At 62.8% G+C, this 53,746-nt stretch carries 59 protein-coding genes (1 of these 59 cut by a window edge); 35 read left to right on the top strand and 24 right to left on the bottom strand.

Translation table 11 applies throughout. The features are described 5' to 3' along the window. From PARACOCCUSGL_RS20285 to PARACOCCUSGL_RS21760, 3 genes are all read left to right on the top strand, one after another. Nucleotides 1–393, top strand: a 393-nt coding sequence (locus PARACOCCUSGL_RS20285) for a lysozyme (protein WP_010393835.1), incomplete at its 5' end; no start/stop codon positions are given. Between the two features lie 2 nt (nt 394–395). Further along, nucleotides 396–581 (top strand): hypothetical protein, encoded by a 186-nt coding sequence (locus PARACOCCUSGL_RS0105175; protein WP_010393837.1) that lies wholly within the window; start codon nt 396–398, stop codon nt 579–581. A 156-nt stretch (nt 582–737) separates the two neighbouring features. Continuing rightward, on the top strand, nt 738–944 hold the full coding sequence (locus PARACOCCUSGL_RS21760; protein ID WP_138918287.1) for a hypothetical protein: 207 nt from the start codon (nt 738–740) through the stop codon (nt 942–944). Here PARACOCCUSGL_RS21760 and PARACOCCUSGL_RS0105190 read toward each other — a convergent pair. Beyond that, nucleotides 935–2,068, bottom strand: coding sequence for a site-specific integrase (locus PARACOCCUSGL_RS0105190; RefSeq protein WP_010393841.1), 1,134 nt, complete (start codon nt 2,066–2,068; stop codon nt 935–937). The genes PARACOCCUSGL_RS21760 and PARACOCCUSGL_RS0105190 overlap by 10 nt on opposite strands. A 112-nt stretch (nt 2,069–2,180) precedes the next feature. Here PARACOCCUSGL_RS0105190 and dusA point away from each other — a divergent pair, with 112 nt between their 5' ends. Beyond that, the gene (gene dusA, locus PARACOCCUSGL_RS0105195; protein WP_029371558.1) at nt 2,181–3,191 is read left to right on the top strand and encodes a tRNA dihydrouridine(20/20a) synthase DusA; all 1,011 of its coding nucleotides are present in this window, start codon (nt 2,181–2,183) and stop codon (nt 3,189–3,191) included. On the opposite strand, the gene PARACOCCUSGL_RS0105200 is transcribed toward dusA, so the two are convergent. Beyond that, nucleotides 3,175–4,122 (bottom strand): phosphotransferase, encoded by a 948-nt coding sequence (locus tag PARACOCCUSGL_RS0105200; RefSeq protein ID WP_010393845.1) that lies wholly within the window; start codon nt 4,120–4,122, stop codon nt 3,175–3,177. The genes dusA and PARACOCCUSGL_RS0105200 overlap by 17 nt on opposite strands. Continuing rightward, nucleotides 4,094–4,897, bottom strand: coding sequence for a nucleoside triphosphate pyrophosphohydrolase (mazG, locus tag PARACOCCUSGL_RS0105205; protein ID WP_029371560.1), 804 nt, complete (start codon nt 4,895–4,897; stop codon nt 4,094–4,096). The genes PARACOCCUSGL_RS0105200 and mazG overlap by 29 nt, the downstream gene beginning before the upstream one ends. 212 nt (nt 4,898–5,109) lie before the next feature. On the opposite strand from mazG, the gene yajC reads away from it, so the two are divergent. From yajC to PARACOCCUSGL_RS0105260, 11 genes are all read left to right on the top strand, one after another. Then, nucleotides 5,110–5,442: a preprotein translocase subunit YajC gene (gene yajC / locus PARACOCCUSGL_RS0105210; RefSeq protein WP_010393850.1), complete on the top strand. Its 333-nt coding sequence runs from the start codon at nt 5,110–5,112 to the stop codon at nt 5,440–5,442. 16 nt (nt 5,443–5,458) lie between these two features. After that, nucleotides 5,459–7,123: a protein translocase subunit SecD gene (gene secD, locus PARACOCCUSGL_RS0105215; protein ID WP_010393851.1), complete on the top strand. Its 1,665-nt coding sequence runs from the start codon at nt 5,459–5,461 to the stop codon at nt 7,121–7,123. A gap of 12 nt (nt 7,124–7,135) precedes the next feature. Continuing rightward, nucleotides 7,136–8,128, top strand: a complete 993-nt coding sequence (secF, locus tag PARACOCCUSGL_RS0105220) for a protein translocase subunit SecF (protein WP_010393856.1) — start codon at nt 7,136–7,138, stop codon at nt 8,126–8,128. Then, nucleotides 8,128–8,484, top strand: coding sequence for an Mth938-like domain-containing protein (locus PARACOCCUSGL_RS0105225; protein ID WP_010393858.1), 357 nt, complete (start codon nt 8,128–8,130; stop codon nt 8,482–8,484). The genes secF and PARACOCCUSGL_RS0105225 overlap by 1 nt, the downstream gene beginning before the upstream one ends. Then, nucleotides 8,481–9,113: a heme ABC exporter ATP-binding protein CcmA gene (gene ccmA, locus PARACOCCUSGL_RS0105230; protein WP_010393860.1), complete on the top strand. Its 633-nt coding sequence runs from the start codon at nt 8,481–8,483 to the stop codon at nt 9,111–9,113. The genes PARACOCCUSGL_RS0105225 and ccmA overlap by 4 nt, the downstream gene beginning before the upstream one ends. Nucleotides 9,114–9,123: 10 nt before the next feature. Next, nucleotides 9,124–9,780, top strand: coding sequence for a heme exporter protein CcmB (ccmB, locus tag PARACOCCUSGL_RS0105235; protein WP_010393862.1), 657 nt, complete (start codon nt 9,124–9,126; stop codon nt 9,778–9,780). Between the two features lie 63 nt (nt 9,781–9,843). Next, complete coding sequence (locus PARACOCCUSGL_RS0105240) at nt 9,844–10,569, top strand: heme ABC transporter permease (RefSeq protein ID WP_010393865.1); 726 nt, start codon at nt 9,844–9,846, stop codon at nt 10,567–10,569. Next, nucleotides 10,566–10,709, top strand: a complete 144-nt coding sequence (gene ccmD, locus PARACOCCUSGL_RS0105245; RefSeq protein WP_010393867.1) for a heme exporter protein CcmD — start codon at nt 10,566–10,568, stop codon at nt 10,707–10,709. The genes PARACOCCUSGL_RS0105240 and ccmD overlap by 4 nt, the downstream gene beginning before the upstream one ends. Nucleotides 10,710–10,722: 13 nt before the next feature. Further along, nucleotides 10,723–11,241, top strand: a complete 519-nt coding sequence (locus tag PARACOCCUSGL_RS0105250; RefSeq protein WP_010393870.1) for a DsbE family thiol:disulfide interchange protein — start codon at nt 10,723–10,725, stop codon at nt 11,239–11,241. A 150-nt stretch (nt 11,242–11,391) separates the two neighbouring features. Continuing rightward, complete coding sequence (hisC, locus tag PARACOCCUSGL_RS0105255) at nt 11,392–12,495, top strand: histidinol-phosphate transaminase (RefSeq protein WP_010393872.1); 1,104 nt, start codon at nt 11,392–11,394, stop codon at nt 12,493–12,495. Beyond that, a complete protein-coding gene (locus PARACOCCUSGL_RS0105260; RefSeq protein WP_010393874.1) occupies nt 12,495–13,430 on the top strand; it encodes a prephenate/arogenate dehydrogenase family protein in 936 nt (311 codons plus the stop codon). The genes hisC and PARACOCCUSGL_RS0105260 overlap by 1 nt, the downstream gene beginning before the upstream one ends. Before the next feature lie 8 nt (nt 13,431–13,438). On the opposite strand, the gene PARACOCCUSGL_RS0105265 is transcribed toward PARACOCCUSGL_RS0105260, so the two are convergent. Continuing rightward, entirely contained in the window at nt 13,439–14,446 is a 1,008-nt protein-coding gene (locus PARACOCCUSGL_RS0105265; RefSeq protein WP_010393877.1) for a DUF2125 domain-containing protein, read from the bottom strand. Nucleotides 14,447–14,539: 93 nt separating this feature from the next. On the opposite strand from PARACOCCUSGL_RS0105265, the gene PARACOCCUSGL_RS0105270 reads away from it, so the two are divergent. From PARACOCCUSGL_RS0105270 to PARACOCCUSGL_RS0105280, 3 genes are all read left to right on the top strand, one after another. Continuing rightward, nucleotides 14,540–15,094 carry a gamma-glutamylcyclotransferase gene (locus PARACOCCUSGL_RS0105270; RefSeq protein WP_010393879.1) on the top strand — a complete coding sequence of 185 codons (555 nt, stop codon included), beginning with the start codon at nt 14,540–14,542 and terminating at the stop codon, nt 15,092–15,094. 79 nt (nt 15,095–15,173) lie between these two features. Continuing rightward, a complete protein-coding gene (locus PARACOCCUSGL_RS0105275) occupies nt 15,174–16,808 on the top strand; it encodes a hypothetical protein (RefSeq protein WP_010393881.1) in 1,635 nt (544 codons plus the stop codon). Further along, complete coding sequence (locus PARACOCCUSGL_RS0105280; RefSeq protein ID WP_010393884.1) at nt 16,798–18,189, top strand: peptidoglycan -binding protein; 1,392 nt, start codon at nt 16,798–16,800, stop codon at nt 18,187–18,189. The genes PARACOCCUSGL_RS0105275 and PARACOCCUSGL_RS0105280 overlap by 11 nt, the downstream gene beginning before the upstream one ends. 45 nt (nt 18,190–18,234) lie before the next feature. Here the strand turns inward: PARACOCCUSGL_RS0105280 and PARACOCCUSGL_RS0105285 are convergent, their stop codons facing one another. After that, nucleotides 18,235–18,786 (bottom strand): NYN domain-containing protein, encoded by a 552-nt coding sequence (locus PARACOCCUSGL_RS0105285; RefSeq protein ID WP_029371569.1) that lies wholly within the window; start codon nt 18,784–18,786, stop codon nt 18,235–18,237. Between the two features lie 12 nt (nt 18,787–18,798). Here PARACOCCUSGL_RS0105285 and folK point away from each other — a divergent pair, with 12 nt between their 5' ends. The 4 genes from folK (at nt 18,799) to PARACOCCUSGL_RS0105305 (ending at nt 22,662) form a co-directional block, all read left to right on the top strand. Then, entirely contained in the window at nt 18,799–19,392 is a 594-nt protein-coding gene (gene folK, locus PARACOCCUSGL_RS21370; protein ID WP_083825815.1) for a 2-amino-4-hydroxy-6-hydroxymethyldihydropteridine diphosphokinase, read from the top strand. Nucleotides 19,393–19,462: 70 nt separating this feature from the next. Further along, complete coding sequence (gene rpoZ, locus PARACOCCUSGL_RS0105295) at nt 19,463–19,819, top strand: DNA-directed RNA polymerase subunit omega (RefSeq protein WP_010393890.1); 357 nt, start codon at nt 19,463–19,465, stop codon at nt 19,817–19,819. A gap of 22 nt (nt 19,820–19,841) precedes the next feature. Continuing rightward, a complete protein-coding gene (locus PARACOCCUSGL_RS0105300) occupies nt 19,842–21,959 on the top strand; it encodes a bifunctional (p)ppGpp synthetase/guanosine-3',5'-bis(diphosphate) 3'-pyrophosphohydrolase (protein ID WP_010393892.1) in 2,118 nt (705 codons plus the stop codon). Between the two features lie 25 nt (nt 21,960–21,984). Next, the gene (locus PARACOCCUSGL_RS0105305) at nt 21,985–22,662 is read left to right on the top strand and encodes a DUF2062 domain-containing protein (protein WP_010393894.1); all 678 of its coding nucleotides are present in this window, start codon (nt 21,985–21,987) and stop codon (nt 22,660–22,662) included. Here PARACOCCUSGL_RS0105305 and PARACOCCUSGL_RS0105310 read toward each other — a convergent pair. The 3 genes from PARACOCCUSGL_RS0105310 to PARACOCCUSGL_RS0105320 form a co-directional block, all read right to left on the bottom strand. After that, nucleotides 22,659–23,969 carry an FAD-binding oxidoreductase gene (locus tag PARACOCCUSGL_RS0105310; protein WP_010393896.1) on the bottom strand — a complete coding sequence of 437 codons (1,311 nt, stop codon included), beginning with the start codon at nt 23,967–23,969 and terminating at the stop codon, nt 22,659–22,661. The two genes, PARACOCCUSGL_RS0105305 and PARACOCCUSGL_RS0105310, sit on opposite strands and share 4 nt — an antisense overlap. Nucleotides 23,970–24,032: 63 nt before the next feature. Next, complete coding sequence (locus PARACOCCUSGL_RS0105315) at nt 24,033–25,391, bottom strand: glutamine synthetase family protein (RefSeq protein WP_010393899.1); 1,359 nt, start codon at nt 25,389–25,391, stop codon at nt 24,033–24,035. Continuing rightward, complete coding sequence (locus PARACOCCUSGL_RS0105320) at nt 25,388–26,098, bottom strand: type 1 glutamine amidotransferase (protein WP_010393902.1); 711 nt, start codon at nt 26,096–26,098, stop codon at nt 25,388–25,390. The genes PARACOCCUSGL_RS0105315 and PARACOCCUSGL_RS0105320 overlap by 4 nt, the downstream gene beginning before the upstream one ends. A 187-nt stretch (nt 26,099–26,285) precedes the next feature. Between PARACOCCUSGL_RS0105320 and PARACOCCUSGL_RS0105325 the strand changes: the two genes are divergently transcribed. The 3 genes from PARACOCCUSGL_RS0105325 to PARACOCCUSGL_RS0105335 all read left to right on the top strand — a co-directional run bounded on the left by PARACOCCUSGL_RS0105325 (nt 26,286) and on the right by PARACOCCUSGL_RS0105335 (nt 28,671). Next, the gene (locus PARACOCCUSGL_RS0105325) at nt 26,286–27,413 is read left to right on the top strand and encodes an aminotransferase class V-fold PLP-dependent enzyme (RefSeq protein ID WP_010393905.1); all 1,128 of its coding nucleotides are present in this window, start codon (nt 26,286–26,288) and stop codon (nt 27,411–27,413) included. Nucleotides 27,414–27,511: 98 nt separating this feature from the next. After that, nucleotides 27,512–27,940 (top strand): YqjD family protein, encoded by a 429-nt coding sequence (locus PARACOCCUSGL_RS0105330; protein WP_010393906.1) that lies wholly within the window; start codon nt 27,512–27,514, stop codon nt 27,938–27,940. An 8-nt stretch (nt 27,941–27,948) separates the two neighbouring features. Then, nucleotides 27,949–28,671: a phage holin family protein gene (locus PARACOCCUSGL_RS0105335; protein WP_010393908.1), complete on the top strand. Its 723-nt coding sequence runs from the start codon at nt 27,949–27,951 to the stop codon at nt 28,669–28,671. Nucleotides 28,672–28,755: 84 nt separating this feature from the next. On the opposite strand, the gene grxD is transcribed toward PARACOCCUSGL_RS0105335, so the two are convergent. From grxD to PARACOCCUSGL_RS0105355, 3 genes are all read right to left on the bottom strand, one after another. Next, on the bottom strand, nt 28,756–29,118 hold the full coding sequence (gene grxD / locus PARACOCCUSGL_RS0105340) for a Grx4 family monothiol glutaredoxin (RefSeq protein WP_010393910.1): 363 nt from the start codon (nt 29,116–29,118) through the stop codon (nt 28,756–28,758). Nucleotides 29,119–29,170: 52 nt separating this feature from the next. After that, nucleotides 29,171–29,413 (bottom strand): BolA/IbaG family iron-sulfur metabolism protein, encoded by a 243-nt coding sequence (locus PARACOCCUSGL_RS0105345; RefSeq protein ID WP_010393912.1) that lies wholly within the window; start codon nt 29,411–29,413, stop codon nt 29,171–29,173. A 226-nt stretch (nt 29,414–29,639) separates the two neighbouring features. Beyond that, a complete protein-coding gene (locus tag PARACOCCUSGL_RS0105355) occupies nt 29,640–30,233 on the bottom strand; it encodes a LuxR C-terminal-related transcriptional regulator (protein ID WP_010393917.1) in 594 nt (197 codons plus the stop codon). A 126-nt stretch (nt 30,234–30,359) separates the two neighbouring features. On the opposite strand from PARACOCCUSGL_RS0105355, the gene PARACOCCUSGL_RS0105360 reads away from it, so the two are divergent. Together PARACOCCUSGL_RS0105360 and PARACOCCUSGL_RS0105365 are read left to right on the top strand one after the other, a co-directional pair. Then, nucleotides 30,360–31,073 carry a CoA transferase subunit A gene (locus PARACOCCUSGL_RS0105360; RefSeq protein WP_010393920.1) on the top strand — a complete coding sequence of 238 codons (714 nt, stop codon included), beginning with the start codon at nt 30,360–30,362 and terminating at the stop codon, nt 31,071–31,073. Beyond that, the gene (locus PARACOCCUSGL_RS0105365) at nt 31,073–31,717 is read left to right on the top strand and encodes a CoA transferase subunit B (RefSeq protein ID WP_010393922.1); all 645 of its coding nucleotides are present in this window, start codon (nt 31,073–31,075) and stop codon (nt 31,715–31,717) included. Before PARACOCCUSGL_RS0105360 ends, PARACOCCUSGL_RS0105365 begins: the two co-directional genes overlap by 1 nt. Before the next feature lie 62 nt (nt 31,718–31,779). On the opposite strand, the gene PARACOCCUSGL_RS0105370 is transcribed toward PARACOCCUSGL_RS0105365, so the two are convergent. Next, on the bottom strand, nt 31,780–32,583 hold the full coding sequence (locus PARACOCCUSGL_RS0105370) for a helix-turn-helix transcriptional regulator (RefSeq protein WP_010393923.1): 804 nt from the start codon (nt 32,581–32,583) through the stop codon (nt 31,780–31,782). A gap of 152 nt (nt 32,584–32,735) precedes the next feature. Between PARACOCCUSGL_RS0105370 and PARACOCCUSGL_RS0105375 the strand changes: the two genes are divergently transcribed. The 3 genes from PARACOCCUSGL_RS0105375 to eutH are packed head-to-tail and all read left to right on the top strand — an operon-like array spanning nt 32,736 to nt 36,069. After that, on the top strand, nt 32,736–33,503 hold the full coding sequence (locus PARACOCCUSGL_RS0105375) for an SDR family NAD(P)-dependent oxidoreductase (protein WP_010393925.1): 768 nt from the start codon (nt 32,736–32,738) through the stop codon (nt 33,501–33,503). Between the two features lie 27 nt (nt 33,504–33,530). After that, complete coding sequence (locus PARACOCCUSGL_RS0105380; protein ID WP_050804161.1) at nt 33,531–34,805, top strand: D-arabinono-1,4-lactone oxidase; 1,275 nt, start codon at nt 33,531–33,533, stop codon at nt 34,803–34,805. Nucleotides 34,806–34,863: 58 nt separating this feature from the next. Beyond that, nucleotides 34,864–36,069, top strand: coding sequence for an ethanolamine utilization protein EutH (gene eutH / locus PARACOCCUSGL_RS0105385; RefSeq protein WP_010393931.1), 1,206 nt, complete (start codon nt 34,864–34,866; stop codon nt 36,067–36,069). An 8-nt stretch (nt 36,070–36,077) separates the two neighbouring features. Here eutH and PARACOCCUSGL_RS0105390 read toward each other — a convergent pair whose 3' ends face one another. From PARACOCCUSGL_RS0105390 to PARACOCCUSGL_RS0105410, 5 genes are all read right to left on the bottom strand, one after another. Then, a complete protein-coding gene (locus tag PARACOCCUSGL_RS0105390; protein WP_010393933.1) occupies nt 36,078–36,452 on the bottom strand; it encodes a DUF4186 domain-containing protein in 375 nt (124 codons plus the stop codon). A gap of 24 nt (nt 36,453–36,476) precedes the next feature. Next, complete coding sequence (locus tag PARACOCCUSGL_RS0105395; protein ID WP_010393936.1) at nt 36,477–37,097, bottom strand: class I SAM-dependent methyltransferase; 621 nt, start codon at nt 37,095–37,097, stop codon at nt 36,477–36,479. 9 nt (nt 37,098–37,106) lie between these two features. Next, nucleotides 37,107–37,853 (bottom strand): CDP-diacylglycerol--serine O-phosphatidyltransferase, encoded by a 747-nt coding sequence (gene pssA / locus PARACOCCUSGL_RS0105400; RefSeq protein ID WP_010393939.1) that lies wholly within the window; start codon nt 37,851–37,853, stop codon nt 37,107–37,109. Beyond that, the gene (locus PARACOCCUSGL_RS0105405) at nt 37,850–38,533 is read right to left on the bottom strand and encodes a phosphatidylserine decarboxylase (RefSeq protein ID WP_010393941.1); all 684 of its coding nucleotides are present in this window, start codon (nt 38,531–38,533) and stop codon (nt 37,850–37,852) included. Before PARACOCCUSGL_RS0105405 ends, pssA begins: the two co-directional genes overlap by 4 nt. Nucleotides 38,534–38,635: 102 nt before the next feature. Continuing rightward, nucleotides 38,636–40,033 carry a DegQ family serine endoprotease gene (locus PARACOCCUSGL_RS0105410; RefSeq protein WP_010393944.1) on the bottom strand — a complete coding sequence of 466 codons (1,398 nt, stop codon included), beginning with the start codon at nt 40,031–40,033 and terminating at the stop codon, nt 38,636–38,638. Nucleotides 40,034–40,357: 324 nt separating this feature from the next. Here PARACOCCUSGL_RS0105410 and PARACOCCUSGL_RS0105415 point away from each other — a divergent pair, with 324 nt between their 5' ends. From PARACOCCUSGL_RS0105415 to PARACOCCUSGL_RS0105425, 3 genes are all read left to right on the top strand, one after another. Next, nucleotides 40,358–40,669 (top strand): H-NS family nucleoid-associated regulatory protein, encoded by a 312-nt coding sequence (locus PARACOCCUSGL_RS0105415; protein WP_010393946.1) that lies wholly within the window; start codon nt 40,358–40,360, stop codon nt 40,667–40,669. Nucleotides 40,670–40,764: 95 nt separating this feature from the next. Continuing rightward, nucleotides 40,765–41,721 (top strand): agmatinase, encoded by a 957-nt coding sequence (gene speB, locus PARACOCCUSGL_RS0105420; RefSeq protein ID WP_029371573.1) that lies wholly within the window; start codon nt 40,765–40,767, stop codon nt 41,719–41,721. 338 nt (nt 41,722–42,059) lie between these two features. Beyond that, on the top strand, nt 42,060–44,225 hold the full coding sequence (locus PARACOCCUSGL_RS0105425) for an esterase-like activity of phytase family protein (protein WP_010393950.1): 2,166 nt from the start codon (nt 42,060–42,062) through the stop codon (nt 44,223–44,225). A 59-nt stretch (nt 44,226–44,284) separates the two neighbouring features. Here PARACOCCUSGL_RS0105425 and PARACOCCUSGL_RS0105430 read toward each other — a convergent pair whose 3' ends face one another. From PARACOCCUSGL_RS0105430 to paaN, 7 genes are all read right to left on the bottom strand, one after another. After that, a complete protein-coding gene (locus PARACOCCUSGL_RS0105430) occupies nt 44,285–46,225 on the bottom strand; it encodes a 3-hydroxyacyl-CoA dehydrogenase NAD-binding domain-containing protein (RefSeq protein ID WP_010393953.1) in 1,941 nt (646 codons plus the stop codon). Nucleotides 46,226–46,229: 4 nt separating this feature from the next. After that, on the bottom strand, nt 46,230–46,931 hold the full coding sequence (locus tag PARACOCCUSGL_RS0105435) for an ABC transporter ATP-binding protein (RefSeq protein ID WP_010393955.1): 702 nt from the start codon (nt 46,929–46,931) through the stop codon (nt 46,230–46,232). Continuing rightward, the gene (locus tag PARACOCCUSGL_RS0105440) at nt 46,918–47,697 is read right to left on the bottom strand and encodes an ABC transporter ATP-binding protein (RefSeq protein ID WP_010393957.1); all 780 of its coding nucleotides are present in this window, start codon (nt 47,695–47,697) and stop codon (nt 46,918–46,920) included. Before PARACOCCUSGL_RS0105440 ends, PARACOCCUSGL_RS0105435 begins: the two co-directional genes overlap by 14 nt. Then, nucleotides 47,694–48,653, bottom strand: coding sequence for a branched-chain amino acid ABC transporter permease (locus PARACOCCUSGL_RS0105445; protein ID WP_010393959.1), 960 nt, complete (start codon nt 48,651–48,653; stop codon nt 47,694–47,696). The genes PARACOCCUSGL_RS0105440 and PARACOCCUSGL_RS0105445 overlap by 4 nt, the downstream gene beginning before the upstream one ends. Beyond that, nucleotides 48,653–49,525 (bottom strand): branched-chain amino acid ABC transporter permease, encoded by an 873-nt coding sequence (locus PARACOCCUSGL_RS0105450; RefSeq protein WP_010393960.1) that lies wholly within the window; start codon nt 49,523–49,525, stop codon nt 48,653–48,655. The genes PARACOCCUSGL_RS0105445 and PARACOCCUSGL_RS0105450 overlap by 1 nt, the downstream gene beginning before the upstream one ends. A 70-nt stretch (nt 49,526–49,595) precedes the next feature. After that, a complete protein-coding gene (locus PARACOCCUSGL_RS0105455; protein ID WP_010393962.1) occupies nt 49,596–50,741 on the bottom strand; it encodes an ABC transporter substrate-binding protein in 1,146 nt (381 codons plus the stop codon). A 48-nt stretch (nt 50,742–50,789) separates the two neighbouring features. After that, nucleotides 50,790–52,439, bottom strand: coding sequence for a phenylacetic acid degradation protein PaaN (paaN, locus tag PARACOCCUSGL_RS0105460; RefSeq protein ID WP_010393964.1), 1,650 nt, complete (start codon nt 52,437–52,439; stop codon nt 50,790–50,792). 103 nt (nt 52,440–52,542) lie between these two features. Between paaN and paaG the strand changes: the two genes are divergently transcribed. Beyond that, nucleotides 52,543–53,331: a 2-(1,2-epoxy-1,2-dihydrophenyl)acetyl-CoA isomerase PaaG gene (paaG, locus tag PARACOCCUSGL_RS0105465; RefSeq protein ID WP_010393967.1), complete on the top strand. Its 789-nt coding sequence runs from the start codon at nt 52,543–52,545 to the stop codon at nt 53,329–53,331. Continuing rightward, nucleotides 53,328–53,746, top strand: the 5' portion of a protein-coding gene (paaI, locus tag PARACOCCUSGL_RS0105470; RefSeq protein WP_010393970.1) for a hydroxyphenylacetyl-CoA thioesterase PaaI. 43 nt of this gene lie beyond the right edge of the window; the window shows 419 of its 462 coding nt (coding positions 1–419); the start codon lies at nt 53,328–53,330; the stop codon falls past the right edge of the window. The genes paaG and paaI overlap by 4 nt, the downstream gene beginning before the upstream one ends.

Genomic DNA, 53,746 nt, shown 5'->3' on the forward strand with positions numbered 1-53,746 from the left:
ACGATCACGAAAGCCGATGCCCGGACGATTCTCACCCGCGACCTGCCCCGGTATGAGGCAGATGTAACCCGGCTGGTCCGCGTTCCGCTGAATGAAAACCAGTTCGGCGCACTGGTCAGCTTTACCTACAACCTCGGGGCCGGAAATCTCACCTCATCTACGCTGCTGCGCAAGCTGAACGCCGGGGACTATGCCGGTGCGGCTGCGGAGTTTCCGACGTGGAACAAGGCCGGTGGCAAGGTCCTGAACGGGCTGGTTCGCCGCCGTGCAGCGGAACGGGCGCTGTTTGAGAAGCCGGTGACGGTGCCGGAAAGAAGCGCGACCACGGCACCGTCAGGCGGGATTGTGGCCGCTATCGTCGCACTTCTCAAGGCCATGTTTGGGGGGAAATGAGCATGTTTCTTTATATCCGAGTCGCGCTTTACGTGTTCTTCGGCTGGCTGGCCGGGGCCGGGATCGGCTCCATCGATCCGACAGGGCGGGTGTTCAGCATCGAGATTGACCGGCTGGCTGAGTGGCTGGTGAGCGGCCTTGGTATCGCCGCCACCTTCGCTGTGTCGCGCTTTGCCAAACACCGGTGACGGCCATGCTGTTTTCGCGCCTGAAAGCGGCGCTGGCTGGCCTTGCGTTGCTCCTGCTGGGTCTCGGAGGGGCGTGGCTGAAAGGCCGCTCTGCGGGGCGCTCAGAGGCCCGCGCGGGCGAGGATCGAGCTTACCGGGAAACGAGGGAGAGAATCGATGCGGTTGATAATTCTGCCCGCTTGTCTGACGATGACGTTACTCGCCGGTTGCGCCAGCACGCAGGTCAGCCAAAGCGCGATCTGTGACGCTACGGGCGCATCACGGCGGGCACTGGCTGATGCGCTGCTGACCGATGGCGGCCCTCGCAGTCAGCGCGCCGGTCTGCGGCTGCTGGATCAGATAGCGGCGGGGTGTCACCCCTGACGCCGGGCGCGGTTTTTGATCGAGTCTTGATCCGACAGGGCTTTTTGCGTTTCAGGCGCGATCTTGTCGAGCCATGCCCACCCGGCCCATTTGTCGCCGGTAGCCCGCAGATGGCTATACCTCTGCAAGCTTGGCCAACTCCGATGGCCCGAGACGCTTGCGGCCTGCGGGATCGTTTTTCCCATCTCGAACAGCCGCGACACGCCTTCGTGGCGCAGGTCGTGAAAATGCAGGTCCTCGATGCCAAGCAGCTTGCATGCCCTGGTGAACGCGGTGCTCACCGCATCGGTTGTGTAGGGAAAGATGCGGCTGTTCTCGACCGGCATGGTCTTGACGATCCGCTCGGCCTCGGGCGGCAGGTCAACCCAGATATCGTTCCCTTCCTTCTCTCCGGGATGCTTCATGTCGCGCACCAAGATGCGGCCGGCTTCGAGATCCGCCCAGGTGAGGCTCACGATCTCCTCTTGGCGTCGGGTCGAGAAGATCGCAAAGGCGCAGATCTTATGCATGGGAAGCGCGCGGCCTTTGCGCCAGCGGTCCTCGAAATGCGCCATCAGCCGGTCGATCTCGTTGACGGTCGGTCGGCGGTCCCGCTTCTTGGATTTGCCGATCAACCCCAGGCTCTTGCAAACCGCAGTCGCTGATCGCATCTCGGCCGGGTCGAGCGGCATCTTCCATGCCGGTTCTGCAATGGCGAATATCGCGGACAGATGCGAAAGATAGTTCCCGACCGTCTGCGGTTGTCGGCCACCCTCGGTCAGCTCCTGGGCGAACTCGACCAGCTTCTGGGAGGTTACGGCAGAGCAGGGCAGGGCAGCTATTTCAAACGACCTGATCGCTTTCAGCACCTGAGCCTTCGTCTTGCCGATCTGCTTGGTGGACGTCTTGGTGTATTTGTCGATCGCATCCGCTAACGTGGCGCCGCCGGTGCGTGCGCCCTCCAGCTTCTCGAAGCCGCCCGGCTTCTTTAGCTCGGCTTCCTTTCGGCGCAACCAAGCCTCTGCAGCGGCTCGCCTTTCGAAGGTCGAAGACGCAGACGCCTTCTTGCCGTCTCGCATTACCCTGACCTGTGCGGTATAGACGACAGATCCGTCTTTCAGGCGGCGCTCGGTGATAGTCCCCATCGGATTTGCTAATGCCTCTGCGATTCTTGCTAACCGTAAGCAAAGCAAAAACCGGAACAGGATAAAACCAGCAAAAACAACATGAGATCGGACGGCATAAGCAGTGCCCGAAATGACTAAAACTAGTTATTTTTCAAATAAAAACAACGGCTTTATGCTTTCGGTCGCGCCGATGATGGACTGGACCGACAGCCTGTGCCGGCGCATCCATCGGCGGCTGTCGCGTCACACGCTGCTTTATACCGAGATGGTGACCGCTCCGGCGCTGGTTTACGGCGACCGGGCAAAGCTTTTGGATTTTGACGTTGCCGAACATCCGGTTGCGCTGCAACTTGGCGGATCAGACCCTGCCCAACTGGCCGAGGCCGCGCGCATCGGTGCTGAATGGGGTTATGATGAGATCAACCTGAATGTCGGCTGCCCCAGCGACCGGGTACAATCGGGCTGTTTCGGTGCGGTTCTGATGACGCGTCCCGAACTTGTCGCGGAATGTGTCGCGGCGATGATCGCGGCAAGCCCGGTCGAGGTGACAGTGAAATGCCGTATCGGCGTCGATAATCAAGCGCCCGAGGCGGTGCTGCCCGATTTCATCGCCCGCGTGCGCGACGCCGGTGTACGCCGCCTGACCATTCACGCCCGCAAAGCCTGGTTGCAAGGTCTGTCCCCGCGTGAAAATCGTGAAGTCCCGCCACTGGATTATCCCCTGGTTCATCGCATGAAGCAGCAGTTTCCTGAACTGCATCTGTCGATCAACGGTGGCATTGCGACGCTTGATGCAACGCGCGAGCATCTGGCGGTGATGGATGGGGTGATGATCGGCCGCGCCGCATATCACCAGCCGTGGGAGGTTCTGGGTCAGGCCGACCGGCTGTGGGGCACAGAGCCGCCATTCTCTGATCCGCTGGCGGCGGCACAGGCGCTGCGCGAACTGGTCGAGACGCATCTGGATCGTGGCGGGCGGCTGCATCAGGTGACACGTCATATGCTTGGCCTGTTTCACGGCCGCCCCGGGGCGCGAGGCTGGCGGCGGCAATTGTCGGAAGGCGCCTCTCGCGCCTGTAACCGGGCCGAGGCGCTTGCCGTCTATGACGCGGCGCTGGCCGAGGTCATGGCTCCGGCCTGAGCAGCCCGTCCGTCTCTGCCCATGCCCGCATGGCCCGCATCAGGGTCTCGCGCCGCGATGACTGGCGGGTCGTATCAAGATAATGCGCCAGGATCAGATCCCCGATCAGAAAGCGCAGAATGGGCAACTGATCGGCAGGCAGCAAACCCGGCACACGGGTCAGGGCGCGCCAGTCGGGCAGGGCGATCCCGTCCCGGACCCGCGCCGCGGGCCGCTTGCGTCGGCTTTCCAGCCAGACCAACAACCGGGCCATATCACGGGCCAGCGCCATCTCTGCCGCGCCCTCCATATCAATGCCGGTCAGGCGCAGGACGCCGGGGCGCAGCTCTTCGGCAAAGATATTATCCGCAGTCAGATCGCCATGGCTCAGCCCGCGCTCGACCGGAAGACCGCGCAGCCCTGGCACCTCGGCACGCATCCGGCCCAGATGGGCTTCAACCAAAGCGCGATCTATCCAGCCGCCCCAGGCGACCTCTGCCTGCGCCTCGGCCCTGCCAAGCCAGAAGCGCGGGCCAAACCTGCCACGGCTGCGGCTTGTCCGGGCAAGCGCACGCAGCCATTCCCCCATACGGGTGATCAGGGTTGCGCGCCGCGCCGGCCCGGCCTGAGCCAGCATCTCGGCCAGGGGACGGCCCGGCGCAGGGGCCGTGATCAGAATGCCATGCTCGGGCAAGGCAAGCAGGGGCGACACGACACAATCAAGCGGCCCGTCCAGAACCTGCGCCACCTGCTTCAACCGTGTCTCTGCCCGTTGCACGCGGTCAGCGGGATCGGCGCCGCGAAACAGCTTCAGCCACGCCGGGCGACCGTCCAGCCGGATTTCAAGCACCATGCGGTCGGGCCGGTCGCGCACAAGCCGCAACGGCTCGACCCCCGGCAGGGCCGCAAGCGCGGCCAGCGGATCAGACCCGCTCGGCAGCCTTGGCCTCATTCCACAGTGCATCCATCTCGGCCAGGTCGCTATCCTCGGGACGTCGGCCCTGAGCGGCAAGCGCAGTTTCGATCGACTGGAAGCGGCGCGTGAACTTGGCATTGGCCAGGCGCAACGCCTCTTCGGGGTCAATCTTCAGGTGGCGGGCAAGATTCGCCATGACAAACAGCAGATCGCCGAATTCTTCGGTCAAATGGGCGTGATCGGCACTGTCGCGCGCCTCGACCAGTTCGCGGGTTTCTTCGGCGATCTTGTCCAGCACTTCGGCGGGGCCGGGCCAGTCAAAGCCGACACGGGCGGCGCGGTTTTGCAGCTTGATCGCCCGGGTCAACGCGGGCAGGCCAAGCGCCACGCCATCAAGCACGCCCTTTTCCGCCTTGGCGGCGCGTTCGCGTGCCTTGATCTCTTCCCAGTCCTTGATCTGTTGCTCGGCCGATTTGTCGCGGGATTCGTCGCCAAAGACATGAGGATGGCGAAAGATCAGCTTGTCCGAGACCGCGCGCACCACGTCGGTAAAGTCGAACATTCCGGCCTCGGACGCCATCTGCGCGTGAAAAACGACCTGCAAAAGCAGATCGCCCAGCTCTCCCGGCAGCTCATCCCAGGCCTCGCGCGCGATGGCATCGGCGACCTCATGCGCCTCTTCTATCGTATAGGGCGCGATCGAGGCAAAATCCTGCTCGATATCCCAGGGGCAGCCAGCCTGCGGGTCGCGCAGCGCCACCATGATCGCAAGAAGGCGGCGGATGCCGGTCTTGTCCGCCGTCTCGCGCATCAGCGCGGGATGGGTGGCCTTGTCCTCTGTCATGATCGAACCCCTTTGCTCGGCGCAGGCTGCATTGACCTGCCATATGCGCGGCCCCATGTCCACGCCATCGCACCAAAGCGCGCGTTCGGCTTTCTTGCCATCGCCTGCCGCCGCAGATAGGGTGCGCGCCAATTCCGCCGGGGGATTGCCCGGAGAACGACAGCACAGGGATAGACTTAATGCTCGTGACCCCCGCCTATGCTCAGGCCGCAGGAGGCGCCGGTGGCGCCGCCGGACTTGCCTCGTTCCTTCCGCTGATCCTGATCTTTGTGATCATGTATTTCCTGATGATCCGCCCGCAGCAAAAGCGGATGAAGGAACATCGCGCCATGATCGAGGCCCTGAAAAAGGGGGATGAGATCGTGACCCAGGGCGGCCTTGTCGGCAAGATCACCTCGGTGCGCGACAATGAGCTTGAGGTCGAGATCGCCGCGGGCGTCAAGGTTCGTGTCATCCGCTCGACCGTGACCGGGCTTGTAAACCGCACCCAACCTGCCGCCGCCAACAGCTGAGACCCCGTCAGACACCATGCTGGACATCCCCCTCTGGAAGCGTCTGCTGATCCTGGGCATCACTGCCCTGGGTCTGCTCTGCGCGATGCCGAACCTGTTTTACAGCCGGGTCGAGCAGCATAACGACGCCATTGCCGCCGTTGAACGTAACGGGTTCGAGACCCCCGAAGAGGCCGAGGCCCGCGCCGGCTGGCCGGACTGGCTGCCATCAGGGCTGGTCAACCTTGGCCTCGACCTGCGCGGCGGAGCCCATCTCCTGGGCGAGGTGCATGTCCAGGATGTCTATAAGGCGCGCATGGACGCATTGTGGCCCGAGCTGCGCGACGCGCTGGTTGCTCAGCGCGAAGTCGTCGGAGCAGTCCGCCGCGTGCAGGCCCCCGACGGGCAGCTGGCAGTCGAGATCGGCAACCCCGATCAGATGGCCAAGGCGGTCGAGATCGCCCGCGGCCTTGCCACGCCCGTCACCTCTCTGTCAGGGGCTGGGCAAAGCGATCTTGCGGTTTCGGCAAATGGCAGCCGCCTGATCGTGCAGCTGTCGGATGCCGAAAAGGCTGCGACCGATGATCGCACCGTCCAGCAATCGCTGGAAATCGTCCGCCGCCGCATCGACGAGGTCGGCACGCGCGAGCCGACGATCCAGCGTCAGGGCAAGGATCGCATCCTGATCCAGGTGCCCGGCATCGGCTCGGCCGAAGAGCTGAAGGAGCTGATCGGCACCACCGCGCGGCTGACCTTTAACCCGGTGATCAGCCGTACCAGCGACGCCAATGCGCGCCCGGGCATGGGCAATGTCCTGTTGCCCTCGATGGATGAGCCCGGCGTCTACTACATCATCGAGGAAAGCCCCGTCGTCACCGGCGAGGACCTGACCGACGCGCGACCAAGTTTTGACCAGAACGGCCAGCCTTCGGTCGATTTCCGCTTTGGCCCGTCGGGTGCCAAACGGTTTGGTGCCTATACCTCGGCCAATATCGGTCAGCCCTTTGCCATCGTTCTGGACGATCAGGTGATTTCGGCCCCGGTAATCCGGCAGGCCATCACGACCGGTTCGGGTCAGATCTCGGGTTCCATGAATGTCGAGGATTCGACCCGGCTTGCTGTGCTGTTGCGCGCTGGCGCCCTGCCGGCCGAGATGACCTTCCTGGAAGAGCGCACGATCGGCCCGGAACTGGGGCAGGACTCGATCGACGCGGGCAGGCTTTCCTCGGTAATCGCCACGGTCGCGGTCGTGGCCTATATGATCGCAAGCTACGGGTTCTTCGGCGCCATCGCCTCAATTGCGGTGATCATCAACGTCGTCCTGATCCTTGCGGTCATGTCGATGATGGGCGCGACGCTGACCCTGCCGGGCATCGCCGGCATCGTGCTGACCGTCGGCACCGCCGTTGACGCCAACGTCATCATCTATGAGCGTATCCGCGAAGAACTGCGCGCCGGCAAGCGGGTGGTCAAGGCCATCGACGACGGCTTTAATGAGGCCATGAGTGCGATCATCGACGCCAACGTGACCAGTTTCATCGCGGCGATGGTGATGTTCTTCCTTGGCTCGGGACCGGTCAAGGGCTTTGCGGTCACGCTGACCATCGGCCTTGTCACCTCGGTCTTTACCGCAATCTACCTGACGCGGCTGATGATCGTGTTCTGGCTGCAGTGGCGCAAGCCCAAAGAACTGATCCTGTAAGGGAGCAAGACCATGGCATTTCGTCTGAAACTCGTTCCCGACAACACCAGCTATAACTTCTTTCGCTGGCAGTGGCTGACCTTTGGTATCTCGGCGCTGGCAATGGTCGCCTCGGTGGTGATCGTTCTGGTCATGGGGCTGAACTTTGGCATCGACTTCAAGGGCGGCACCACCATCCGCACCGAAAGCCCGACCGCATTCGAGGTCGGGGATTATCGCCAGGCACTGAACAATCTGGACCTTGGCGATGTCTCGATCACCGAGGTCTTTGACCCCAGCTTTGGCGAAACAAAGCATGTGGCAATGGTTCGCATCGGCTCCACCGACAAGACCGGATCGGTCACGCCGGAACAGCTGAACGAGATCAAGGCGGCGCTGAAAACCGTCGATCCCGAGGTCGCCTTTCCCGCTGTGGAATCGGTCGGACCCAAGGTCTCGGGCGAGCTGGTCATGACGGCCTTCTACGCCGTGGGCGCAGCGACGCTTGGCATCATGCTGTATATCTGGCTGCGCTTTGAATGGCAGTTCGCGCTTGGCGCGGTCGTCTCGATCCTGCATGACGTGCTGCTGACCGTCGGGATCTTTTCGCTGTTCCAGCTCAAATTCGACCTGACCACCATCGCGGCGCTGCTGACCACGCTTGGCTATTCGGTCAACGACACCGTGGTCGTCTTTGACCGGCTGCGAGAGAACCTGATCAAGTTCAAGACCATGCCGCTGATCGACGTCATGAACCTGACGGTGAACGAGACGCTGTCGCGTACCATCATGACCGCCGTCACCACTGCGCTGGCGCTTGGCGCGATGATGATCTTTGGCGGCGACGTGATCCGCGGCTTTGTGTTTGCGATGCTTTGGGGCGTGTTCGTCGGCTGCTATTCGACGATCTATGTCGCCAAGAACATCGTGCTGTGGCTGGGCGTCAAGCGTGACTGGACCAAGCCCGGTCCCAAAGAGAAATCCGACGTCGAGGATATCCCCGCCGCATTCCGGGATGCCCCCTGATGCCGACGATGGTGCCGACCGAGTTTTCCGGGGCCGTTCCGATTGACGGCTATGGTCCCGGCTTTTTCCGCGTCGGCGGCACCATCCATCATGGCGCGGTGATCGTCACCCCCGAAGGCGCGCAGCCCTGGGGCGGGCTGACCGATCATGCCGCACTGCTGGCGCTCGCCGGACGGGTTGATGTCCTTTTCCTTGGTATGGGCGCAGATATTGCCTTTCCCCCGGCCGGACTCAGCGCCGCGCTGGAAGAGGTGGGGATCATGGCCGAACCAATGAGCTCCCCCTCAGCCGCGCGCAGCTATAACGTCACGCTGTCCGAAGGTCGGCGCGTGGCCTGTGCCCTGATCCCGCTATGAGCCTGCTTGCCGTCCGCGACCTTGCCGTGGCGCGCGGCGGATTGCGGGCTGTCGAGGGCGTTTCCTTTCAGCTTGCTGCCGGGCGCGCGTTGGTGTTGCGTGGCCCGAACGGTATCGGCAAAACCACGCTTTTGCGTACGCTCGCCGGGCTACAGCCCGCGGTCGAGGGTGTGATCGAGGCCGCGCCCGACAGCATGGCCTATTCCGGCCATGCCGATGGGCTGAAATCGACCCTGACCGTGGCCGAAAACCTGCGCTTCTGGGCCCAGATCTTTGGACGGCAGGACATCGACCCGGCGCTGGATGCCATGAACCTGCGCGAACTTGCATCCCGCCCGGCGCAGGCGCTTTCAGCGGGACAAAAGCGGCGGCTTGGGCTGGCGCGGATGATGGTGACGGGCCGTCCGGTCTGGCTGCTGGATGAGCCGACGGTTTCGCTTGACCACGATTCGGTGGCGCTTTTTGCCGCAATGCTGCGCACCCATCTGGGGCAGGGGGGTGGCGCAATCATCGCGACCCATATCGACCTTGGCCTGCCCGAGGCCGATATCCTGGACCTTGGCCCGTGGCGCGCAACAAACAGCCGCCGCGAATCGCGTCCCGCCGGGTTCAATGAGGCTTTTGCATGAGGACCGGGCGATGATGGCGCTGTTGATCCGCGATCTGCGGCTGGCCACCCGCGCCGGTGGGGGCTTTGGCCTTGCGCTTGCGTTCTTTCTGATCGTCTGCACGTTGGTCCCCTTTGGCGTCGGACCCGAGGGCGGGCAGCTGTCCCGGATCGCCCCGGGGATCCTGTGGGTGGGGGCGCTGCTGTCATGCCTTCTGTCGCTGGACCGTATCTTTGCGCTTGATCACGATGATGGCAGCCTTGATCTGCTTGCCACGGCCCCCCTGCCGATGGAGGGGATGGTCGCGATCAAGGCGCTGGCGCATTGGCTGGTCACCGGCCTGCCGCTTGCGCTGTCGGCACCGGTCTTTGGCCTGCTGTTGCACCTGCCGGGGCCGGCCTATCCCTGGCTGGTCGCGTCCCTGATCCTCGGCACTCCGGCGCTGTCGATGCTGGGCGTCTTTGGCGCAGCGGTGACGGTCGGGCTGCGGCGCGGTGGGCTGCTTCTGTCACTACTGGTCCTGCCCCTTTATGTACCGACACTGATATTCGGCGCCGAAGCGGTGCGGCGCGGTGTCGCAGGGGCAGACCCGATGACGGCTCTGGTCTTTCTGGCCGCGATTACGCTTTTCGTGCTGGCACTGGTGCCTTTCGCCGCTGCTGCCGCATTGCGCGTCAACCTGCGGTAAGAGCGGCGTGACTGCGACCTAAGCGCACTTGAGCGAAAACCGAGCACGGGCTAGGGAGAAGCCATGTCGATCTGGGAATATGCCAACCCTGTCAAGTTCATGCGCACTTCGGGCGCAGCCCTGCCATGGGTGGTGGCCGGGGCAGCGATCTGCACCATTGCCGGGCTGATCTGGGGCTTTCTGACGCCGCAGGATTACAAGCAGGGCGCGACGGTCAAAATCATCTTCCTGCACGTGCCGGCAGCACTTATGGCGATCAACATCTGGCTGATGATGCTGGTCACCTCGCTGATCTGGCTGATCCGCCGCCATCATGTCAGTGCGCTTGCCGCCAAGGCGGCCGCACCGGTTGGTGCGGTAATGACATTGATCGCACTGATCACCGGGGCGGTCTGGGGCCAGCCCATGTGGGGAACCTGGTGGGAATGGGACCCGCGCCTGACCTCGTTCCTGATCCTCTTTCTGTTCTATCTGGGCTATATGGCCCTGTGGGAGGCGGTCGAGAATCCCGACAGCGCCGCCGACCTGACCGGAGTTCTGTGCCTTGTCGGTTCGGTCTTTGCGCTGCTTTCACGCTATGCGGTCAACTTCTGGAATCAGGGTCTGCATCAGGGCGCCTCACTGTCCCTCGCGCCGGGCGAACGGATGTCGGCGGTCTATCGCTACCCGCTTTATCTGACCATGGCAGGGTTTTTCCTGCTGTTTCTGGCGCTTTTGCTGATCCGCACCCGGACCGAGATCCGCCGCCGCCGGCTGGCCGCGCTGCTGGCAAGGGAGAACCGTACATGACCGAACTTGGCAAATACGCCTCGACTGTGCTGACCGCCTATGGTGCCAGCCTCGTCCTGCTGGCCGCACTTATCGTCCAGACCGTGCTGGCCAATGCCCGAGCCCGCCGCGCGCTTGAGGAGCATGAACGCCGTGGCTAAGTTTTCTCCGTTGATGCTGGTTCCGGTGGTGGTTTTCGCCGGCTTTGCCGCCTTGGCCGGATGGTCGCTGATGCGCGACAACCCAAATGCGCTGCCCACAGCCCTTGCCGGACGCGAGGCTCCGTCGGTCGGAGAAACGACGCTGCCCGGCAAGACCCGGCTGACTGACGAAATGCTGCGTCAGCCGGGGGTCAAGATTGTGAACTTCTGGGCAAGCTGGTGCCCCCCTTGCCGCGCCGAACACCCGACCCTGACCGAGCTTTCCAAGCGCCTGCCGGTCTATGGCGTCGACCTTAAGGATCCCGAGCGGGCCGCGCTTGGCTTTCTGTCCGAACATGGCGATCCCTATAAGGCGCTTGCCACTGATCCACGCGGGCGGGTGGCAATCGACTGGGGTGTGACCGCACCACCCGAGACCTTTATCATCGACGGCAACGGTCGCATCCTTTACCGCCACGCTGGCCCTCTGGTGCGTGAGGATTACGCCAACCGCTTCCTGCCCGAGCTTGAAAAGGCGCTTGCCGCCGAGTGACGGCAGCCGATTGCACCTTTCCAGGACCGGACCGGGCAAAGCCGCCGCCTTGCGCATATATTTCCAGGACGTCGTCGCCCGACCGTCGCGGTAAGCCTTTCCAAGCCCTGCGCCGGGCGCTAAGACACCCGGGCTTGCAAGAGGGCCGTCATGTCGCAGAACCAGCCGACCATCGCTCCGCAACCCGGCATCATGGAGATCTCGCTTTACGAAGGCGGGGCCTCAAAGGTGGCGGGGGTCGAGAATGTCGTGAAGCTTTCCTCGAACGAAAACCCCTTTGGCCCGTCCGAAAAGGCGCGCGAGGCGGTGATCCGCGCCGCCCATTCGCTGCACCGTTACCCAAACACCGATCACGCCGGGCTGCGCGCCGCAATCGGCGAGGTTCACGGGCTTGATCCCGACCGCATCATCTGCGGCGTCGGGTCAGACGAGATCATCCATTTCCTTTGCCAGGCATATGCCGGGCCCGGAACCGAGGTTCTGTTCACCGAACATGGGTTCCTGATGTATCGCATTTCGGCCCACGCGGCGGGCGCGACACCGGTGCAGGTGCGCGAACGCGACCGGGTCACCGATGTCGACGCGCTGATTGCCGGCGCGACCGAGCGCACGCGGCTGATCTTTATCGCAAACCCGAACAACCCCACCGGCACGATGATCGGCCTGCCGGAACTTGAGCGGCTGGCCCGCGCGGTACCACATGCGATCCTGGTGATCGACGCTGCATATGCTGAGTATGTCGAGGGTTATGACGGCGGCGCCGAACTGGCGACCCGCTTGCCCAACGTTTTCATGACCCGGACGTTTTCCAAAATCTACGGTCTGGGCGGACTGCGGGTTGGCTGGGGCTATGGCCCACGCGAAATCATCGACGTGCTCAATCGCATCCGCGGTCCCTTCAACCTTTCGAATGTTGCGCTGGAAGGGGCCGAGGCGGCCGTGCGCGACCGCGAACATATCGCCCGCTGCCAGTCCGAAAACACCCGGCTGCGCGCGTGGCTGGCCGAGGCGCTGGCTGAAAAAGGCGTGCCCTCGGACACCTCCTGTGCGAACTTCCTGCTCGCACGCTTTGCCGATGCCGACACCGCCGGGGCTTGCGACGAATACCTCAAGGCGCAGGGGCTGATCGTGCGCCGCGTGGCAGGCTATGGGCTGCCGCATTGCCTGCGTATCACCATCGGGGACGAGGCCTCATGCCGCCGGGTCGCCCATGTCATCGGCCAGTTCATGTCTGAACGCGCGGAGAGGGGCTGATGGGCACCGTTGTCTACGACCGCGTCGCGCTGATCGGGCTGGGGCTGATCGCCGGGTCGATGTCGCTTGCCATGCGCAAAGCCGGGCTGGCGGGCGAAATCGTCGGCCATGCCCGCAGTGCCGAAACCCGTGACATTGCGCGGGAAATCGGACTGGTTGACCGCATTACCGAAACCGCAGCCGAGGCGGTGCAGGACGCCGATCTGATCGTGCTGGCTGTGCCTGTCGGCGTGATGGGCGCTGTCGCCGCCGAAATCGCACCGCATCTGAAGCCGGGTGCGACCGTAACCGATGTCGGCTCGGTCAAGCAGGCGGTGATCGAGGCCGTCTCACCCCATATCCCCGCCGGCGTACATTTCATCCCCGGCCACCCGCTGGCAGGGACCGAACATTCCGGCCCGCGTTCGGGCTTTGCGACCCTGTTTCGCAACCGCTGGTGGCTGCTGACCCCAGTCGGGGGCAGCGAGCCGGCAGCGGTCGAACGGCTTGCGATGCTGATCCGCACCATGGGCGCCAATGTCGAGGAAATGGACGCCGCCCATCACGATCTGGTGCTGGCAGTGACCAGCCACACCCCGCACCTGATAGCCTATACGATGGTTGGTGTCGCCGATCACCTCAAGCGCATCACTGAAAGCGAAGTGATCAAATATTCCGCCGCGGGCTTTCGGGATTTCACCCGCATTGCCGCATCAGACCCGACCATGTGGCGCGATGTGTTTCTGCAAAACAAGGATGCGGTTCTGGACATCCTTGGCCGCTTTACCGAAGAGCTGTTCGTTCTGCAGCGCGCGATCCGCATGGGCGACGGGGCGCATCTGCATGACTACTTTACCCGCACCCGGGCCATTCGCCGCGGCATCATCGAGGCCGGGCAGGACACTGCCGCCCCGGACTTCGGCCGCAGCCTGACCGAGCCCCCCGGAAAATCCTGAAGCGTGCCCTAGCGGCGCGGAAAGACCGGGGCGGGGCCCAACGGCACCGGGCCAAGGCTCATCTTGCCACCAGAAAGGGTCAGGGGCAGGCGCAGTTCACCCTGATTCGCCGGGGGAAACTGAAAACCGTCCTCGTCGGGCAGGGGCAGGGTGGCGATGTTTTTCAATATCGTACCAGCCAGCACGACGGCCTTTGGCGAGATCAGCCCGGCATCTGCGGCCACCTGCAACAGCGGCTCGGCATCTGCTGTGTAAAGCGCGATCTGTCCCGCCGCATAACCCTGATCATCAGCCACGATTCTGCCCATCACCCGCATCCGTAATTTACCGAGCTGAATATCGGCAGAATCCAGCCGCAGCCCGAGTGGCAGAGGTTCAGGACCCGCCGCCAGACTTGCCGGTGCGGGCAGGGCGTCGAGCCAGATCTTGCCCGCTGCGTTCAGGCTTAACCGGCCGGGAAGAGACTGGAGAGCGGCAAATCCGGGCTCCAGCTCTGCAAGGCGCAGGTCCAGATCATAGGTGGCAGCCGTGCCCTGCGGCGCATCCTGCCCGACCTTGGTCAGCCGGGCATCGGCCTGAAGGGACTTGGCTAATTCAGCGCCATCAACTGACACCGGACCAGAGGTCAGCCCGACCGAGCCAACCCCGAACCCCTGCAACGGCTTGACGCTCAGCCGCGCCGATGCGTCAGCAAGCCCCAGTTCCAGCGGCCCGGCGCCGGGGTCAAGCGCCACTTGCGGCGGCAGGGTCAGCCGCATCTCTGTCAGGCGCAGCGGGTTCAGCCACAGATCAGCCCAGGGCAGGTCCACCGTCCCGGATGCCGTGCGGAGTCTCAGATCGGATACCCGCACGCCAATCCGCCCAGCCTCGCGCAGTTCGCGGGTACCGCCCAGCTCGACCGACGGCTGCTCGGCCGCCACCTGTTCAAGCTGACGGGCCAGCAATGTTTCCCCGCCCAGCCAGATTCCGCCCAGGATCAGGGCAGACAGGGCAAGAATGACAAGCAGTCGGCGCATCCTGATCCTCATCGCAAACCGGCATCTTGGAACGCCGGCCAGCCTGTCCTAAGTCTTTTCCTCCAGAACGATCTAGCACATCGGGGGTAAAGAATGGGTGAACGGCCGGAGCATTGGGTCTTTGCCTATGGCTCACTGATGTGGGACCCGGGCTTTCCGGTAGCCGAGATGATGCCGGGCCGGCTTGAGGGCTATGCCCGCAGTTTCTGTCTGCTTTCGGTGGTTTATCGCGGTACGGTCGATGTGCCCGGGCTGGTCCTTGGCCTGGACGCCGAACCGGGCGCCCATTGCCGGGGCCTGGCACTGCGCGTGGCCGAGCCGGACTGGGACGAAACCCTTGCCGGTCTGCGCGCCCGCGAACTGACGACCAATGCCTATGCCGAACTGACCCTGCCGCTTGCACTTGATGATGGCAGGCGGGTCGAGGCTGTCACTTATGTGATCCGCCGCGATCACGACCAATATGCCGGCGTAATTGACCTGCAGGAACAGGCCCGGATCATCGCCCGCGCACATGGCGGGCGCGGGCCGAATGCCGATTACCTGTTCAACACCGCCCGCCATCTTGAGCAGATGGGAATCAAGGACCGCGCGATGGAGGAGCTGGTTCGCAACGTCCGCGATCTGCTTCAGCCGCGCCGGGAATAGTATGGCCCGCCCTTCGTGGCGCTTGGCAGCCGCGATTGCGGATTCTACAGTCGAGCCGAACGCAGCAAGGGGGTCGAACTTGTCCCGCACCGACGCCGAACCGCCCGAAGAGACGCCCGCCGAAACCCGCCGCGCCCGCGCTGCCCGGCTGGCCGCGACGCGGAGGACCGGCGAGGCAACCGGCGGTCCCGCGCAGCCGCATTTCTCGCAGCCGGTGCGACAGATCCTGCTGATGCTGATCGTGCTGGCGCTGGTCGTCGCCGGGGCATGGTTCGCCTATGGCCGGATCGTATCTATCTTTCACTCGAATGAATATCTGAACGGGGTCATCCTTGCCGTCTTTGTCATGGGCGTGCTCGGGTGCTTCTGGCAGGTGGCCGAGCTGGTCAAATCGGTCAGCTGGATCGAGCGGTTTGCCGCCCGCCGCCGCAATGCGACCGGCAAGGGGGTCGAGACGCAGGACCCCGAAGGCCCGGATGACGCGCCGCGCCTGCTCGCCCCTTTGGCATCGCTGCTGGGGCAACGCGGGCCGGTTGGCGGGGTGATTTCGACCGAATCGTCACGCTCGATCCTCGAATCGGTGGGCACACGCATCGACGAGGTGCGCGATATCACCCGCTACCTTGCCAACCTGCTGATTTTCCTTGGTCTTCTTGGGACTTTCTACGGACTTGCCACCACGGTCCCGGCAGTGGTCGATACCATCCGCGCCCTTGCCCCTAAGGAAGGCGAGACGGGGATCGAGGTCTTTAACAAGCTGATGACCGGGCTTGAGTCGCAGCTTGGCGGCATGGGCACAGCCTTTTCCAGCTCGCTTCTTGGGCTGGCGGGTTCTTTGGTCGTCGGGCTGCTTGAGCTGTTTGTCACCCATGGCCAGAACCGCTTTTACCGCGAGCTTGAGGAATGGATGTCGGGCTTTACCCGCATCGGCCTGGGTGGGACCGAGGGGCAAAGTCTCGGCGAGGCCGCCCTTGTCAGTTTCCTTGAACGGTTCGAGACGCAGCTGACCGGGTTGCAGCAGTTTTATCACCAGCGCGACGAATTGCGCGATCAGGAGGCCTCGGCCGCTGATCGCCGCTCGCTCGCGCTGGCACAAGAGGTCGAGCGACTGACAGGGCTGCTGGGCTCTGACCGCGACCAGCTTAGCGCCACCCTTGCCGCGGAACGCGAGACCGCGGCGCAAGCACTTGCCGGGGTTGAGCGCGCGATAGTGGGGCTAAACGAGGGGCAGGCGAAACTGTTCGAGGCTCCGCGCCACGATCCGGCCCTGTTGCCCGCGCTTGAGCGTCTCGCCGATGGGCAGGCGCGGTTGATCGCCCTTGCCGAGGCGGGTGCCCCCGATGAAACGGCCCTGCAATCGAGCCTTGAACGTCTGATTGGCGAGCAGTCGCGGCTGATCACCCTTATCGAGGGCTCCAACGAAACATCCTCTGCCATGGCTGGGCGTATGGCGACACTGAGCCAGGCGCTGGAACGCCTGGCCGAGGGGCAAAGCCGCCTGCCGGAACAGGCCGATACCGGCCGCGCGCCCCCGAGAACCACCGCCGTCGACGATCCCGAGGCACGGATGCGGTTGCGCTCGATAGACGTGCAACTGGGCCGGCTGGTCGAAGAGGCCGCCAGCGGTCGCGACGGGCTGATAGCGGAGCTGCGTAGCGATCTGGCCGCACTGACCCGCGCCATCCGCAATCTGGAGCGCGGCGATGGGACTTAGCCGGGGCAACGGCAACCGCTTCTCGGCCAACATCTGGCCGGGTTTCGTCGATGCTATGACCGCGCTGCTGATGGTCATGATGTTCGTTCTGACCATCTTTCTGCTGGTGCAATCGGTGTTGCGCGAACAGATCACCACGCAGGACAGCGAACTGGACCAGCTTGGCCGTCAGGTGGCGGAACTGACCGACGCGCTTTCGACCTCACAAGCGCGCGCCGACTCGCTTGACCGTGACCTCAGCGCCGAGCGTGCACGGCTGCGGCAGTCCGAACAGGCAGTCGCCAGCGCCCGGGCCGAGCTTGACGCCCAGGCCGAGACAGCAAGGCTTGCCGCCGCCCGGCGAGAGGCGCTTGAGGCATTGGTCGCGGATCTGCGCCAAAAAAGCTCAGAGACGCAGGAGAAACTGGACGCGACCGAAGCCGCGCGGCTTGCCGATGCCGCCGCCGTCGCAGCCCTGCGCGAGCGGCTGGCAAAGTCAGAGACCGAGCTTGACGCCGCGACACTGGAACTTGAAGCCGCGCGCAAAAAGGCCGAGGAAACCCTGACGCTGCTTGCCGCCGCCGAGGTCGCGCGCAAAGAGCTTGGCGAACAGGTCGCAACTCAGGCAAGCGAGGCCGAGAAACAGGCGGGGCTGCTGAACCTTGCGCGTCAGAAACTCTCGGAACAAGAGGCGCTGTCGGTCGAGGATCGCCGCCGTATGGAGGCGCTGAACCGGCAGGTGGCCCAGTTGAACGAACAGCTTGGCAGCCTGCGCGCTGTGCTTGAGGCCACGGGCGAAGAGCGCCGCGAAGCCGATCTGCGCGCCGGGGATCTGGGTCGGCAGCTGAATGTGGCGCTGCTGCGCGCTGCCGAAGAGGAACGCAAGCGCCGCGCCCTTGAAGAAGAGGCCCGCACCAAGGCCGAGGAAGAGGCCAAAGATCTGGCACGCTACCGCTCGGAATTCTTTGGCCGGCTGTCACAGATCCTTGCAGGGCGCGAGGGTGTGCAGGTGGTGGGCGACCGTTTTGTCTTTTCCTCAGAGGTGCTGTTTGCGCCGGGCGAGGCCACGCTTTCGCCTGATGGCCGCACTCAGGTCACGCGCGTCGCCGAGATGCTGCGCCAGATCGCGAATGAAATCCCGACCGAGATTGACTGGATGATCCGCGTGGACGGCCATACCGACAATGTGCCGCTATCCGGGCTGGGACGCTACCGCGATAACTGGGAACTGAGTCAGGCGCGCGCGCTGGCGGTGGTGCGCTATCTGGTCGATGACCTTGGCTTTCCGGCAAATCGCCTTGCCCCTGCAGGCTTTGCCGATACCCGCCCGGTGGCTCAGGGCGACACAGCCGAGGCCCGTGCCCAGAACCGCCGGATTGAGCTGAAACTGACCGAACGCTAGGGCAGGGCGGTGATGCCCCGCCACAGAAGCGGTTTTTCTGGGGGCTTAGTCTTCTGTGGCAGCAGTTTCGCGCGGCGGCCGGCCGATGATGTCGCGCAGCGCATCCAGCTCGATGAAATTGTCGGCCTGACGGCGCAGTTCATCGGCAATCATCGGGGGTTGGCTGCGCATGGTCGACACAACCGAGACCCGAACACCCTGACGTTGCAACGCCTCGACCAGCGGGCGAAAATCGCCATCGCCTGAAAACAGCACGGCATGATCAAGCCGGGGCGCCAGTTCCATGGCGTTCACGACCAGCTCGACATCCATGTTACCCTTGACCTTGCGGCGACCCAGCCCGTCGATATACTCGCGCGCAGGTTTCGTCACCATGGAATAGCCGTTGTAATGCAGCCAATCAACCAGGGGGCGAATCGGTGAGTAATCATCATTCTCCAGCAGGGCCGTGTAATAATAGGCACGGACAAGCTTACCCCGCCGCTCGAACTCCTGCCGCAGCAGCTTATAATCAATGTCAAAGCCCAGCGACTTTGCCGCAGCATAAAGATTCGACCCGTCGATGAACAACGCCAGCCGGTCATCCTTGTAAAACACGATGCCCCCGAAATGAACCATAACTCTACTAGAAACACGAACTTAGTTCTTGTGGCACTGGGTGCAAACCTTCCCAGCTCGGTAGGGGCGCCCGGTGACAGCTTGAAATTCGCGCTGAATAAGGTCCTGAACTTACCACAAGTTGTGCCGGTGTCCATCAGTCGATTCTGGCAAACGCCCGCTGTGCCGTCAGGTTCTGGTCCCGATTACGTGAACGCAGCGATGGCTTTTCACTGTCCGCTGCCACCCGACGAGCTGCTTGCCCACCTGCACGGGATCGAGGCAGAGCTGGGCCGGACGCGTGATGGCGGGCGCTGGCAGGCGCGGGGAATCGACCTTGATCTGATCGCCGTCGGGGACATGGTTCTGCCTGATGCGGCAGGGCAGGATGAGTGGCGCAGCCTGCCCCCCGCAGAACAACCTTTGCGTGCACCCGACCGGCTGATCCTGCCGCACCCCCGTCTGCAGGATCGCGGCTTTGTGTTGGTGCCTTTGGCCGAGGTGGCCCCCGACTGGATGCACCCGCGCCTGCGCCTTACTGTCGCACAAATGCTTGCTGCCCTGCCTCCCGGGGCGCTGAGGGGGATGGTGCCGGCAAGTTCTTGACATTTCCGTCGTCAAGGCCCAAATATCCGGCTCCGCCCCTGCACCCCGATTCCAGCTGATAAGGTGACCGATGGCCCGCGTTACAGTCGAAGATTGCGTCGACAAGGTTCCGAACCGTTTTGACCTGGTGATGCTGGCAGCCCATCGCGCGCGCGAAATCGCGTCGGGTAGCCCTCTGACCATTGATCGCGACAACGACAAGAACCCCGTCGTCGCCCTGCGCGAGATTGCCGATGAAACCCAGCCCGTGGACGAGCTGCGTGAGCGCATGATCGAAGGTCATCAGACCCAGATCGAGGTCGATGAGCCCGAAGAAGACGCGATGGCGCTGCTGCTGGGTGTTGAAATGGACCGCCCGAAACCCGCCGACGAAGAATCGGAAGAGCGCATGCTGCGCATGATGCTGGAAGCTCAGGGCAGAAACTGACGCAAAGGGTCTTCGGCACATCATGATCGACGTCGAAGACCTCATTGCACTTATCCGCAATTACAACCCGCGAACCAATGCCGAACTGGTCCGTGACGCCTACGAGTATGGGCGCCGCATGCACGAAGGCCAGTTCCGCCATTCGGGCGAACCCTATTTTACCCATCCGGTCGCGGTGGCCGCCATTCTGACCGAGATGCGGCTTGATGATGCCACCATCATCACCGCGCTTTTGCATGACACGATCGAGGATACGCGCTCGACCTGGAACGAGGTGGCGCAGATCTTTGGACGCGAAATCGCCGATCTGGTCGATGGCGTCACCAAACTGACCAACCTCGAACTTTCCGGCGCGCATTCCAAACAGGCCGAAAACTTTCGCAAGCTTTTCATGGCGATGTCGCGCGATCTTCGCGTGATCCTTATCAAGCTGGCCGACCGCCTGCACAACATGCGCACCATCAAGCATATGCGCGCAGAAAAGCAGCTGCAAAAGGCGCGCGAAACCATGGATATCTTTGCGCCTCTGGCTGGGCGTATGGGTATGCAATGGATGCGCGAAGAGCTTGAGGACCTTGCCTTCAAGGTCATCAATCCCGAAGCCCGCAACTCGATCATCCGTCGCTTTGTCAGCCTGCAGCGCGAAAGCGGCGATATCATCCCCAAGATTACCGCCGATATCCGCGCCGAGCTTGAGCGCGAGGGGATCGAGGCCGACGTCTACGGCCGTGCCAAAAAGCCCTTCAGCATCTGGCGCAAGATGCAGGAAAAGCAGCTCAGCTTTTCGCGCCTGTCAGATATCTATGGGTTCCGCATCATCACCCGGACCGAAGCGGACTGCTATCGCACCCTTGGTGTGATCCACCACCGCTGGCGTGCCGTGCCGGGGCGGTTCAAGGATTACATCAGCCAGCCCAAGGCAAACGGCTATCGCTCGATCCACACCACCGTATCGGGGCGCGATGGCAAGCGGGTCGAGGTGCAGATCCGCACCCGCCAGATGCATGAAGTCGCCGAGGCCGGCGTCGCCGCCCATTGGGCCTATCGGGACGGCGTGCGCACCGCAAACCCCTTTGCCGTCGATCCGGGCGAGTGGATTGCCAGCCTGACCGAGCGTTTCGGCGAAGAGGATCACGACGAATTCCTCGAGCATGTTAAGCTCGAAATGTATTCCGATCAGGTTTTCTGCTTCTCGCCCAAGGGGGATGTGATCCCGCTGCCAAAGGGCGCAACGCCGCTGGACTTTGCCTATGCGATCCATACGCGGCTTGGCTCGTCCTGCGTCGGCGCCAAGGTGGATGGCATCCGGGTGCCGCTGTGGACCCGGCTCAAGAACGGACAATCGGTCGAGATCATCGCCGCCTCGGGTCAACGGCCACAGGCAACCTGGCTGGATATTGTCGTCACCGGCCGCGCCAAGGCCGCAATCCGGCGCAGCCTGCGGCAAGAGGACCGGACGCGCTTTATCCGCCTTGGCTCGGAACTGGTGCGGGTGGCGTTTGAGCATGTCGGCCGCAAAGTCAGCGACAAGGCGCTGCGCACCGCAGCCAAGACCATGGCGCTGCCCGATACTGATGAGTTGCTGGCACGCATTGGCAGCGCCGAGATTTCGGCCCATGACGTACTGACCACGCTTTACCCCGAGCTTGCCGAAAAGCGCAGCGAAATCGACGCCAGGCGCGCCGTTGCCGGGCTGGAGGCCGATCAGGAATTCACCCGCGCGCCGTGCTGCAACCCCCTGCCGGGTGAGCGGATCGTCGGCATCACCTATCGCGGCAAGGGGGTGGTGATCCACGCCATCGACTGTCCGGTGCTGGCGGAATTCGAAGAAAGCCCCGAACGCTGGGTCGATCTGCACTGGCGCGAAGGCCAGCACCCGGCCGCCTATTCGACCATGCTGTCCCTGACCATCCGCCATGACGCCGGGGTTCTGGGGCGTATCTGCACGCTGATCGGGATACAGGGGGCGAATATCTCGGATCTGGAATTCGTCGATCGCAAGCCAGATTTCTATCGCCTGCGCATCGAGGTCGAGCTGCGCGACAGGGAGCACCTGCACGCACTGCTGACTTCGCTTGATGCCGAAAGCGACGTGGCACAGGTCTCGCGCATCCGGGACCCCTTGGCCCATGTCACCTGAAAACGTGACCTGAGGCCCGGCCCACATGTTCAAAAGACGCAAGCCGCTGAGCTATGCTCAGATGTGGACCGAAATGTTCTATCCACGCTCTGGCTGGCGGCGGGCGTCGAAATATGTGCTGCACCGGTTGCGGCGTTTGCCGGACCAGCCGCATCGCGTGGCGCGCGGCTGGGCCTGTGGGATCTTCATTTCGTTCACGCCCTTTTTCGGCTTTCACTTCATGGGCGCGGCGGCGTTGGCCTGGCTGATCCGCGGCAATATCCTTGCCGCTTTGTTGGGGACCTTTGTCGGCAACCCGCTGACCACTCCTTTTATCGCGCTAACCTCGGTCGGGCTTGGCCGTTGGATGCTTGGGGTTGAGGGCAAGTTCACCCCGCATCTGATCTTTGACGAATTCACCCGCGCAGGCAGCGAGTTGTGGAACAACCTGCTTGCCCCGCTGAGCGCCGAACGCACGGCCCATTGGGATCAATTGCAGCAGTTCAACGAACAGATCTTTCTGCCCTATGCGGTCGGGGGGATTCTGCCCGGGCTCGCCGTTTCGGTCGCGGCGCATTACATGACCGTGCCGCTGATCCGCGCCTATCACCGTCACCGCGCGAAACAGATGGCCGAGCGTATCGCCCGAGCTAAGGCCCGGCGCGAGCTTGAACTGGCCACAAAAGCCGCTGCTGAAAAACAGCCGTCTGGGCCGGAAAGCTAAAATCCCAGCCGGTCGCGCAGGGAATACCAACTCATTCCCGCGACAAGCAGCGGCCAGCGCAGCGCAGCCCCACCGGGGAAGGGGGGCGAGGGCAGGGCAGCCATGGTATCGAAACCTTCGCTCTGGCCCTGAACTGCCTTGGCCATCAGCCTGCCAGCAAGCGTCGCCAGTGCCAGCCCGTGCCCGGAATAGCCGCTGGCCGAAAGGCAATTCGGCGCCGGCCGGGCAAAGCAGGGCATACGGTTCATCGTAATCGCCAGCGTGCCGCCCCAGGCATGGGTCAGCTTTACATCAGCAAGGCCGGGATAAATCTCAAGCAACGGCTTGCGCACCTTGGCGGCAATATCCGGGGGGAAACGGTAACTGACATTCTCGCCCCCGCCAAAGATCAGTCGCCCTTCGGTATCTAACCGCCAGTAATTCACCACGAATTTCGTATCATGCACACCGATGGGGCGGGTCAGGACCCCGGCCTGACGCGCGCCCAAGGGCTCGGTCGCGACGATGAAATTGTTGATCGGCATGACGCGGGCCGCGACATGGTTATCAAGGTTGCCCAGATAGCCATTGGCGGCCAGAATCACATGGTCGCAGATCACGCGGCCCCTGGCGGTCTGAACCACGGTCTTTTCGCCAGCCCGGATCGCATGGCGGATATGGTGGACATGGCTCAGCTCGCGGATTTTTGCCCCTGCAGCATCGGCCAGCCGCGCCATGCCGATGGCAAGGTTAAGCGGGTGCAGATGGCCCGCACCGTGGTCAAGCTCGCCCGCGATATAGCGGTCCGAAGGCACTAAAGCACGGAATGCCCCGCGTTCCATCAGCTCGATCCGGTCATAGCCATAGTCGCGAGCAAGCCTCTCGATCATCGCGCGGGCATGATCGAATTCCGCTGGTTTGCGAAAGGCATGGGCGATACCATCGGCGACCGGAACCCCGGCGCGCGAGGCCAGGTCGCGGGTCAGGCGTTTGGCCTCTTCGGCCATGTCCCAAAGCCGGCGGGCCGCTTCGCGCCCGGCCATTCTTTCCAGCTCATCAACCTCAAGCCGCTGGCCGGAACCAATCTGGCCACCATTGCGCCCCGAGGCGCCAAAGCCGACGCGATGCGCCTCAAGCACCACGACATCGCGCCCGGCCTCGGCCAAATACAAGGCCGCCGAAAGGCCGGTATAGCCTGCACCGACCACCACGACATCGGCCCGTTCTTCGCCCAGTTGTGCGGGAAAGGGGGGCAGGGTGTCCCGGGTCTCGGCATAAAGGCTCGGGGGGTATTCCCCGAGACGGTCGTTCGAAAACAAGAGGTTCATGGCCTGCGCCCTTACCGTTCCTTGCCATCCCCGGCCCGGATGATGCGCGGGCCGGGCCCCGGATCACACGTTCAGCAACAGGTGCTCACGCTCCCATGGGCTGATGACCTGCAGGAACTCTTTGTATTCATTGCGTTTAACGGCTTGATAAACGGCTATGAATTCGGCCCCCAGCACCTCGCGCATGGCGGCGCTTTCCTCCATCAGGTCCAGCGCATCGCCAAGGTTATAGGGCAGCTCATCTTCGGACATATAGGCATCGCCCAAGCATTCTGCGCGCGGGTTCTCGGCCTCGATCAGGCCCAGATAGCCGCAGGCAAGGCTGGCCGCGAGGCCAAGATAGGGGTTGCAATCCATGCCTGCCAGCCGGTTTTCGACCCGCCGTGCCTCGGGTTTCGAGATCGGCACCCGCAAGCCGGTGGTACGGTTGTCGCGCCCCCATTCAAGGTTAATTGGCGCAGCAAAATCAGGGACATAGCGGCGATAACTGTTGACATAGGGCGCCAGCAGCGCAATCGCCGCTGGCAGGTGCTTTTGCATGCCAGCGATGAAATGCATAAAGGCCGGCGTCTCGCGTCCCTGTTCGTCCGAAAAGATATTGCACCCGTCACTGGTCGCGATCACCGAATGGTGAATGTGCATGGCGCTGCCCGGTTCACCTTCGATGGGCTTGGCCATGAAGGTCGCGAAACAGTCATGGCGCAGCGCCGCTTCGCGGATCAGGCGCTTGAAGTAAAAGATCTGGTCGGCGAGGACCACCGGATCGCCGTGGTTAAGATTGATCTCGACCTGACCGGCACCGCCTTCCTGCAGGATGCCGTCGATCTCGAACCCCTGCGCCTCGGCAAAATCATAGATATCGTCGATGACCTTGCCGTATTCGTCCACCGCCGACATGGAATAGGCCTGTTTGGCGGCGGCGCGGCGGCCTGTGCGCCCCATGGGCGGCATGATCGGCTGGTTCGGGTCGATGTTGCGCGCGACCAGAAAAAACTCCATCTCGGGCGCAACGATCGGTTTCCAGCCTTTTTGGCGGTAAAGATCGACCACCCGCTTAAGCACGTTGCGCGGCGCGATCGGTACCGGGTTGCCAGACTGGTCCGAGACGTCATGAATGACCTGCAAGGTCACATCCGCCGTCCATGGCGCTGCGGTTGCGGTCGAGAAATCCGGGGTCAGGATCATGTCCGGCTCGGTAAACGCGCCCGAAGGGTTGTCGGCCCAATCGCCGGTAATCGTCTGCAAAAAGATCGAGTTCGGCAGGTAGAAACGCTCTTGATGAGCGAATTTCGAGGCAGGCATTGCCTTGCCCCGCGCCACGCCGGCGATATCGGCGACGATACATTCCACCTCATCAAGCCGCCGCCCGGCAACATAGTCCTGAGCCGCCTGAGGTGTTTCTTCGATCCAATGCGATTTCATGCGGCCCCCTGCCTGACCTGTTCGCGGTAAGCGCGTGGTGCCTTGAAAAATGCCTCGATCCGGTCGGCGATGCTGGCCGATTGCCGGGTGCCGCCCATGCGGGCGCGGGCCTGTTCCAGCAGCGGCTCGGGCACCGTGCCTTTGGCGCGATGCGCAATCAGCCCCTCGACAAAGCTGTCGTCAAACTCGGGATGTGCCTGCACGGTCAACGCGCGGTCGTCATAGACAAGCGCGGCGTTTTCGCAAAACGGGTTGCTGGCCAGCACCTCGGCACCTTCGGGCCGGTGCACCACCTGATCCTGATGCCAGGCGTTCAACGTGACCTTTTGCCCGTTAAAGTCATAATCCTGTGCGCCGACTGCCCAGCCTTCGGGGTGCTTTACCACCTTTCCGCCAAGCGCCTGCGCGATAATCTGGTGGCCAAAGCAGATGCCGACCATAGGCACATGTTCGCCGTAAGCCTTGCGGATGAACTCTTCGAGCGGGGGGATAAAGGGATGATCCTCATAGACGCCATGGCGCGAGCCGGTCAAAAGCCAGCCTTGCGCAGCATGAACGCTGTCAGGAAATTCCATGTTTTCCACGTGATAGCTGGTAAATTCAAAGCCCCGCCCAGCCAGGAGCCGCTCGAACATGGTGTCATAGTCGCCCTTGTCGCCGCGAAGCTCCTGAGGGGACTGGCCACATTTGAGAATGCCGATACGCATGATAATTGGCCTGTCGATTGTCCTGACCAAAGCTAGTCGGGCGCGGCGCGGCGGGCAAGGGGGCTCACGGAACCGCGTTGCGGGGCGCAGGGGGCGCAATGGTCGCATCCCCCCTTGGCAGGGCTGGTTGTCGGACCGCCGCCGCGCTAGGCTTTGCCACAAAGGATCAGCAGAAAAGGACGCCGCCATGGCCGGACTTCGCCCCGATGTGGACCCCGATGGGTTGCAGGAATTCTCGGTCGTCTTTACCGACCGCTCGCTTAACCACATGTCGCAGAAGTTTCAGGGCGTGATGCGCGACATCTCTGCCACGCTGCGCGAGGTGTATGGCGCCGAGGCCGTGGCGCTGGTTCCCGGCGGCGGCACCTGCGCGATGGAGGCAGTTGCCCGCCAGTTTGGCCGCGACGCCCATGCGCTGATCGTGCGAAACGGCTTTTTCAGCTATCGGTGGAGCCAGATCTTGGAGGCAGGGGGCTTTGCCCGCCAGACCACGGTGATGATGGCACGGCCGCAAGGCAATACGCCCCAACCGCCCTTTGCACCCGCACCCATCGAAGAAGTGGTGGCCCGCATCCGCGAAGCCCGCCCCGATGCCGTCTTTGCGCCCCATGTCGAGACCGCAGCAGGGATGATCCTGCCCGACGATTACATCAAGGCGCTGGCCCAGGCCGCCCATGAGGCCGGCGCGATCATGGTACTGGACTGCATCGCCTCGGGCGCGATCTGGGTCGATATGAAGGCGACCGGGGTCGATGTGCTGATCTCGGCCCCGCAAAAGGGCTGGTCGGCTTCGCCCTCGGCGGGGATGGTGATGCTGTCGCCTCGCGCAATCGAACGGCTGGAGACGACGGTCAGCGACAGCTTTGCGCTGGATCTCAAGAAATGGCGCGCGATCATGCAGGCCTATGAACAGGGCGGCCATGCCTATCATGCTACGCTGCCGACCGACGCCCTGCTGGGTCTGCGCGATGCGATGAACGAGACGCGCGCGTTCGGCTTTGAAGCCGCGCGCGAGGCCCAGTGGCAGCTTGGCGATGCCGTACGGGCTGAGCTTGCACGGCGCGGCCTGCGCTCGGTCGCGGGTGAGGGCTTTGCCGCGCCCGGCGTCGTGGTCTGCTATACTGATGATCCCGAGGTTCAAAGCGGCCGCCGCTTTCTTGCCGAGGGCTATCAGATTGCGGCGGGCGTCCCCTTGCAGGTGAACGAAGGCGAGGGGTTCCGCAGCTTTCGTATCGGTTTGTTCGGACTTGATAAACTCAAGGATGTCGAGGGAACGCTGGCCCGGCTGATCCCGGCTTTTGACGCGGTGCTGTGAGACAGACTGACCAAAAGTCGCAGGCGATCCGGGAACAATTCCCGGGCTGAACGGTTGGTTTTGCGAAACCAGTTGCAGCCCTTTGAAAGGACGATGACATGGCCAAACGTGAACTTACCGCCGAAGAACTGAAAGCTCAGGCCCGCGACGCTGCGGACGAAGTGGGCCGCCATGCCCGCCGTGCCGCGGACGAAGCGAGCGAAGCCTATGAAAGCGCAAAAGAGCATGGCGCGGACCTTTATGAAACTGCCCGCGAAAAGGGCGCAGAGTTTGTCGAGACGGCCAGGCGCCGCGGCGCGGAATATGCCGAGGCCGTACGGGAGCAAGGTCACGAATATGCCGGACGCGCACGGGATGAGGCGCGCCGCCTTTATCGTCAGGGTCAGCGCCGCGCTCAGGACGTCGCCGTTCATGCCGAGGAATATTACGACGAATTCTCGGGCATGGTGCGTCGCAATCCCGCGCAAGCTCTCGGGATCGCCGCCGGTGTCGGCTTCCTGCTGGGGCTGATCGTTGCGCGCCGCTGAGGAAGCCGATGTTTGACTATACCAGGAACCTGCAACTTGCCGTCTCTGACAAGTTGCGCCGCGCCGGTCTGAGCGCCGGGGCAGGGGTCGCGCTGCTGATCGGCGCTGGCTTCCTGCTGGCGGCCTTGTGGACCTGGCTTGCATATCATCTGGGCTGGGGCGCGCTTGGCGCCTCGCTCACCCTCGGGATCGCCTTTGTCCTTATCGGGCTGGTGGCGATGCTGATTGCCCGCAAGGAGCGCCACCCGCTGCCCACCGCCGACGATCTGAAGGCCGAGGTTGAACAGCGGCTGAGGATGGCCGCCGATATAGCCGTTGCCAAGGCGACGGGTGCGGCAGATGCGGCCATGGACCGGGCGACGGACAAGGTCGGCCGCCTGATGGAACAGGCCGGGCAACGCGTCCATTCCTTTACCGACAATCTTTCCTATAAGGCCGACCGGCTGGCCGACAGGGCCGAGGCTCGGGTGTATGGCGCTGCACGCAGGGCGGGTGAGACCGCCGCCGACCGCCTTGGCCTGCCGGCCGAGATGCTGCAACAGGCGGCCGAGCGGACCAAGCAGGCCTCGCAATCGCGCATCGGGGCAATCGTGCCACTGATCGGCGCCTTTGCAGTCGGCATGACGCTGGCTTCGCGCCTGCAGGACTGGCGCCATCGCGACGAGGCAGAGAATGGCGAAGAATGGGAGGAAGAGGGTGACTGGCCCGAAGACCCCCGAGGAACCGCCTGAAATCTTGCCCAAAATATACTGATTTAAAAGGAAAAGACCCCGCGGGTGCGGGGTCTTTTCCTTTTGCGATCCGGTAACCCGTGGTCAGGCGTTCGCCTCGCGGATACGGTTGGCGGCATCCTTGTCATAAACGACGCCGGCCTTGTCAAAGAGCTGATCCAGCTCACCCGACAGGGTCATTTCGGTGACGATGTCGCAGCCGCCGACAAACTCGCCCTTGACGTAAAGCTGGGGAATCGTCGGCCAGTCGGAAAAGTCCTTGATACCCTGACGGATACCTTCGTCAGCAAGGACGTTCACGTCCCGATACTGGACGTTCATATAATTCAACACCCCGGCGACGCGGCTTGAGAAGCCGCATTGCGGCATCTCCTTGGTTCCTTTCATGAACAGGACGACGTCATTTGCGTCGATCGTTTCTTGAATCTGCTGGCGCGCATCGGTCATTCTGCTGGTCCTTCCTGAAGCGTCGCATAGCCGCGACGCCTGCGGTTGCTTCTCAATCAGGGGCTTTCGTGGTCAGGGCAAGCGCATGCAGCGCGCCGTTCGGGCCATCCATATGGCCGCGCAGCGCAGCGTAGACGGCGCGTTGCTGTTGCACGCGGTTCTGGCCGCGGAAGCTTTCGTCGATCACTTCTGCGGCATAGTGATTTCCGTCTCCGGCTAGGTCAGTGATGGTGATCTTGGCGTGCGGAAATGCAGCGCGGATCAGGGCTTCGATATCCTGGGCTTCCATCGCCATGGCTGGTCCTTTCACTGTTCTCCATGATGTAGGGGAAGCCTGCGCGGGCCGCAAGGTCGCCGCGACCCGCATCAGAGAGATGGGGCGCCGTCAAACCGCGGAAGGGCGCGCAGACGTTGCGATGCCTGCCGGCAGCAATTACCTGATAACCAAGATTATGTAAGTTAAATCCATTCCTGAAACTCGAAATTGTGTTACATTCCCCGTGTAAATTACTGAGTTTACTTTATCCTGTGCCGTTGTCCAGCAACCTGCGGACCAGTTCGAAACTGTTCCTCACGCCCATCTTGCGGATCATGTTTGCCCGATGCACTTCGACCGTGCGCGGCGAACAGTTCAACGACTTGGCGATCTCTTTGCTGGTAAAGCCGTTGACCAGATAACCGGCGATGCGCTTTTCAGTCGCAGTCAGCAGACTTGCCGCGCCAAGGGCCGAGTCCAAAGACGGGTCCAGCGGCCGGTATGTCCAGATCGCCAGCCGGTGCGGATCGTTTTGATCAAGGGTCCGGCCCCGACCCTCCATCCAGACGATCTGCCCCTCCTTGCGGCGCATGAAACGCTCATCATGATAAAACGGCTGCTCTTGCATCGCGCGCCGCGCCCGCTCGCCCACTAGCTCAAAATCCGTCTCACCGGGATAGAGGCAGCGCATGGATTGCCCCTCAAGCTCTTGCGGGCGCCAGCCAAAGACCTTTTCGACCATCATGCTGGCCCGGACGATCACCCGCTCGGCCAGCACCAGCGTCGCATCGGGTGCATTCTGAAAGCCCAGACTGTCGTAATCGCGGGCCAGGTGCTGCCAGCGGGGTTTCTGCTGCATGGGCGGATACCTATCGATATACGTATTCCTACGGATAGAGCATTAACCGTCCATGCGACAGGTTCTTCTTGACGGGGAGGAAACCATCCGCGCCCGTCGGGAGGATCAACGGATCGAGGCGCACTCATGACAGGATCAAACAAGATTTACCCCAGCGCGGCGGCGGCGCTGGACGGGTTATTGCAGGACGGAATGTTCATCGCGGCCGGCGGTTTCGGGCTTTGCGGCATCCCTGAACTGCTTATCGAGGCGATCTTGCAGGCCGGGACCAAGGACCTGACAATTGCCAGCAACAACTGCGGCGTGGACGGGTTTGGCCTCGGTAAGCTATTGGATTCGCGGCAGATTCGCAAGATGATCTCATCCTATGTCGGCGAGAATGCCGAGTTCATGCGCCAGTATCTTTCCGGCGAGCTGGAGCTTGAGTTCAACCCGCAGGGCACCTTGGCCGAGCGCATGCGCGCCGGTGGCGCTGGCATTCCCGGTTTCTACACCCGCACTGGCGTCGGCACTGTTGTTGCCGAGGGCAAAGAGCATAAGGAATTCGACGGCGAGACCTATATCCTTGAACGCGCAATCGTCGCCGACCTTGCCATCGTCAAGGGCTGGAAAGCGGATGAGTCGGGCAATGTGATCTTTCGCAAGACGGCGCGGAACTTCAACGTGCCGGCGGCGAAATGTGGCCGCATCTGCATCTGCGAGGTCGAGGAAATCGTGCCGACCGGCAGCCTTGACCCCGACCACATCCACCTGCCCGGCATCTATGTGCACCGCCTGATTCAGGGCCAGCACGAAAAACGCATCGAGCAACGCACGACTCGCAAGAAGGAGACCGCGTGATGGCCGGCGAAATCAAGGGCTGGGACCGCAACCAGATGGCTGCCCGCGCGGCAAAAGAGCTGCAGGACGGCTGGTATGTGAACCTTGGGATCGGCATTCCGACGCTGGTCGCGAACTTTATTCCCGAAGGCGTACATGTGACGCTGCAATCGGAAAACGGCATGTTGGGGATCGGCCCCTTTCCCTATGAGGGCGAAGAGGACCCCGATCTGATCAACGCCGGCAAGCAGACGGTGACCGAACTGCCGCAAACCGCCTATTTCGACAGCGCCGAGAGCTTTGCGATGATCCGTGGCGGCAAGATCGCCATGGCGATCCTTGGCGCGATGGAAGTGGCCGAGAACGGCGATCTGGCGAACTGGATGATCCCCGGCAAGCTGGTCAAGGGGATGGGCGGCGCGATGGACCTCGTCGCCGGGGTCGGCCGCGTGGTCGTCGTGATGGACCACACCAACAAAGCCGGTGAATCCAAGGTGCTGCGCGAATGCACCCTGCCCCTGACCGGCAAAGGGGTCGTGGACCGGATCATCACCAACCTCGGTGTGCTGGACGTGGTGCCGGGCGGGCTGAAGCTGGTCGAACTGGCCGATGGCGTCAGCGAGGCCGATCTTCGCGCAGCGACCGAGGCGACCATCATCGACTGAACAACAGCCGTGGCGGTCCGGATCACCCGGGCCGTCCCCTGCCCCTGCTTACGGACGCAGGCTCAATCGGCAAGGTGGTTGATAAATCGCTGAAACAGCTCGCCCTGACTGGAGATCCCCAGCCGGCGATAGATGTTTGAACGGTGAATCTTGACCGTGCCCTCGGTGATGCCAAGGTTTTCGGCAATCGACAGGCTGCTGTGGCCGCGCAGGATCAGCTTGGCCACTGCATATTGCGCGGGCGTCAGCTGATCTCCGAAAACCTCATGAAAGACCCGCTCGGCGACCGGACGCGCCGGCATGCCCGCCATGCCACCCGCCCCGCCAGAGATCAGCGCCCAATGCTGGCGCAGACTGGCGGCAAGGATGGGTAGCATGGCGCGCAACCGCTGAAACTCTGCCGCGTCAAAGGGCTGGCCTCCACGATTGCGCATCAGCGAATAGGTCGCGCCGAAACCGTCGGGCAGCGGGATGACAAAGCCGATTTCCTCGACCAGCGTGCCCGCCTCATCCGAGATGCAGGGATGGACCTCGCGCGACCAGGCGAAATCGGAATCATAGAACTGGTCCGGGGCCAGCTCGCGCATGCGCCATAGCCCCTCGGCCCCGGCCGAAACGCTGGCCTGATAGAACGGGTCCAGCAGATAGGCCCCGCGCAGATAGCTGCGCAGCGCGCGCCGGTCCACCGTTTCGGAATAACCGTCATGGATGACCACCGGCGCATGGCCGGTACTAAAGGCAAAGGCGCAGCTCATGTCGAAACCGGCCGCGCAAGAGGCCAGCCGGTCCAGCGCCGCGCCATAATCCGCAACGCCCGCCTTTTCGATCAGGCCGGCAACGGCACCGGAAAATTGCTCTGCAATCACCGGCCTGCCCCGGCGCGTATAACTTTCGCCATATGGAAAATCATCCCCGGCGTCCTAGGCTCTCCCTATCCGGCCAAGGAGGAGGCCGGACCCATAAGCTTTATTGACGCAGAAACAGGCCGGACAGGCAAGTCCCGGCCAAGGAGGATCATGTGACGCGACGATTGACAGGCAAGGTTGCCCTGATCACCGGAGGAGCCGGAGGCTGCGGGCTGGCCGCATCCGAGCTTTTCGCCGCCGAGGGCGCAAAGGTCGGCATCGTCGATCTGCCGCAAAGTCAGGGTGAGGCCGTGGCACAGCAGCTGCGTGATCAGGGGTATGAGGCGATCTTTGCGCCCGCCGATGTCTCGGACGCGGCGCAGGTGCAGCGCGCGGTTGAAACGGTCGAAGCCGCTTTCGGCGCGATTACCGTCCTGATGAATCACGCCGGCATTCTGGCCGCCCTGCCCTTTCTTGAGACCAGCGAAGAAGAATGGGACCGCATCATGGCGGTGAACGTGAAAAGCATGTTCCTCGTCACCAAGGCGGTGCTGCCCGGCATGATCGCAGCGGGCGGAGGCAGCGTGATCTGTACCTCGTCGATCTCGGCAGTGGTCGGCACGCCGATGGAGGTGCTCTATTGCACCAGCAAGGGCGCCTGCCACATGTTTGCCCGCGCCCTTGCGGTCGAGTTCCGCGACAGAAACATCCGCTCGAACGCCGTCTGCCCGGGCTTTATCGCCACCGCCCATGGCCTGCGCGAGATCGACTTGCTGAAACAACACGGCGTCGATGTCTCGGAAGAGGCGATTGCCGCGGCGCAGGGACGGCTGTGCCGTCCTGATGAGGTCGCCAAGGCGGCACTGTTCCTGGCGAGCGACGACTCAAGCTTTGTGAACGGCGCACATATCTTTGCCGACAATGCCTATACCGCAATATGAACCAAAAAACGACAGGGAAACAACAGGATGACACATACCTCATCGCATGGAATGACCGTCAACGATTTCGGGCTCGACCATGCGCATTGGCGCAACTGGGTTGGCAACCAATCCTGCGTCCGTGCGGCCCGCGCAGCCCCGACAAGCGAGGATGAACTTTGCGCCCTGATCGCCGAGGCTGCAGGCAAGGGTATGAATGTGCGTGTCGCGGGTTCGGGCCATAGCTTTACCCCCGTCGCCCTGACCAGCGGTCTGCATCTGACGCTGGCCAATATGAAGGGCGTCAAACATATCGACCATGACAAGCGCCGCGTCACCGCCGCCGCCGGCACCACGATCAACGAGCTGGTCAAGGTGCTGAAGGCCGAGGGCCTGTCGATGATCAACCAGGGTGATATCGACAGTCAGGCGCTGGCGGGGGCGCTGACCACCGGTACGCATGGCACTGGTGCGCGGCTGCCTGTCCTTGCCGATGCAATCGTCGGGATGAAACTTGTGCAACCGGATGGTTCGATCCTGACGGTTGACGAAAGTACGCCCGACCTGCTGCTTGCCTCACGCGTATCGCTGGGGGTGCTGGGCGCTATTTCGGAAATGACGCTGCAACTTCGCGACAGCTACAACCTGCGCGAAAGGATCTGGCGCGAAGATTTCGAAGCCGCGATGGATATGCATGACGAGCTGGCCGAAAAGCATCGTCATTTCAGCTTTTTCTGGTGCCCCTATGAGGAAAGCCGGCATTGCTATTGCCTGCCCGACACCTCGGCGACCTCAAAGACCGGTCGCACCACCGATGTCTGCGAGATGAAGGTTATGGACATCTCGGATGATCAGCCCTTTGAGGCCGGGTTTGAAAAGGTCGCCTATAGTTCTGACGTGTATCCCATTGAATATATCGCGAATTTTCACGAACTGGAGTATGCGGTGCCGCGTCAGCACGGCAAGGATGCGATGCGGGCGGTGCGCAGGCTGATGCTCGAATCCTTCCCCGAGGCGATCTATCCGGTCGAATACCGCTTTACCGCCGGGGACAAGGCATGGATGAGCCCGTTTTACCAGCAGGACAGCGTGACCGTCTCGGTCTCGGGCGAGCCGGGAAAGGACTACTGGGACTATCTGCGCGCGGTGGACCGCATCCTGCGCGATTACGGCGCCCGGCCGCATTGGGGAAAAATGCATTTCCTGACCGGCGAGGACGTGACCGAAATCTATCCGCGCGCCAATGAGTTTCGCGCACTGCGCCGCAAGCTGGACCCGCAGGGGATCTATCTCAACGACCATCTGAGCCAGCTTTTCCGCTGACAGCACGAACAGGCGGGAGGGGAGACCCGCCCATTCCCAAAGGGAGGGGAAAGGAAACATGGCCCATATCGGGACATTCGTCATCTACATCATCATGGCGTCGGCCGTGATCGGGGCAATCGCCTCGATCATCGACAGCGAAAGCCCGCTTGGACGGGAATTCAGCGCCGGGCTGCACGCCATCGGCCACATCTTTATTCCGGTCGCGGGGATCATGGCCTCGATCCCCTATCTGTCGGCCTTTGTGGATGTGGTGATCGGACCGGTCTTTCAGTCCGTCAACGCTGATCCGGCCATGGCTACCACCTCGCTTATCGCGGTGGACATGGGCGGCTATCAGCTGGCCAAGGCGCTTGCCCAATCACCCGAGGGCTGGATCATGGCCTCGATCACCGGCTTTATGGCCGGGGCAACGATCATCTTCACGATCCCGGTCGGGCTGGCGATGCTCGACAAAGAGGATCACCAATACATGGCCGTCGGCATCATGTGCGGGCTCTTGTCGATCCCGGTCGGGGTGCTGACCTCATGCCTTGCGCTGGAGCTGATGCAGGTCGCCATCCGCCCCGAGATCGAGGCGACCGGCCCGGCCAGTTATCAGCTTGCGTTGGGGACCGGGCAGGTCCTTGCCAATATTGCGCCGCTTATCGTCTTTTGCGGGGTACTGGCGGCGGGGCTGAAGCTGTTTCCAGCTTTGATGATCCGGCTGTTTCTGGATTTTGGCCGGCTTATGTATGCAGCAATCACAATGGTTCTGGTGTTTTCCATCGTTGAGTATTTCACCGGCGTCTTTACCTGGCTGTTCGGCCATTGGGGCTTTGCCCCGATCATCGCCGATGCCGAGGATCAGTTCCGCGCGCTGGAAATCGCGGGCTATATCGGCATCATGCTAAGCGGCGCATTCCCGATGGTCTGGATGCTGAACCATTTCCTGCAAAAGCCCATGCAATGGGCTGGCGCACGGCTTGGCCTGTCATCGGCGGGAACGGCGGGCCTGCTGGCAGCCTCGGCCAATGTGCTGGCGATGTTCCGGCTGATCAAGGAAATGCCGCCGCGCGACAAGGTGCTGGTCATCTCATTCGCGGTCTGCGGGGCCTTCATGTTCGGTGACCATCTGGCGTTCTCGGCGAATTTCCAGCCGACGATCATCCTGCCCCTGCTTTTGGGCAAACTGGCCGGGGGGATCACCGGCTTTGCCCTGGCACTGTGGATCCTGAATTCGCAGACCCGGCAAAAGACCGTCATGAACGGGGCCAAGCCCTAAGCGGGCCCTTACGAATGCGAGCGAGGATCGACCGTCATCTGGCGGTCGATCCAGCACATCAGCAAGTCAACGAGCTGCGCCTGCTCGTCGGGGCTAAGAGCCCGGCCGGGGGGAATGTGATGCCATTTCTCGAGACATGAGCGGCAGCAGCAGGCGGTCGCATGTTGGGCGACAAAGACCGGATGACCGCGCATCGGCGTCTGGCGGCCATCATTGCGCGGATGGGCGGGCGCCAGCCTTGCGGCGATGAAATCGCGGGCATGGGCGGCGATGGTGTCGCGGCCCTTGGCCTCGGCATAGGCGCGCTCTTTCTGACCAAGGCGAAAGCGGCTGCGAAACGCCGAACGGCCAAGCCGGTCAAAGATATCCTCTTTCGCCGTCATACCCACAGCCCGCAAGACGCCCGCCTAGGCCAGACGCTTGCCCAGCACCAGAAAGGTCATCATCCCCAGAGGCGGCAGGGTACGGCGCTCTTCCAGGGTCAGGCACTCCTCTCCCAGCACCGTCTCGATACGGAAATCCGAGTGCCAGCCAATCGTGTTGGCCAAGGGTGCAAACAGCCGTTCAAGCCGCGCCAGAGTGCCATCTTCGCGGGCAAAGTGATTGGTGATGACGACCTGGCCGCCGGGTTTGCAGACCCGCGCAATCTCGGCCATCACGCGCTCGGGCTCAGGAACAACGGACAGGACATGCATGGCCGTCACGGTGTCGAAATGGTTGTCGGGAAAATCCAGCTTGCGCGCATCCATCTGCTGCAGTTCTTCGACCTGAGTCAGACCCTGCTGCTGCACCTTGGCGATGGCCTTGTCGAGCATGTCCTGACTAAAGTCGATGCCGGTCACCCGCATGTCACGGTTGTAATGCGGCAGGGACAGCCCGGTGCCGACGCCGACCTCAAGCACGGTCCCACCACGGCGGTTGATATATTCGACCGCACGCCGCCGCCCGATATTGGTTACGGCACCAAAGGTACGGTCATAGACCGGGGCCCAGCGGGAATATGAGGTTTGGACGGCTTCGATATCCATAGGCGTTCCTTATCGGTTTGACGGATGTTCGCAGTCGATCCAGGCCCAGATGACAATGGCGATGTAGCCAAGGCAGATCGCGATCAGCGTTTCCCATGCAAAGGTCAGCAGCGCCGCACCGACAAAGGCCACGCCGACAAGAAAAAACTTGACGTTCTCACGCGAAATCCGGGTTGTCTTGAAAGACCATGTGGGGATGCGGCTGATCAGCAAAAGGCCGATCGCAATCATGTAAAGGCAGATCAGCAAAGGTGGCAGCACGGGCCGGTCGGCAAAGGCAAACGACAGATACATGGGCAGCATGACGAGCAGCGCCCCGGCAGGCGAGGGCACGCCCTGAAAATAGGCGCTGCAGCCCTGTGTCTCTTCGGTTTTGGTCGAGACGTTGAACCGTGCCAGCCGGATCACGCAGCAGACGGCAAACAGCAGCACGCAGATCCAGCCCAGGCTGCGGAAATCCTGCAAGGCCCAGAAATACAGCAAGAGCGGCGGCGCGACGCCGAAATTCAGAAAATCGGCCAACGAATCCAGCTCGGCCCCCATCTTGCTGGCGGTGCCCAGCAGCCGGGCGATGCGTCCGTCGATGCCGTCAAGAATGCCCGCCGCAAAGATCAGCAGAACGGCCAAGGTGTATTCGCCCTGCACGCCCAATCGGATGGCCGTCAGCCCCGCGCCGACCGCCGCGATGGTCAGCACATTCGGCAAAAGCTGAAACAACGAGAATTCGGCCTGCGGGCCAGAGGGCTGTTCGGTCATGCACCCCCTCCCTCACCAAAGGCGTCGAGCCTGGCGATGACCGTCTCCCCCGCGATCATGGTCTGGCCGATCTGGACCAGCGGCACGACGCCCGGCGGAAGATAGACATCCAGCCGCGAACCAAAGCGGATCAGGCCGAAACGCTCGCCCCGCTGCAACCGGACCCCGGGCTTGACAAAACAGACGATGCGCCGCGCCACGAGGCCCGCGATCTGCACCACCGCCAGTTCGCGCCCGTCAGTCAGGCGCAGACGCAGGCTGTTTCGTTCATTATCGGCGCTGGCCTTGTCGAGCGAAGCGTTGAAGAACCTGCCCGGACGATAGGCAACAGTCAGCACCTCGCCCTCTGCCGGCGTGCGGTTCACATGGCAGTTAAAAACGCTCATGAACACACTGACACGGGTTAAAGGCGTCGCGGCCATCCCCAGTTCTGGCGGAGGCACCGCAGGTTCGATCAGCGAAACGATGCCGTCTGCCGGGCTGACCACCAGTCCGGGGCGCACGGGCGGCACCCGTTCAGGATCGCGAAAGAAGTAATAGCACCAGATGGTCAACCCGACGCCGATCCAGCCAAGCGGCCTCCACAGCAGAAAGAGCATCAGCGTTGCCACAGCAAAGGCCGCGACAAAACGGATGCCCTCGCGGTGCATCGGCTTGATGACGGTGTCGCGCATCCGCATCCGGCAGCCCTCCCCCGGCTGATCCCCCGCGCCAGTCATAAAGGGATTGGCCCGGCACGCAATAGCGCAGACTGCCATAGATGCAGCCGGGCCAAAGGGCGTTTATCCCTCCAGGATGGTCAGCATCCGGCGCCCGTCGCGGACCAGTTCGACCACCAGCGGCAGGCGACCAGCGCCCAGCACCTCGGTCAGCGCCTCAAGCGTAGGCACCGGGCGGCGGTTGATTGCCAGGATCATATCGCCCGGACGGAAACCGCGTTGTTCAGCCGCACTGCCGGGAGTGACACTTTCGATCTCAAGCGCACCCGGCCCGCCCTCAAGCCGGCGTTCACGCAATTGCAGACCGGCAAGCGGCGTGCCCTCCAGCAAGGCGCTGGCTGCCTCGGCCCCGTCGCGGATGGTTGCGGTCAGCTCAAGCTCTTCGCCGTCGCGCAAAACGGTCAGGGTCATGTTGTCCCCAACCGAGAGCAGCCCGATATGGTTGCGGAAATCCGCGCCGTTGCGCAAAGCCGCGCCATCGACCGCCCGCACCACGTCCCCCGCCTGCAAGCCCGCCGCATCAGCGGCCGAGCCGGGCTCGACGCTGGCGATGACTGCGCCGCTCTGGATCACATCCTCGACCCCAAGGGCCGAGGCCAGATCCGGGGTCAGATCCTGTACGGTGACCCCCAGCAGGCCGCGACGCACCTCTCCATGCTCCAGAAGCTGCTTCATGATCGCCATGGCCATATCGGCGGGAATGGCAAAACCGATGCCGATATTGCCGCCCGCCGGGGCAAGGATCGCGGTATTCACACCGATAAGCCGACCCTTGCTGTCAACCAGCGCCCCGCCCGAGTTGCCGGGGTTGATCGAGGCATCGGTCTGGATGAAATCCTCATATCCGTCGCGGCTGATCCCGGTGCGGCCAAGCGCGCTGACCATGCCCGAAGTCACAGTCTGGCCCAGTCCGAATGGGTTACCGATCGCCATGACATAGTCGCCAACCTTTACCGCATTCGAATCGGCAATCTCGACCGCGGTCAGATCCCCGGCCTTGACCTGCAACAGCGCGATGTCCGTCGCAGGGTCGCTGCCGATCAACTCGGCCTTCAGGGTGCGGCCGTCCTTCAGTGTGACGGTGATCTCAATTCCGTCCGCGATGACATGGTGGTTGGTCAGCACATAGCCCTGGGCTGCATCGACGATGACACCAGAGCCCGCGCTCATGCGCTGACGGCGCATCGTCTCGGGCGGCAGGTTGAAAAAGCGGCGAAAGAACGGGTCGTTGTAAAGCGGGCTCACCGCCACAGCGGTTTCCGAGCGAACAGCGATATTGACCACTGCCGGCGTCACCTTCTCAAGCACCGGAGCGGCGGTCAGGACGCCGCGTTCGTCAAGCGTGAAGGCCGAACTGTCGGCCAGGCCCTTCTGCGGCGCCAGGGGGGCGGCGATCAGGGTCAGAAGACAAAGGGCAGTGCTCAGCGCACGGCGCGTTTGCGGCATCGGACGGAAAGGCATGGTCTGTCCCTCATGGTTGCGCGAATGGGGCAGCCCCGATCCTGAAGCCGACCCGGCCGGAATTTATCGCGACTTACGCCACCAGAGTCGAGCCATCACTGTAAAATCGGTACAGGACCGGTGCCGATGATATTCCCGCAAATTACTAATATGAAACCTCACTGCCATACCGGAAAAATTGTACAAAAGGTGAATTCGATATCCGCTTTCCTTAATTGACAATGAGATAACTGCACGTCAAAACCAATTATGTCGTGTTTCCGGGCAGTTAAAGCCACATCATATACTAACCACCACAAGCTTGTCACATCAAGGGGGCTGATAATGGCTGATCTCGACCTAAATACCATGTCGTTGAACGAGCTCAGGCAATTGCTTAAGGACGTTGACCGGGCGATTGATCAATATGACTCCCGCCGCAAGGCCGAGGCCCGCACCAGGGTCGAACAGATCGCCAAAGATTTCGGCTTTTCGCTGGGCGAACTGGTGCAGGCAGCGCAGGAAAAGTCTGTCAGCATTCCACGCTATCGTCACCCCGAGAACCCCGAGCTGACCTGGAGCGGTCGCGGCCGCAAACCGCGCTGGATCATTGAGGCTTTGAACTCAGGACAGTCGCTCGACAAATTCACGATCTGAACCGCTCCCGCTTCCGGCCGCAGGACAAGGTATTTGCGAATCAACGCCAGCACCGTCCATGATGCCGCTCGTAGCCATTGGATTATGAGGCGCTGATGCCAAAGCAGTTGCATGAACCTGTCGATGCCGCTTTGGTGCCGCGTTTTGCGGGACATGCGACCTTTATGCGTCTGCCGGCCTTGACCAGCGCCGAGGGGTTGGATGTTGCCCTGATCGGCATCCCTTGGGATGGCGGTACCACCAATCGCCCCGGCGCCCGTCATGGCCCGCGCGAGGTGCGCAACCAGTCCAGCCTGATGCGTAAGGTGCACCACGTCACCGGAGTAGCCCCTTATGAGCGGCTGGCGGTGGCAGATCTGGGCGATCTGGTCGTGCAGCCCATCGACCTGATGGCGGCGCTGGAACAGATTGAGGCGGGCATCGCCGGTGTCTGCGCCGCAGGCGCTCTGCCCCTCAGCGTCGGCGGCGATCACCTGACTACATTGCCGATACTGCGCGCGATCCATAAGGCGCAGCCCGAACCCGGACCATTGGGGCTGGTACAGTTCGACGCCCATTCCGACACCAACGACAGCTATTTCGGCGACAATCCCTATACCCACGGCACCCCCTTTCGCCGCGCCATCGAAGAGGGCGTGCTGGACCCCCGGAGAGTCGTGCAAATCGGCATTCGCGGCTCGGTCTATTCGGCGGACGAACACCAATGGGCCAAGGATCAGGGCATCCGCATCATCTATATCGAGGAATGTGATCGCCGCGGCCCCGGGGATGTCATGGCCGAGGTACGCGACCTGATGGGCGATGCGCCGACCTATGTGACCTTTGACATCGACAGCATCGACCCTTCGATGGCCCCCGGCACCGGCACGCCCGAGATCGGCGGCCTGACCACGCGTGAAGCACAGGCCATGGTCCGCGGCCTTGCCGGGCTGAATATCGTTGGCGCCGATGTAGTCGAAGTCTCGCCCCCCTTCGATCAGGGCGGCATCACCGCACTGACAGGTGCGACCATGCTTTTTGAACTGCTTTGCGTCCTGGCCAGCAACCGCTGAGATATGCCACGCAGCCTTGCGGACGAAAGATGCGATGTTCGTTTTCGCGCTGATTGTGCGCAAACGCACATACCCGCACCTGTGCGAATGATACAGATTCGCGCGCTAGTAGGTTAACCAGTTCCCTGTCACCTTTTTTGACTGCGGATTTATATTTCCATAGACATTGATTACAGACTGAATTCTGCCCTGTTCCCACGTGGAACGGGGCCTTTTGCAAAGTAGGACCGTCCCCCGGCACAGGGGCGCGGTTTGCCACGGAACTGTCGGCAAGGCGTTACCTGATCGTCATGCGGCGACCCTAGTTTGCGCATGATCGCGCAACTTCAGGAATCGCCATGACCGCAACCCGTCTGCTTTCTGCTGTCTCGACACTCGCCCTTCTTGCAGGCCCTGCCCTGTCAGACAGCTTCAACCGCGTCGCATCTTTCCCCGTCACCGCCAATATGGCCGAGGGTGAGGATAAGGCTCGCACCTCTTCGGCCGAGATCATCTCGGCCTCTGCCGATGGCATGACGCTGATCTATACCGACAGCCCCTTGAGCGTGGTCGGGCTGATCGACATTACCGACCCACGCCAACCCAAACCCCTGGGCAATGTGGCGCTGAACGGAGAGCCTACTACCGCCCATATCATCGGCAGCCGTGCGGTCGTCGGGGTGAACACCTCGGAAAGCCGCGCCAACCCCTCGGGCCGGCTGGCGGTGATCGATCTGAAAAGCGCGACCGAGATCGCCTCTTGCGATCTGGGCGGCCAGCCCGATTCAGTTGCTGTCGCGCCGGATGGCAGCTTTCTTGCCGTCGCCATCGAAAATGAGCGGGACGAGGATCTGGGCGAAGGCGGCCTGCCCCAGATGCCTGCCGGTTATCTGGTGAAACTACCCTTGGCGGACGGCAGCCCCGATTGCGCCAGGCTGCAAAAAATCGACCTGACCGGCCTTGCGGACATCGCCCCCGAGGACCCCGAGCCCGAGTTCGTCGACATCAACGAAGCGGGCGAAATTGTGGTAACGTTGCAGGAAAACAACCACATCGCTGTCATCGGGGCCGATGACACGATTGCGCAGCATTTTTCGGCGGGCGAGGTCGTGCTTGAGAATGTCGATACCAGGACGGACGGGCGGCTGAGCTTTAGCGAAAAGACCGAACCGGTCCGTCGTGAACCCGACGGAGCGAAATGGATCGACGCCGATCATTTCGTCACCGCCAATGAGGGCGACTGGAAAGGCGGCTCGCGCGGCTTCACCATCTGGAACAAGGATGGCACGGTGGTCTATGAATCCGGCGCTGCGCTGGAACATGCCATCGCCGAAATCGGCCACTACCCCGAGAAACGTTCGAAATCCAAAGGCGTCGAAATCGAAAGTGTCGAGTTCGCCCGCTTTGGCGACACGCCCTTGTTGTTCGTATTGTCCGAACGCGCCTCGGTCGTTGCAGTCTATGACCTGACCGACCCCGCCGCACCCAAGCTGACCCAGCTTTTACCCTCGGGCATCTCGCCCGAAGGGGCCGTTGCCATCCCTGCGCGCAACCTGTTTGTAACCGCCAATGAGGCCGATCTGGGCGAAGATGGTGCGGCGCGTGCGCATGTGATGATCTATGAACGCAGCGCCGATGAGCCGGCCTATCCTGTGCTGACCTCGGCCGGGACCGAACCTTTGATCGGCTGGGGGGCGCTTGGGGCACTTGCTGCGGCCCCGGGCCGCGAGGACCGGTTGTTTGCCGCCTCGGACAGCGTTTATGCGGCCATGCCGTCGATCTATGAAATCGACATTACCGCGAAACCGGCGCGGATCGTCGCCCAGACGATCATCACCCGCGGCGGCGCTCCGGCGCAAAAGCTTGATATCGAGGGGCTGACCTCGGATGGTGAGGACGGTTTCTGGCTGGCGAACGAAGGGGATGCGAAAAAACTGGTCCCCCATGCCATCCTGCATGTGAATGCAAAGGGCGAGATCACCGAGGAAATCGCCCTGCCCGAAGAGCTGCTGCCCCATCAGACCCGCTTTGGCGCCGAGGGTATCGCAAAGGTCGGCAATACGCTGTGGCTGGCCATGCAGCGCGAATGGGGCGACGACCCGGAGGGCAAGGTCAAGCTGCTGGCCTATGACCTTGAGACCAGGGAATGGGGTGCGGTGCACTACCCGCTTGAGCCCAAAGGTCAGGGCTGGATGGGCCTGTCCGAAATCGCGGTTCGGGACGAGCACGCCTATGTCATCGAACGTGACAACCTGATCGGCGACAAGGCGGTGGTGAAAAAGATCTTCCGTGTCGCGCTGGCCGATCTGCACCCCGCAGCCCTGGAAGGGACACTGCCCACGGTCGCCAAGGAAGAGGTCCGCGACCTTATCCCCGAGATGTTGGCCCTGACCAATGGCTATGTGCTGGACAAAGTCGAAGGTCTGGCCTTCGACGCCAAGGGCAACGCCTGGGTGGTGACGGATAACGACGGCACCGATGACAGCTCGGGCGAGACGCTGTTTTGGAATCTGGGTCAGCTTTAGACCGCAAAAAAGGGGCCGGTCAGCCGGCCCCTGCCCCCAAAAGGACGGGAATGCGCTGTTCAGCCGCGAATGCCGGTTGCGAACATCGGCCCGCCACGCCAACGCGGAAACCCGTAACCATGGATTTCGACCAGATCTATATCCGCCGGCAATTGCGCAATCCCTTCCGTCAGGATCGCCTGCCCCTCGGCCGCCATTTCGGCAACCAGATGCGCGGCAATCGCATTACGTTCCATCGTTGCGACGGGGGCGATCTGACCGGCCAGCAGCTCGGTCACCGTTGACGAGGGCTGCGGCTTGCGATCGCCCGGTACGTAATCGTACCAACCACCACCGGTCTTTTGCCCTTTGCGCCCGGCGCGCACCAGAATATCGCCCAGCGTCTCGGGCACATCCTGTCCCGCCGCGCGGGCACCCTCGCGCTGCAGATAGGCGATGTCGAGCCCGCCCAGATCCTGCGCCTCGAATGGTCCCATGGCGAAACCATATGCGCGCATGGCGGCGTCAATCTCGGCAATGGCGACGCCTTGACGCACCAGCGCCTCGGCCGCCGCGCGATAGCGTTTAAGGATGCGGTTACCGATGAAACCTTCGCAGATCCCGGCCCGGACGGGGATCTTTTTCAACAGCCGGGCAAGGGCAAAGCCGGTGGCAAGCACCTGCTCAGAGGTTTCGGGCACGGGCACGATCTCAAGCAGTTTCATCACATTGGCGGGGCTGAAGAAATGCAGCCCGATGAAACGTTCGGGTCCCGGCACCCCCGCGGCAATCTTGCGCGGGTCAAGGTAAGAGGTATTCGTTGCCAGAACCGCATCCGCCCGGCAGACCCGGCCCAGCTGTTCAAAGACAGCCTGCTTGACGCCGATTTCCTCGAACACCGCCTCGATCACCAGATCGACATCGGCCAATGCAGCATAATCGGTGGTGGCGGTAACGCCAGACACAAGCTCTTCGGCCTGCGCGGTGCCAAGCCTGCCGCGCCGTACCGCACCGTCAAAGATACCGCGAAGATTGGCGATGCCGCGGGCCACCGCATCATCGTCACGCTCGACCAGAACGACCGGCAATCCGGCCTCGCGCAGGGCGGCGGCAATGCCCGCGCCCATGGTACCACCGCCGATCACCGCAGCGCGGCGCAGGGGCAAGGGATCAACCGCACGCAGAGCGGCCGGACGTGGGGCAGTACGTTCGGCGAAAAAGACATGGCGCAGGGCGGCCGCCTGATCTGAACCGCGCAGCTCTAGAAAAGTCGCGCGTTCATACGCCATGGCCTCGGGAAACGGAGCTTCGACAGCTTTGCGCAGACAGTCAAGCGCCCGCAGCGGCGCGGCGGCACCCTTGGCCGCCTTGGCGACCGATTTTTCCTTTTCAGCCCAGAATGCCGCATCAGGCGCGGCAACCGGACGGGCCGAGACCGGTGCAGGCAGGGGGCGCGTCAGGGCCTCGCGCGCAAAGCCGACAGCACCGTCAAGCAGATCGCCTGTGACCACCGCATCAATCAAACCGGAAACGGCCGCCTTTTGCGCGCGCATCGGGCGGCCCGAGGTGACCAGTTCGACGGCAAGCTCGGCCCCGGCAAGGCGCGGTGTGCGAACCGTGCCCGAGGCCCCGGGCACGATGCCCAGCGTCACCTCAGGCAGACCGACCGAGGCGTCAGGCAGCGCGACCCGGAATCGGCAGCCCATCGCCACCTCGAACCCGCCGCCAAGGGCCGAGCCGTGGATCGCCGCAACCCAAGGCTTGGCGGCTCCCTCGATCCGGTCCACCAGATCGGGCAGATGCGGCGGCTGCGGCGGTTTGCCGAATTCGGTCACATCCGCGCCGGCGATAAAGGTGCGACCCGCACAGATCAGCACCACCGCCCGCACCTCCGGATCAGCGTCAAGCGTGCCGACCGCGTCCCACAATCCCTGACGCAAAGCCTGGCTCAACGCATTGACGGGCGGGTTATCCACGGTGACGACGGCGATTTCACCCTGGCGGGCGATGGTTACGGTCATGACTTCAAATCCCCAGATAGGCTTCACGGATGCGCGGATCGGCAATCAGCTCTCCGGCCGGTCCCTGCATGGTGACGCGCCCGGTTTCCATCACATAACCCCGGTCCGCAATCCTAAGCGCACCAAAGGCGTTCTGTTCGACAAGCAGCACGGTCACGCCCAAAGATTTCAGCCCGCGCACCACGTCAAAGATCTGCTGCACGATGATCGGTGCAAGCCCCATCGACGGCTCGTCCAGCAGCAGGCAAGAGGGTCGGCCCATCAGCGCCCGCGCCATTGCCAGCATCTGCTGCTGACCGCCCGACAGCCCCCCGGCAGCAAGGTTGCGCTTTTCCTTAAGGATCGGGAACATCTGGAAGGCATCCTCCATATCCCGTTCAACCCGTTCATCGTTGTAAAGGAACGCACCAAGGCGCAGGTTTTCCTCAACCGTCAGATTGGTAAATATCTGCCGCCCCTCGGGCGACTGAGCCAGTCCGCGTGCCAATCGGCGAAAGGCCGGCACTGTGGTCAGCGGCTCTCCCCGAAAGGTGATCGTACCGGCCGAGACCGGCTGTACACCGGACAGGCAGCGCAAAAGCGTGGTTTTGCCAGCACCATTGGCACCAACCACGGTGACGATCTCGCCCGAATCGACATGCAGGTCGATGCCGTGCAGGACCTCGATGCGGCCATAGCGCGAACGCAAACCCTCAACCGTCAGCATCGGCAGCCTCCTCGGTTCCCAGATAGGCGGCGATCACCGCCGGGTTGCGGCTGACCTCGGCGGGCGCGCCCTCGGCGATCTTTTCGCCATGGTCCAGCACGACGATGTGGTTCGAGATGCGCATGACCATCTTCATGTCATGTTCGACCAGCAGGATGGCGACGCCCGAGGCCGCGACCTCGGCGATCAGATGGTCGATCTCTTCGGTCTCGACCGCGTTGCAGCCCGCCGCCGGCTCATCAAGCAGCAGAACCCGCGGCCGCATTGCCAACGCCCGCGCGATCTCAAGCCGCTTGAGCGAACCGTAAGAAAGGCTTGCCGCCTCGCGGTCCGCCGCACGTTCCAGCCCGACACGAGCCAGCAGCTCGCGCGCGCCTGCCTCGGCCTGCCGGGCCCGACGGCGCGATGACGGCAGGTTGAACAGATCGGCCAGCACCGTTCCGCGCTCTTGCAGATGAAAACCCGCAATGGCGTTTTCCAGCACCGTCATGTTCTGAAAGATCTGAAGGTTCTGAAAGGTGCGCGACATGCCCCGCTGGGCAAGGCGAAACGGCGCCATGCCGGTCACATCCTCGCCCTCAAGCAACACGCGGCCAGCGCCGGGCTGATAGACGCCCGAAATCATGTTGAACAGCGTGGTCTTGCCCGCGCCATTCGGCCCGATGACCGAGACGATCTCCCCCGGCTCGACCCGAAAGCTGACATCATGGACGGCCTTGATGCCGCCAAAAGCGATGCCGAGCCCTTCGACTGACAGCAGCGTCATTCGCCCCTCCCCCTCAGTCTGCGCAGGATCGAGGGCAAAAGCCCTTCGCGCAGAAAGATCATCACCAGCATCATCACAAGGCCCAGAACAAGCTGTTCATATTCGGCCAGCACCGTCAGCGCCTGCGGCAAAAGCGTCAGGATTCCCGCGCCAAAGACCGCGCCAAGAACTGAACCCGCGCCGCCCAGGACAGCCATGGTCACCATCTCGATCGAATGCATGAAGCCCGCGACATCGGGGGTGATGAACTTGTTTTGCAAAGCGACCAGTGAACCCGCGACCGAGGCATAGACCGCCGAAATGACAAAGGCCTGCAACTTGACCCGCGCGACATCGATACCGACGGTGCCCGATGCAACCTCGGAGCCATGAAGCGCACGCAGCGCACGCCCGGTCGGACTTTGATAAAGGTTCAGCGCGATCCATGCGCCAAGAAGCAATACTATACCGCAGAAGAAATACCAGAACTGCCCGTTCGAAAGGTTCAGCCCCCAGTCCTTGAGCACGCCCCTTAGCCCCAGCTCGGGGACGGCGATGCCATCGGGGCCGCCGGTCAGGTCGCGTTCATTGTTCAGGACCATGGACACAAGGATGCCAAAGCCCAGGGTGGCAACGGCAAGGTAATACCCCTTGAGTCGCAGAATCGGACGACCGACCAGATAGGCCAGCACAGCCGAGACCGCGGCCCCCAGCACCATGGCAAGCGCGGGGTGCAGGCCCAGATATTCGGGCGCAAGGGCACAGGCATAGCCGCCGATACCGGCAAACCCGGCATGGCCCAGGCTGATCTGTCCGGCATAGCCGGTCAGGATCACGATGCCCGTCACCGCAAGCCCGTTGACAAAGATCAGCGCCCCGACCCGGTAGTAATAGCCCGAGGGAAAGAAAAAGGGCGTCACCGCGATCAATACGGCAAGCACCAGCAGCGTGGCGGATTTCGCGGTCAGCTTTGGCATCACACCCGCTCCGTAGATCTGCGGCCGAACAGGCCCTGCGGCATAAAGAACAGGACCAGCAGGATGACGACAAAGGCCGCCGCCTCTTTGTAGGTCGAGGACAGATAGCCCGCCGTCAGCGCCTCGATCAGACCGATCAGGAACCCACCCGCCAGCGCGCCCTTGGGGTTGCCCATCCCGCCCAGCATCGCCCCGGCAAAACCCTTGAGCGCAAAGCCGATACCGACGTTATAGGCGGTCAGCGTGATCGGCGTCGCAAGGACCCCGGCCAGCGCCCCGATCCCCGCCGACAGGGCAAAGGACAGGGTCATGACAAAGCTGGTGTTGATCCCGACCAGTTGCGCCGCCAGCCGGTTGTTCGAGGTCGCCAGCACCGCGCGCCCCAGCAAGGTGCGGGTAAAGAACAGCCACAAGCCGACGAATACAACCAGCGCGCCCCCGATAACCCACAGGCTTTGCGGCTGGATCGTCGCGCCGCCAAAGCGCAGCGGCGTATCCCCCGAAAAGGCCGGAAAACTGTGGATCTGCTTGTCAAAGACAAGCTGCGCCGCGCCTTGCAGAAAGACCGAGGCGCCGATGGTGATGATGATCAGCGAAACGACCGGGGCACCCCGGGCCGGCCCGATCGCCAGCTTGTTGATCGCGACCCCCAGCGCGGCGGTGGCAATGATGGCAACCAGCGCCGCCAGCGGCAGGGGCAGCCCGGCGGCATGGGAAAACCATGTAATCATACCGCCCAGCATGACGAATTCGCCTTGCGCAAAATTCACCACATCCGATGCGTTATAGATGATCGTAAAGCCAAGGGCGACCAGCGCGTAGACCGCGCCCACCGTCAGCCCTGAAAACAGGAATTGCAGAAATTCAGACATGCCGTGGCTCTCTCGCTGGCTCTCCCGAGCGGGCGGAAACGGTCCCCGCATAGGCAGGGACCGCGCGGGATCATTCGACCATGGACCAGCTGCCGTCCTTGACCTCAAGCATACGGAAGGCCGACAGGTCGAGGCCAAGGTGATCTTCGGCCGACATGGTATAGATGCCCGTGGTTCCGGCCAGACCCTGGGTCGCCTCAAGCGCGTCACGGATCGCCGCAGGCTCGGACGAACCAGCGCGCGTCACCGCATCAACAAGCAGTGCAAACCCGTCATGGGCATAGCCGCCGAAAGTGCCGACCGGCTCTTTGAACTTGCCTTCATAGGCCGCCTTGTAAGCAGTCACGGCCGGTTTTTGCGGATCGTCATCGGCCAACAGGCCGGCGACCAGCAGCGCCGTACCGGGCAGGCGCACACCCTCGGCGGCCTCCTTGCCGGCCAGTTCGATGAACCCGTCCGAGGCAACACCGTGCGACTGGTAAAGCGGCAGCTCAATACCAAGCTGGCGATAGTTGCGTGTCACGATCGAGGGACCCTGACCAAAGCCCGGGTTCAGCACCGCCTGCACGCCTTCGGTGTTGCGGATCTTGGTCAGCTGCGCCGTCATATCGGCATCCTTGGGATCGTAGGTTTCGTCCGCGGTGATTTCGATGCCAAATTCGCCTGCCACGTCCTTGCATTGCGCCTGCATCGAGGCTCCGAACCCGTCAGTTCCCGAGATCATGCCGATCTTGCTGAAGCCGTTTTTCTGCATGTCCTCAAAAATCTTCTGACAGGCCATGCGGTCGGTATGCGGGGTCTTGAAGGTCCAGGGCTTGACCGGCTGGATGATGTCGATAGCCCCGGCCAGCGAGATAAAGGGAATCTCGGCATCCTCCGCCACCGACAGGATCGACATGGAAGTGCCGGTCGTTGTGCCGCCGATGATGGCCTGCACCTCGTCATCCTCGATCAGCCGGGTCGCAAAGGTGCGCGCCTTGTTGGCATCGCCGCCGTCATCATAAAGCACCAGCTCGATCTCTTCACCGTTGATGCCGCCTTTGGCATTCAGCTCTTCGACCAGCATTTGCAGGGTCTTGGCCTCGGGGTCACCAAGGAACGCGGCGGGACCGGTCGCCGAGACCGAAGCGCCGATCTTGATTTCGGCACTGGCCACCGAGGCGAGGCCAAGCGCGATCAGCGCGGCCGGAACGGTCGTCGTCAGGGTCTTTTCCATATGATGTCTCCTCCCAGAAACCTGTTGGTGGTTCAGCTTGTCAGCAGTTCAGGCCGCCACGGGCCGCCGCCACATGGCGCGACGGAACCGGCTGGCGACAAAGGCAGTGTCAGTCAGGCTGGCGTTCCCCGCCGGGTTGGCCCCGGTGACGTGGAAATCACTGAAGGCGGCCGATTGATTGACATAGATATTGCCGGTCAGGTTAACCGACAGATTGACACCCGCCGCAGCAAAGACCCGGGCGGCACGTTCGATGCGCGCCTCGTCCCGATCATATAGCGCCGCGGTGATCGCGCCTTTGCACCGCGCCAGATCGGTCGCCCGCTCCAGCGCCGTATCGGCATCCCTGACCGCGATGACAAAGGCGATGGGGCCAAAGCATTCCTGTTCGCAGATCGGATCACCGTCACGCAGCGCCAATAGCAGCGGGGTCGCAGTCCGCCCCTGCCCCAGCGGAGCCGAGGCACGCAGCACCCGGCCCAGCCCCCGCACCTGCTCGACCCGCTCCAGCGTCGCAGGGTTGGCAATGGCGCCGCAGATCCCGGCTCCTCGGGCAGGATCGGACAGCAGGTCGTCGATTGCCGCAGCCAGTGCCCGGCCGACCTCATCAAAGCTCTTGTGACCCTGATCGGTGTCTATGCCCCCTTCGGGCACATAGATGTTTTGCGGCGCGGTGCACATCTGCCCCGAATAAAGCGCCAGCGAGAAAGCCAGATTGGCGCAAAGCCCGGCAAAATCATCGGTTCCGGCAATGGTAACGGTGTTGACCCCTGCCTCTTCGGTAAAGATCCGGGCTTGCGTCGCATGGGCGCGCAACCACCCCCCGAAAGCGTTCGAGCCGGTATAGTCGATCAGCCGCACCGCCGGATTCATGGCAAGATCACGCGTGATCTCGGCCCCTGCCTCATCCAAGGCCAGCAGGACCGAATCAGCGGGCAGTCCGGCCTCGGCCAGAACGTCACGCAGAACGCGCACTGTCAGAGCAAGGGGCAGGATCGCCCCCGGATGCGGCTTGACGATGACCGGGTTGCCGGTCGCAAGGCTGGCAAAGATGCCAGCATAGCTGTTCCAAGTCGGGAAGGTGTTGCAACCGATCGCCAAAGACAGCCCCGCCGGCACGATCGACCAGTATTTTTCCAGCACGATCGGCGCGGCTTTGCCCTGCGGCTTTTCCCAACGTGCCTGTGGGGCGAAACGGGTCATCTCATCCCAGGCCATGGCGACAGCCTCAAGCCCGCGATCCTGCGCATGGGGGCCGCCCGCCTGAAAGGCCATGGCGAATGCCTGTCCCGTGGTGTGCATGGTCGCATGGCCCATGAGAAAGCTCATGCGGTTAAGCCGCACCAGCGCCTCAAGGCAAACACCTACCCGGGCTTCGGGTCCAGCCTCGACAAGCGCCCCTTGCGCGCGCCCGGCGGCGGCAATCAACTCTGCTGCATCAGCCGAGGGATAACGAATCCCCAGCGCACCACCATGGGGCGATACCTCTGCTCCGCGCAGCGCCTGATTCGGATGACCCGGCAGATCAAAGGCTTGCCCGCGCAGGGCCTGAAAGGCGGCCTCGCCCTCTTGCCGGGCGGTTTCGCCATAGAACTTGCCGCTTGGAATTTCGGGAAACGGGCTCCAGAATCCGCGATCACGCAGCGCCTGCAACGCAGCATCCAACAGCGGCCGATGACGGTCGAAAAGCTCTGTCACGGTGGTTCCCCCTCACCTGGTGAGATTATCATTGACCGGCCGGTCGGTTTATGCAACAAAAATTTTCAGGGAACCCCGGGACCGGGGCAAGGGAGTTTATCACATGACGGAAACCGTCCTGGCGGCCTTGGCCGACGGCGTGCTGACGCTGACACTCAATCGTCCCGACAAGCTGAATGCCTTTAACGAAGAAATGCACCTGGCCCTGCGTGCCGGGTTCCAGCGAGCCCATGATGACGCGGGTGTCCGCGCCGTCCTGTTGACGGGTGCGGGGCGTGGCTTTTGCGCCGGGCAGGATCTTGGCGACCGCGACCCGCGCAAAGGCGGCCCCGGCCCCGATCTGGGCCACACGCTTGAAACCTTTTACAACCCGACGCTGCGGCTGATCCGGTCCCTGGAAAAGCCGGTAGTCTGCGCGGTAAACGGCGTTGCCGCGGGGGCCGGGGCGAATATCGCCATCGCCTGTGACATCGTTCTGGCGGGGAAATCGGCCCGCTTTATCCAGGCTTTTGCCAGGATCGGTCTGGTGCCCGATGCAGGCGGCTCATGGTCGCTGGCCCGTATCCTGGGTGAACCGCGCGCCAAGGCGCTGGCCCTGACGGCCGAACCTCTGGGTGCCGAAAAGGCTGCCGAATGGGGGCTGATCTGGAAAGCGGTCGAGGATGAGGCGCTGATGGACGAGGCGCTGGCGCTGGCCAGATCGCTGGCTGCCGGGCCGACGCTGGGGTTGGGCCTGACCAAACGGCTGATTCAGGCGGCGGCAGTAAACAGCCTCGATCAGCAGCTTGATCAAGAGCGCGACTGCCAGCGAGAGGCCGGCCGCAGCACTGACTATGCCGAAGGCGTCACCGCCTTTCTTGAAAAGCGCAAACCGGAGTTCAGGGGCCAATGACCGACGCCTCCAAACCCGTCTCGCAGATGACCCCGCAAGAAATCGCCGAGGCCTCGGCCCGTGCGATGTGGAATGACGATTCTGCCAGCCAGCGGCTGGGTATGAGCCTTGACCATATCGCACCGGGCGAAGCGACGCTTTCGATGACCATCACCGAAGCCATGTCGAACGGCCACGGCAATTGCCACGGCGGCTATATGTTCACGCTGGCCGACAGCGCCTTTGCCTTTGCCTGCAACAGCTACAACCAGCTTGTCGTCGCCCAGCACTGTTCGATCACCTATCTCGAACCGGGACGCATCGGCGACCGGCTGACTGCGGTGGCGCGCGAGGTTTCACGCCGCGGCCGCTCAGGCATCTACGATATCCGCATCACCAATCAGGACGGTGTGCATGTGGCCGAGTTCCGCGGCCA

This window comes from Paracoccus sp. TRP (assembly GCF_000185925.1).
GTDB lineage: Bacteria > Pseudomonadota > Alphaproteobacteria > Rhodobacterales > Rhodobacteraceae > Paracoccus > Paracoccus kondratievae.

Excerpts from the sequence above, each read along its gene's own strand:
- PARACOCCUSGL_RS0105175 (WP_010393837.1), top strand. The coding sequence starts at position 396 with ATGTTTCTTTATATCCGAGTCGCGCTTTACGTGTTCTTCGGCTGGCTG.
- PARACOCCUSGL_RS21760 (WP_138918287.1), top strand. The coding sequence starts at position 738 with ATGCGGTTGATAATTCTGCCCGCTTGTCTGACGATGACGTTACTCGCC.
- PARACOCCUSGL_RS0105190 (WP_010393841.1), bottom strand. The coding sequence starts at position 2,068 with ATGGGGACTATCACCGAGCGCCGCCTGAAAGACGGATCTGTCGTCTAT.
- dusA (WP_029371558.1), top strand. The coding sequence starts at position 2,181 with ATGACTAAAACTAGTTATTTTTCAAATAAAAACAACGGCTTTATGCTT.
- PARACOCCUSGL_RS0105200 (WP_010393845.1), bottom strand. The coding sequence starts at position 4,122 with ATGAGGCCAAGGCTGCCGAGCGGGTCTGATCCGCTGGCCGCGCTTGCG.
- mazG (WP_029371560.1), bottom strand. The coding sequence starts at position 4,897 with ATGCGCGAGACGGCGGACAAGACCGGCATCCGCCGCCTTCTTGCGATC.
- yajC (WP_010393850.1), top strand. The coding sequence starts at position 5,110 with ATGCTCGTGACCCCCGCCTATGCTCAGGCCGCAGGAGGCGCCGGTGGC.
- secD (WP_010393851.1), top strand. The coding sequence starts at position 5,459 with ATGCTGGACATCCCCCTCTGGAAGCGTCTGCTGATCCTGGGCATCACT.
- secF (WP_010393856.1), top strand. The coding sequence starts at position 7,136 with ATGGCATTTCGTCTGAAACTCGTTCCCGACAACACCAGCTATAACTTC.
- PARACOCCUSGL_RS0105225 (WP_010393858.1), top strand. The coding sequence starts at position 8,128 with ATGCCGACGATGGTGCCGACCGAGTTTTCCGGGGCCGTTCCGATTGAC.
- ccmA (WP_010393860.1), top strand. The coding sequence starts at position 8,481 with ATGAGCCTGCTTGCCGTCCGCGACCTTGCCGTGGCGCGCGGCGGATTG.
- ccmB (WP_010393862.1), top strand. The coding sequence starts at position 9,124 with ATGATGGCGCTGTTGATCCGCGATCTGCGGCTGGCCACCCGCGCCGGT.
- PARACOCCUSGL_RS0105240 (WP_010393865.1), top strand. The coding sequence starts at position 9,844 with ATGTCGATCTGGGAATATGCCAACCCTGTCAAGTTCATGCGCACTTCG.
- ccmD (WP_010393867.1), top strand. The coding sequence starts at position 10,566 with ATGACCGAACTTGGCAAATACGCCTCGACTGTGCTGACCGCCTATGGT.
- PARACOCCUSGL_RS0105250 (WP_010393870.1), top strand. The coding sequence starts at position 10,723 with ATGCTGGTTCCGGTGGTGGTTTTCGCCGGCTTTGCCGCCTTGGCCGGA.
- hisC (WP_010393872.1), top strand. The coding sequence starts at position 11,392 with ATGTCGCAGAACCAGCCGACCATCGCTCCGCAACCCGGCATCATGGAG.
- PARACOCCUSGL_RS0105260 (WP_010393874.1), top strand. The coding sequence starts at position 12,495 with ATGGGCACCGTTGTCTACGACCGCGTCGCGCTGATCGGGCTGGGGCTG.
- PARACOCCUSGL_RS0105265 (WP_010393877.1), bottom strand. The coding sequence starts at position 14,446 with ATGCGCCGACTGCTTGTCATTCTTGCCCTGTCTGCCCTGATCCTGGGC.
- PARACOCCUSGL_RS0105270 (WP_010393879.1), top strand. The coding sequence starts at position 14,540 with ATGGGTGAACGGCCGGAGCATTGGGTCTTTGCCTATGGCTCACTGATG.
- PARACOCCUSGL_RS0105280 (WP_010393884.1), top strand. The coding sequence starts at position 16,798 with ATGGGACTTAGCCGGGGCAACGGCAACCGCTTCTCGGCCAACATCTGG.
- folK (WP_083825815.1), top strand. The coding sequence starts at position 18,799 with ATGAACCATAACTCTACTAGAAACACGAACTTAGTTCTTGTGGCACTG.
- rpoZ (WP_010393890.1), top strand. The coding sequence starts at position 19,463 with ATGGCCCGCGTTACAGTCGAAGATTGCGTCGACAAGGTTCCGAACCGT.
- PARACOCCUSGL_RS0105300 (WP_010393892.1), top strand. The coding sequence starts at position 19,842 with ATGATCGACGTCGAAGACCTCATTGCACTTATCCGCAATTACAACCCG.
- PARACOCCUSGL_RS0105305 (WP_010393894.1), top strand. The coding sequence starts at position 21,985 with ATGTTCAAAAGACGCAAGCCGCTGAGCTATGCTCAGATGTGGACCGAA.
- PARACOCCUSGL_RS0105310 (WP_010393896.1), bottom strand. The coding sequence starts at position 23,969 with ATGAACCTCTTGTTTTCGAACGACCGTCTCGGGGAATACCCCCCGAGC.
- PARACOCCUSGL_RS0105315 (WP_010393899.1), bottom strand. The coding sequence starts at position 25,391 with ATGAAATCGCATTGGATCGAAGAAACACCTCAGGCGGCTCAGGACTAT.
- PARACOCCUSGL_RS0105320 (WP_010393902.1), bottom strand. The coding sequence starts at position 26,098 with ATGCGTATCGGCATTCTCAAATGTGGCCAGTCCCCTCAGGAGCTTCGC.
- PARACOCCUSGL_RS0105325 (WP_010393905.1), top strand. The coding sequence starts at position 26,286 with ATGGCCGGACTTCGCCCCGATGTGGACCCCGATGGGTTGCAGGAATTC.
- PARACOCCUSGL_RS0105330 (WP_010393906.1), top strand. The coding sequence starts at position 27,512 with ATGGCCAAACGTGAACTTACCGCCGAAGAACTGAAAGCTCAGGCCCGC.
- PARACOCCUSGL_RS0105335 (WP_010393908.1), top strand. The coding sequence starts at position 27,949 with ATGTTTGACTATACCAGGAACCTGCAACTTGCCGTCTCTGACAAGTTG.
- grxD (WP_010393910.1), bottom strand. The coding sequence starts at position 29,118 with ATGACCGATGCGCGCCAGCAGATTCAAGAAACGATCGACGCAAATGAC.
- PARACOCCUSGL_RS0105345 (WP_010393912.1), bottom strand. The coding sequence starts at position 29,413 with ATGGCGATGGAAGCCCAGGATATCGAAGCCCTGATCCGCGCTGCATTT.
- PARACOCCUSGL_RS0105355 (WP_010393917.1), bottom strand. The coding sequence starts at position 30,233 with ATGCAGCAGAAACCCCGCTGGCAGCACCTGGCCCGCGATTACGACAGT.
- PARACOCCUSGL_RS0105360 (WP_010393920.1), top strand. The coding sequence starts at position 30,360 with ATGACAGGATCAAACAAGATTTACCCCAGCGCGGCGGCGGCGCTGGAC.
- PARACOCCUSGL_RS0105365 (WP_010393922.1), top strand. The coding sequence starts at position 31,073 with ATGGCCGGCGAAATCAAGGGCTGGGACCGCAACCAGATGGCTGCCCGC.
- PARACOCCUSGL_RS0105380 (WP_050804161.1), top strand. The coding sequence starts at position 33,531 with ATGACACATACCTCATCGCATGGAATGACCGTCAACGATTTCGGGCTC.
- eutH (WP_010393931.1), top strand. The coding sequence starts at position 34,864 with ATGGCCCATATCGGGACATTCGTCATCTACATCATCATGGCGTCGGCC.
- PARACOCCUSGL_RS0105390 (WP_010393933.1), bottom strand. The coding sequence starts at position 36,452 with ATGACGGCGAAAGAGGATATCTTTGACCGGCTTGGCCGTTCGGCGTTT.
- PARACOCCUSGL_RS0105395 (WP_010393936.1), bottom strand. The coding sequence starts at position 37,097 with ATGGATATCGAAGCCGTCCAAACCTCATATTCCCGCTGGGCCCCGGTC.
- pssA (WP_010393939.1), bottom strand. The coding sequence starts at position 37,853 with ATGACCGAACAGCCCTCTGGCCCGCAGGCCGAATTCTCGTTGTTTCAG.
- PARACOCCUSGL_RS0105405 (WP_010393941.1), bottom strand. The coding sequence starts at position 38,533 with ATGCGGATGCGCGACACCGTCATCAAGCCGATGCACCGCGAGGGCATC.
- PARACOCCUSGL_RS0105410 (WP_010393944.1), bottom strand. The coding sequence starts at position 40,033 with ATGCCTTTCCGTCCGATGCCGCAAACGCGCCGTGCGCTGAGCACTGCC.
- PARACOCCUSGL_RS0105415 (WP_010393946.1), top strand. The coding sequence starts at position 40,358 with ATGGCTGATCTCGACCTAAATACCATGTCGTTGAACGAGCTCAGGCAA.
- speB (WP_029371573.1), top strand. The coding sequence starts at position 40,765 with ATGCCAAAGCAGTTGCATGAACCTGTCGATGCCGCTTTGGTGCCGCGT.
- PARACOCCUSGL_RS0105425 (WP_010393950.1), top strand. The coding sequence starts at position 42,060 with ATGACCGCAACCCGTCTGCTTTCTGCTGTCTCGACACTCGCCCTTCTT.
- PARACOCCUSGL_RS0105430 (WP_010393953.1), bottom strand. The coding sequence starts at position 46,225 with ATGACCGTAACCATCGCCCGCCAGGGTGAAATCGCCGTCGTCACCGTG.
- PARACOCCUSGL_RS0105435 (WP_010393955.1), bottom strand. The coding sequence starts at position 46,931 with ATGCTGACGGTTGAGGGTTTGCGTTCGCGCTATGGCCGCATCGAGGTC.
- PARACOCCUSGL_RS0105440 (WP_010393957.1), bottom strand. The coding sequence starts at position 47,697 with ATGACGCTGCTGTCAGTCGAAGGGCTCGGCATCGCTTTTGGCGGCATC.
- PARACOCCUSGL_RS0105445 (WP_010393959.1), bottom strand. The coding sequence starts at position 48,653 with ATGCCAAAGCTGACCGCGAAATCCGCCACGCTGCTGGTGCTTGCCGTA.
- PARACOCCUSGL_RS0105450 (WP_010393960.1), bottom strand. The coding sequence starts at position 49,525 with ATGTCTGAATTTCTGCAATTCCTGTTTTCAGGGCTGACGGTGGGCGCG.
- PARACOCCUSGL_RS0105455 (WP_010393962.1), bottom strand. The coding sequence starts at position 50,741 with ATGGAAAAGACCCTGACGACGACCGTTCCGGCCGCGCTGATCGCGCTT.
- paaG (WP_010393967.1), top strand. The coding sequence starts at position 52,543 with ATGACGGAAACCGTCCTGGCGGCCTTGGCCGACGGCGTGCTGACGCTG.